The sequence below is a fragment of the Microbacterium sp. CIAB417 genome (assembly GCF_022788845.1).
This window is the reverse complement of record NZ_JAHZUT010000002.1, coordinates 223,055-278,508: the sequence shown is the minus strand read 5'-3', so window position 1 is coordinate 278,508 and position 55,454 is coordinate 223,055. Positions and strand designations below refer to the sequence as shown.

At 70.2% G+C, this 55,454-nt stretch carries 57 protein-coding genes and 1 pseudogene (2 of these 58 running past the window's edge); 26 read left to right on the top strand and 32 right to left on the bottom strand.

What is annotated here, in order from left to right; translation table 11 throughout:
• Positions 1-965: the 5' portion of an aminomethyl transferase family protein gene (locus KYX17_RS08060; protein ID WP_243226474.1), read on the bottom strand. The gene continues 439 nt to the left of window position 1, outside the view; 965 of the gene's 1,404 nt are visible here — the first part of the coding sequence; its start codon is at positions 963-965; its stop codon lies off the left edge, out of view.
• Positions 966-1,175: 210 nt separating this feature from the next.
• Here KYX17_RS08060 and KYX17_RS08055 point away from each other — a divergent pair, with 210 nt between their 5' ends.
• Genes KYX17_RS08055 through KYX17_RS08040 form a run of 4 tightly spaced genes read left to right on the top strand, consistent with a single transcriptional unit; the run spans position 1,176 to position 4,731 of the window.
• Positions 1,176-1,931 carry a PIG-L deacetylase family protein gene (locus tag KYX17_RS08055; protein WP_243226473.1) on the top strand — a complete coding sequence of 252 codons (756 nt, stop codon included), beginning with the start codon at positions 1,176-1,178 and terminating at the stop codon, positions 1,929-1,931.
• Positions 1,928-2,635, top strand: a complete 708-nt coding sequence (locus KYX17_RS08050) for a 4-carboxy-4-hydroxy-2-oxoadipate aldolase/oxaloacetate decarboxylase (RefSeq protein WP_243226472.1) — start codon at positions 1,928-1,930, stop codon at positions 2,633-2,635. The genes KYX17_RS08055 and KYX17_RS08050 overlap by 4 nt, the downstream gene beginning before the upstream one ends.
• Positions 2,622-3,695, top strand: a complete 1,074-nt coding sequence (locus KYX17_RS08045) for a PrpF domain-containing protein (protein ID WP_243226471.1) — start codon at positions 2,622-2,624, stop codon at positions 3,693-3,695. Before KYX17_RS08050 ends, KYX17_RS08045 begins: the two co-directional genes overlap by 14 nt.
• A 19-nt stretch (positions 3,696-3,714) precedes the next feature.
• Positions 3,715-4,731, top strand: a complete 1,017-nt coding sequence (locus KYX17_RS08040; RefSeq protein ID WP_243226470.1) for a VOC family protein — start codon at positions 3,715-3,717, stop codon at positions 4,729-4,731.
• A gap of 6 nt (positions 4,732-4,737) precedes the next feature.
• On the opposite strand, the gene KYX17_RS08035 is transcribed toward KYX17_RS08040, so the two are convergent.
• The 3 genes from KYX17_RS08035 to KYX17_RS08025 form a co-directional block, all read right to left on the bottom strand.
• Positions 4,738-5,850 carry a 5-methyltetrahydropteroyltriglutamate--homocysteine S-methyltransferase gene (locus tag KYX17_RS08035; protein ID WP_243226469.1) on the bottom strand — a complete coding sequence of 371 codons (1,113 nt, stop codon included), beginning with the start codon at positions 5,848-5,850 and terminating at the stop codon, positions 4,738-4,740.
• A 125-nt stretch (positions 5,851-5,975) separates the two neighbouring features.
• Positions 5,976-8,711 carry a DUF6351 family protein gene (locus KYX17_RS08030; protein WP_243226468.1) on the bottom strand — a complete coding sequence of 912 codons (2,736 nt, stop codon included), beginning with the start codon at positions 8,709-8,711 and terminating at the stop codon, positions 5,976-5,978.
• 176 nt (positions 8,712-8,887) lie between these two features.
• Positions 8,888-9,760 (bottom strand): PaaX family transcriptional regulator C-terminal domain-containing protein, encoded by an 873-nt coding sequence (locus KYX17_RS08025; RefSeq protein ID WP_243226467.1) that lies wholly within the window; start codon positions 9,758-9,760, stop codon positions 8,888-8,890.
• A gap of 130 nt (positions 9,761-9,890) precedes the next feature.
• Here KYX17_RS08025 and KYX17_RS32420 point away from each other — a divergent pair.
• A pseudogene (locus KYX17_RS32420) lies at positions 9,891-10,751 on the top strand (leucine-rich repeat protein); the annotation flags it as partial.
• 50 nt (positions 10,752-10,801) lie between these two features.
• Entirely contained in the window at positions 10,802-10,969 is a 168-nt protein-coding gene (locus KYX17_RS08010; protein WP_243226464.1) for a hypothetical protein, read from the top strand.
• A 4-nt stretch (positions 10,970-10,973) separates the two neighbouring features.
• Here KYX17_RS08010 and KYX17_RS08005 read toward each other — a convergent pair whose 3' ends face one another.
• On the bottom strand, positions 10,974-11,894 hold the full coding sequence (locus KYX17_RS08005; protein ID WP_243226463.1) for a serine hydrolase: 921 nt from the start codon (positions 11,892-11,894) through the stop codon (positions 10,974-10,976).
• A gap of 71 nt (positions 11,895-11,965) precedes the next feature.
• Entirely contained in the window at positions 11,966-13,930 is a 1,965-nt protein-coding gene (locus KYX17_RS08000; RefSeq protein WP_243226462.1) for a M13 family metallopeptidase, read from the bottom strand.
• A 247-nt stretch (positions 13,931-14,177) separates the two neighbouring features.
• On the opposite strand from KYX17_RS08000, the gene KYX17_RS07995 reads away from it, so the two are divergent.
• Positions 14,178-15,494: an MATE family efflux transporter gene (locus KYX17_RS07995; RefSeq protein WP_243226461.1), complete on the top strand. Its 1,317-nt coding sequence runs from the start codon at positions 14,178-14,180 to the stop codon at positions 15,492-15,494.
• A gap of 243 nt (positions 15,495-15,737) precedes the next feature.
• Here the strand turns inward: KYX17_RS07995 and KYX17_RS07990 are convergent, their stop codons facing one another.
• The gene (locus KYX17_RS07990) at positions 15,738-15,959 is read right to left on the bottom strand and encodes a hypothetical protein (protein WP_243226460.1); all 222 of its coding nucleotides are present in this window, start codon (positions 15,957-15,959) and stop codon (positions 15,738-15,740) included.
• A 62-nt stretch (positions 15,960-16,021) separates the two neighbouring features.
• Positions 16,022-16,663 (bottom strand): TrmH family RNA methyltransferase, encoded by a 642-nt coding sequence (locus KYX17_RS07985; RefSeq protein ID WP_243226458.1) that lies wholly within the window; start codon positions 16,661-16,663, stop codon positions 16,022-16,024.
• A gap of 87 nt (positions 16,664-16,750) precedes the next feature.
• Here KYX17_RS07985 and KYX17_RS07980 point away from each other — a divergent pair, with 87 nt between their 5' ends.
• A complete protein-coding gene (locus KYX17_RS07980; protein ID WP_243226457.1) occupies positions 16,751-18,004 on the top strand; it encodes an Nramp family divalent metal transporter in 1,254 nt (417 codons plus the stop codon).
• Between the two features lie 9 nt (positions 18,005-18,013).
• Positions 18,014-18,661, top strand: a complete 648-nt coding sequence (locus KYX17_RS07975) for a metal-dependent transcriptional regulator (protein WP_243226456.1) — start codon at positions 18,014-18,016, stop codon at positions 18,659-18,661.
• 27 nt (positions 18,662-18,688) lie between these two features.
• Here the strand turns inward: KYX17_RS07975 and KYX17_RS07970 are convergent, their stop codons facing one another.
• A complete protein-coding gene (locus tag KYX17_RS07970) occupies positions 18,689-19,642 on the bottom strand; it encodes an SDR family NAD(P)-dependent oxidoreductase (protein ID WP_243226455.1) in 954 nt (317 codons plus the stop codon).
• A gap of 146 nt (positions 19,643-19,788) precedes the next feature.
• Here KYX17_RS07970 and KYX17_RS07965 point away from each other — a divergent pair, with 146 nt between their 5' ends.
• Complete coding sequence (locus tag KYX17_RS07965) at positions 19,789-20,598, top strand: HAD-IIA family hydrolase (protein WP_137418668.1); 810 nt, start codon at positions 19,789-19,791, stop codon at positions 20,596-20,598.
• A 21-nt stretch (positions 20,599-20,619) separates the two neighbouring features.
• On the opposite strand, the gene KYX17_RS07960 is transcribed toward KYX17_RS07965, so the two are convergent.
• From KYX17_RS07960 to KYX17_RS07935, 6 genes are all read right to left on the bottom strand, one after another.
• The gene (locus KYX17_RS07960; protein ID WP_243226454.1) at positions 20,620-21,063 is read right to left on the bottom strand and encodes an HTH domain-containing protein; all 444 of its coding nucleotides are present in this window, start codon (positions 21,061-21,063) and stop codon (positions 20,620-20,622) included.
• A 115-nt stretch (positions 21,064-21,178) separates the two neighbouring features.
• On the bottom strand, positions 21,179-21,439 hold the full coding sequence (locus KYX17_RS07955) for a hypothetical protein (protein WP_243226453.1): 261 nt from the start codon (positions 21,437-21,439) through the stop codon (positions 21,179-21,181).
• Between the two features lie 85 nt (positions 21,440-21,524).
• Positions 21,525-21,668, bottom strand: coding sequence for a hypothetical protein (locus tag KYX17_RS07950; protein ID WP_243226452.1), 144 nt, complete (start codon positions 21,666-21,668; stop codon positions 21,525-21,527).
• 103 nt (positions 21,669-21,771) lie between these two features.
• Complete coding sequence (gene pyrE, locus KYX17_RS07945) at positions 21,772-22,350, bottom strand: orotate phosphoribosyltransferase (RefSeq protein ID WP_243226451.1); 579 nt, start codon at positions 22,348-22,350, stop codon at positions 21,772-21,774.
• 210 nt (positions 22,351-22,560) lie between these two features.
• Positions 22,561-22,719 (bottom strand): hypothetical protein, encoded by a 159-nt coding sequence (locus KYX17_RS07940; RefSeq protein WP_243226450.1) that lies wholly within the window; start codon positions 22,717-22,719, stop codon positions 22,561-22,563.
• A 188-nt stretch (positions 22,720-22,907) separates the two neighbouring features.
• The gene (locus KYX17_RS07935) at positions 22,908-23,324 is read right to left on the bottom strand and encodes a hypothetical protein (protein ID WP_243226448.1); all 417 of its coding nucleotides are present in this window, start codon (positions 23,322-23,324) and stop codon (positions 22,908-22,910) included.
• 78 nt (positions 23,325-23,402) lie between these two features.
• Between KYX17_RS07935 and KYX17_RS07930 the strand changes: the two genes are divergently transcribed.
• Positions 23,403-23,795: a GNAT family N-acetyltransferase gene (locus tag KYX17_RS07930; RefSeq protein ID WP_243226446.1), complete on the top strand. Its 393-nt coding sequence runs from the start codon at positions 23,403-23,405 to the stop codon at positions 23,793-23,795.
• A 33-nt stretch (positions 23,796-23,828) separates the two neighbouring features.
• Here KYX17_RS07930 and KYX17_RS07925 read toward each other — a convergent pair whose 3' ends face one another.
• Both KYX17_RS07925 and KYX17_RS07920 read right to left on the bottom strand, forming a co-directional pair.
• Positions 23,829-24,173: a DUF4190 domain-containing protein gene (locus tag KYX17_RS07925; RefSeq protein WP_243226444.1), complete on the bottom strand. Its 345-nt coding sequence runs from the start codon at positions 24,171-24,173 to the stop codon at positions 23,829-23,831.
• 90 nt (positions 24,174-24,263) lie between these two features.
• Positions 24,264-24,746, bottom strand: a complete 483-nt coding sequence (locus KYX17_RS07920; RefSeq protein WP_243226442.1) for a hypothetical protein — start codon at positions 24,744-24,746, stop codon at positions 24,264-24,266.
• A gap of 118 nt (positions 24,747-24,864) precedes the next feature.
• Here KYX17_RS07920 and KYX17_RS07915 point away from each other — a divergent pair, with 118 nt between their 5' ends.
• The gene (locus KYX17_RS07915; protein ID WP_243226440.1) at positions 24,865-25,710 is read left to right on the top strand and encodes an exodeoxyribonuclease III; all 846 of its coding nucleotides are present in this window, start codon (positions 24,865-24,867) and stop codon (positions 25,708-25,710) included.
• A 131-nt stretch (positions 25,711-25,841) separates the two neighbouring features.
• Here KYX17_RS07915 and KYX17_RS07910 read toward each other — a convergent pair whose 3' ends face one another.
• Positions 25,842-26,243 carry a VOC family protein gene (locus KYX17_RS07910; RefSeq protein ID WP_243226439.1) on the bottom strand — a complete coding sequence of 134 codons (402 nt, stop codon included), beginning with the start codon at positions 26,241-26,243 and terminating at the stop codon, positions 25,842-25,844.
• 129 nt (positions 26,244-26,372) lie between these two features.
• Here KYX17_RS07910 and KYX17_RS07905 point away from each other — a divergent pair, with 129 nt between their 5' ends.
• From KYX17_RS07905 to KYX17_RS07890, 4 genes are all read left to right on the top strand, one after another.
• Positions 26,373-27,614 (top strand): sensor histidine kinase, encoded by a 1,242-nt coding sequence (locus KYX17_RS07905; protein ID WP_243226438.1) that lies wholly within the window; start codon positions 26,373-26,375, stop codon positions 27,612-27,614.
• Positions 27,611-28,273 (top strand): response regulator transcription factor, encoded by a 663-nt coding sequence (locus KYX17_RS07900; RefSeq protein ID WP_243226437.1) that lies wholly within the window; start codon positions 27,611-27,613, stop codon positions 28,271-28,273. The genes KYX17_RS07905 and KYX17_RS07900 overlap by 4 nt, the downstream gene beginning before the upstream one ends.
• 463 nt (positions 28,274-28,736) lie before the next feature.
• Positions 28,737-29,618, top strand: a complete 882-nt coding sequence (locus tag KYX17_RS07895; RefSeq protein WP_243226436.1) for an ABC transporter ATP-binding protein — start codon at positions 28,737-28,739, stop codon at positions 29,616-29,618.
• The gene (locus KYX17_RS07890; RefSeq protein WP_243226435.1) at positions 29,615-30,736 is read left to right on the top strand and encodes an ABC transporter permease; all 1,122 of its coding nucleotides are present in this window, start codon (positions 29,615-29,617) and stop codon (positions 30,734-30,736) included. Before KYX17_RS07895 ends, KYX17_RS07890 begins: the two co-directional genes overlap by 4 nt.
• Before the next feature lie 35 nt (positions 30,737-30,771).
• Here the strand turns inward: KYX17_RS07890 and KYX17_RS07885 are convergent, their stop codons facing one another.
• Positions 30,772-32,565 carry a glycoside hydrolase family 15 protein gene (locus KYX17_RS07885; RefSeq protein WP_243226434.1) on the bottom strand — a complete coding sequence of 598 codons (1,794 nt, stop codon included), beginning with the start codon at positions 32,563-32,565 and terminating at the stop codon, positions 30,772-30,774.
• Between the two features lie 76 nt (positions 32,566-32,641).
• Here KYX17_RS07885 and KYX17_RS07880 point away from each other — a divergent pair, with 76 nt between their 5' ends.
• Positions 32,642-34,006 carry a glucose-6-phosphate dehydrogenase gene (locus KYX17_RS07880; RefSeq protein ID WP_243226433.1) on the top strand — a complete coding sequence of 455 codons (1,365 nt, stop codon included), beginning with the start codon at positions 32,642-32,644 and terminating at the stop codon, positions 34,004-34,006.
• Between the two features lie 6 nt (positions 34,007-34,012).
• Here the strand turns inward: KYX17_RS07880 and KYX17_RS07875 are convergent, their stop codons facing one another.
• Complete coding sequence (locus KYX17_RS07875; RefSeq protein WP_243226431.1) at positions 34,013-34,396, bottom strand: VOC family protein; 384 nt, start codon at positions 34,394-34,396, stop codon at positions 34,013-34,015.
• A 70-nt stretch (positions 34,397-34,466) separates the two neighbouring features.
• The gene (gene rraA / locus KYX17_RS07870) at positions 34,467-34,934 is read right to left on the bottom strand and encodes a ribonuclease E activity regulator RraA (RefSeq protein ID WP_243226429.1); all 468 of its coding nucleotides are present in this window, start codon (positions 34,932-34,934) and stop codon (positions 34,467-34,469) included.
• Positions 34,935-35,098: 164 nt separating this feature from the next.
• Between rraA and KYX17_RS07865 the strand changes: the two genes are divergently transcribed.
• The 5 genes from KYX17_RS07865 to KYX17_RS07845 all read left to right on the top strand — a co-directional run bounded on the left by KYX17_RS07865 (position 35,099) and on the right by KYX17_RS07845 (position 39,497).
• On the top strand, positions 35,099-35,680 hold the full coding sequence (locus KYX17_RS07865; protein WP_243226427.1) for a nitroreductase family protein: 582 nt from the start codon (positions 35,099-35,101) through the stop codon (positions 35,678-35,680).
• 346 nt (positions 35,681-36,026) lie between these two features.
• The gene (locus KYX17_RS07860; protein ID WP_243226425.1) at positions 36,027-37,109 is read left to right on the top strand and encodes a type III polyketide synthase; all 1,083 of its coding nucleotides are present in this window, start codon (positions 36,027-36,029) and stop codon (positions 37,107-37,109) included.
• The gene (locus KYX17_RS07855; protein ID WP_243226424.1) at positions 37,106-37,798 is read left to right on the top strand and encodes a methyltransferase domain-containing protein; all 693 of its coding nucleotides are present in this window, start codon (positions 37,106-37,108) and stop codon (positions 37,796-37,798) included. The genes KYX17_RS07860 and KYX17_RS07855 overlap by 4 nt, the downstream gene beginning before the upstream one ends.
• Positions 37,791-38,921 carry an NAD(P)/FAD-dependent oxidoreductase gene (locus KYX17_RS07850; protein WP_243226423.1) on the top strand — a complete coding sequence of 377 codons (1,131 nt, stop codon included), beginning with the start codon at positions 37,791-37,793 and terminating at the stop codon, positions 38,919-38,921. Before KYX17_RS07855 ends, KYX17_RS07850 begins: the two co-directional genes overlap by 8 nt.
• A 57-nt stretch (positions 38,922-38,978) precedes the next feature.
• Positions 38,979-39,497 (top strand): hypothetical protein, encoded by a 519-nt coding sequence (locus tag KYX17_RS07845; protein WP_374208943.1) that lies wholly within the window; start codon positions 38,979-38,981, stop codon positions 39,495-39,497.
• Positions 39,498-39,503: 6 nt separating this feature from the next.
• On the opposite strand, the gene KYX17_RS07840 is transcribed toward KYX17_RS07845, so the two are convergent.
• The 4 genes from KYX17_RS07840 to KYX17_RS32235 all read right to left on the bottom strand — a co-directional run bounded on the left by KYX17_RS07840 (position 39,504) and on the right by KYX17_RS32235 (position 42,970).
• Positions 39,504-40,349: a UbiA family prenyltransferase gene (locus tag KYX17_RS07840; protein ID WP_243226420.1), complete on the bottom strand. Its 846-nt coding sequence runs from the start codon at positions 40,347-40,349 to the stop codon at positions 39,504-39,506.
• A 58-nt stretch (positions 40,350-40,407) separates the two neighbouring features.
• Positions 40,408-40,941, bottom strand: coding sequence for a putative immunity protein (locus tag KYX17_RS07835; RefSeq protein ID WP_243226419.1), 534 nt, complete (start codon positions 40,939-40,941; stop codon positions 40,408-40,410).
• A gap of 257 nt (positions 40,942-41,198) precedes the next feature.
• Positions 41,199-41,801, bottom strand: a complete 603-nt coding sequence (locus KYX17_RS07830) for a response regulator transcription factor (RefSeq protein WP_243226418.1) — start codon at positions 41,799-41,801, stop codon at positions 41,199-41,201.
• The gene (locus tag KYX17_RS32235; protein ID WP_243226417.1) at positions 41,798-42,970 is read right to left on the bottom strand and encodes a sensor histidine kinase; all 1,173 of its coding nucleotides are present in this window, start codon (positions 42,968-42,970) and stop codon (positions 41,798-41,800) included. Before KYX17_RS32235 ends, KYX17_RS07830 begins: the two co-directional genes overlap by 4 nt.
• A 150-nt stretch (positions 42,971-43,120) precedes the next feature.
• On the opposite strand from KYX17_RS32235, the gene KYX17_RS07820 reads away from it, so the two are divergent.
• Positions 43,121-43,627, top strand: coding sequence for a small multidrug efflux protein (locus KYX17_RS07820; RefSeq protein ID WP_243226416.1), 507 nt, complete (start codon positions 43,121-43,123; stop codon positions 43,625-43,627).
• Positions 43,628-43,677: 50 nt separating this feature from the next.
• On the opposite strand, the gene KYX17_RS07815 is transcribed toward KYX17_RS07820, so the two are convergent.
• Complete coding sequence (locus KYX17_RS07815) at positions 43,678-45,885, bottom strand: ATP-dependent Clp protease ATP-binding subunit (protein WP_243226415.1); 2,208 nt, start codon at positions 45,883-45,885, stop codon at positions 43,678-43,680.
• 147 nt (positions 45,886-46,032) lie between these two features.
• Here KYX17_RS07815 and KYX17_RS07810 point away from each other — a divergent pair, with 147 nt between their 5' ends.
• Positions 46,033-46,185 (top strand): hypothetical protein, encoded by a 153-nt coding sequence (locus KYX17_RS07810; RefSeq protein ID WP_243226414.1) that lies wholly within the window; start codon positions 46,033-46,035, stop codon positions 46,183-46,185.
• 37 nt (positions 46,186-46,222) lie between these two features.
• On the opposite strand, the gene KYX17_RS07805 is transcribed toward KYX17_RS07810, so the two are convergent.
• Positions 46,223-47,200: a helix-turn-helix domain-containing protein gene (locus KYX17_RS07805; protein ID WP_243226413.1), complete on the bottom strand. Its 978-nt coding sequence runs from the start codon at positions 47,198-47,200 to the stop codon at positions 46,223-46,225.
• 86 nt (positions 47,201-47,286) lie between these two features.
• On the opposite strand from KYX17_RS07805, the gene KYX17_RS07800 reads away from it, so the two are divergent.
• A complete protein-coding gene (locus KYX17_RS07800) occupies positions 47,287-47,643 on the top strand; it encodes a hypothetical protein (RefSeq protein ID WP_243226412.1) in 357 nt (118 codons plus the stop codon).
• A gap of 139 nt (positions 47,644-47,782) precedes the next feature.
• Here KYX17_RS07800 and KYX17_RS07795 read toward each other — a convergent pair whose 3' ends face one another.
• Both KYX17_RS07795 and KYX17_RS07790 read right to left on the bottom strand, forming a co-directional pair.
• The gene (locus KYX17_RS07795) at positions 47,783-48,916 is read right to left on the bottom strand and encodes a glycosyltransferase family 1 protein (protein ID WP_243226411.1); all 1,134 of its coding nucleotides are present in this window, start codon (positions 48,914-48,916) and stop codon (positions 47,783-47,785) included.
• The gene (locus KYX17_RS07790; protein WP_243226410.1) at positions 48,913-50,130 is read right to left on the bottom strand and encodes a glycosyltransferase; all 1,218 of its coding nucleotides are present in this window, start codon (positions 50,128-50,130) and stop codon (positions 48,913-48,915) included. Before KYX17_RS07790 ends, KYX17_RS07795 begins: the two co-directional genes overlap by 4 nt.
• 109 nt (positions 50,131-50,239) lie before the next feature.
• Here KYX17_RS07790 and KYX17_RS07785 point away from each other — a divergent pair, with 109 nt between their 5' ends.
• Entirely contained in the window at positions 50,240-50,833 is a 594-nt protein-coding gene (locus tag KYX17_RS07785; protein ID WP_243226408.1) for a hypothetical protein, read from the top strand.
• Between the two features lie 32 nt (positions 50,834-50,865).
• Here KYX17_RS07785 and KYX17_RS07780 read toward each other — a convergent pair whose 3' ends face one another.
• The 3 genes from KYX17_RS07780 to KYX17_RS31735 all read right to left on the bottom strand — a co-directional run.
• Positions 50,866-52,983, bottom strand: a complete 2,118-nt coding sequence (locus tag KYX17_RS07780) for an ABC transporter ATP-binding protein (RefSeq protein ID WP_243226407.1) — start codon at positions 52,981-52,983, stop codon at positions 50,866-50,868.
• The gene (locus KYX17_RS07775) at positions 52,980-54,707 is read right to left on the bottom strand and encodes an ABC transporter ATP-binding protein (RefSeq protein ID WP_243226406.1); all 1,728 of its coding nucleotides are present in this window, start codon (positions 54,705-54,707) and stop codon (positions 52,980-52,982) included. The genes KYX17_RS07780 and KYX17_RS07775 overlap by 4 nt, the downstream gene beginning before the upstream one ends.
• A gap of 90 nt (positions 54,708-54,797) precedes the next feature.
• Positions 54,798-55,454, bottom strand: the 3' portion of a protein-coding gene (locus KYX17_RS31735) for a potassium channel family protein (RefSeq protein ID WP_243226405.1). The gene runs 117 nt beyond the window's last position; the window shows 657 of its 774 coding nt (coding positions 118-774); the start codon falls outside the window, past its right edge — the gene reads right to left on this strand; it ends in the stop codon at positions 54,798-54,800.

Genomic DNA, 55,454 nt, shown 5'->3' with positions numbered 1-55,454 from the left:
GCGTCGCGGCCGATGAAGTCGTGGTCGAACTTCACGAACGAGCCGTAACCGAGCTCCCAGGGGTTGAGGTAGTAGTCCTCGATGTTCTCCGAGACGAACGAGCCCGCGAGCGCGTTGATCGCCTCGTAGCTGTTGGCGGGCAGCCACTCGCGGTACGCGCGCTCGCCCTCTCCGGTGTAGATCGCCGGAAGCGGCGACGGGATCCACCCCGATTCGAGCGTGTTCGAGGAGTAGGCGCGCGAGCCGCAGGGCTCGATGCCGAACTCACGACCCGCCTCGAGCACGGCGTCGCGGATCTTCTGGTGCTGCGCGTACGGTCCCCAGATCTCGAGGCCGGGCGCACCCGCCATCCCGTGGCGGAGGGTGCGCACCTTCTCGCCCGCGATCGTCATCTCTCCCATGTGGAAGAAGCGCACCTTCTCGAGCGGGCCGCCGTTGAGCTTCTCGATGATGTCCCAGGCGTTGGGGCCCTGGATCTGGAAGCGGTAGTAGTCGCGGTGGACGGCGGCGCCGTAGGGGCGCGAGGGCGAGCGGTCGTCGTAGCGGAACTCGACGTCGTATCCACCAGTCTCGGCGTGGAACTGCAGCCAGTTGGCGCCCGGCGCGCGGCCGACGTAGACGTACTCGTTTTCGGCCTCGTGGAAGAGGATGCCGTCACCGATGACGCCGCCGTTGGATGCGGTCGGCACGAACTGCTTGGCGGTGTTCACCGGGAAGTTCGCGAAGGAATTGATGCCCGTATCGCTCAGGAGCTTGAGCGCATCCGGGCCCGACACGAAGAAGTTGACCATGTGGTGCGTCTGGTCGTAGAGCACGGCTGTCTCGCGCCACGCCTTCTGCTCCCGGCGCCAGTTGGTGAACTCGGCCGGCACGACCGGGTAGATATAGGTGCCGAGCTGCGAATCGCGCAGCATCTCGACGGTGTTTCCTCGCTCGTCCAGCAGCTCCTGCAGCGTCCGCGCCATGATTGCCTCGACTTCCTCGTCTGGGGGCCTGCCGCGATGATCGGCGGCTTTTACCTCTGCCCATAGTGGTTTCGTGGTCTCGGATTGTCAACAAAATCTTGACCATTTCGCAGGCGGTGTGCTTCGCTGAGCCCACGAATCGGCACCGGCGTCGACTCCGGACGCCTGCCGTCGCGCGTCGGCTCGACGCCGTCGAACCAAGGAGCGGATATGACTGCAGCCACCCCGGCGCTACTCGTGGTCAGCGCCCACGCGGGCGACTTCGTCTGGCGGGCCGGCGGCGCGATCGCCGCCGCCACCATGCGCGGCGAGCGCGCCACGGTGGTCTGCCTGAGCTTCGGCGAGCGCGGCGAGTCCGCGAGTCAGTGGCTGGCGGGAAAGTCGCTGGAGGAGATCAAGGAGATCCGTCGAGCCGAGGCGGAGGCGGCCGCATCCGCCCTCGGCGCCGACATCGAGTTCCTCGATCTGGGCGACTACCCGCTGCGCGAGTCGCCCGAGGCCGTCGCGCGACTTGTCGATGTCTACCGCCGCGTGCAGCCCACCGTCGTGCTCACGCATCCGCTGCACGACCCGTACAACGGAGACCACCCGGCCGCCGCGCGCATGGCGCTCGAGGCGCGGGTGCTGGCGCAGGCGATCGGGGTGGCGAACTCGGACGGGTCGTTCCCGACCAAGGAGACCATCATCGGCGCCCCACCGGTCTTCTTCTTCGAACCGCACCAGCCCGAGCAATGCGGCTTCGTGCCCGACGTGCTGCTGGACATCACGGCGGCGTTCGACAAGAAGCGCCAGGCGATGGAATGCCTGCCGGCGCAGAAGCACATGTGGTCGTACTACAGCGATCTCGCCGTGCGCCGCGGCGTGCAGGTCAAGCGCAACGCGGGCCCGAACCTCGGCCTCGCCCACGACACGATGGGCGAGGCGTACATGCGCTACTTCCCGCAGGTCACCGGAGTGCTCGAATGAGCCCGCACGTCGTCGTCACCGACATCGCACGCGCGGACGCCGACCTCGTCGACGCCTTCGCCGGGCTCGGTTCGGCGACCGTGCACGAAGCGCTCGGTCGTACCGGCTACGCCGGCAGCGCGATCCGCCCCATCCAGCAGGGTGCGGCGATCGCCGGCAGCGCCGTCACCGTGCTCACCGCCCCCGGCGACAACCTCATGGTGCATGTGGCGATCGAGCAGGCCCGCGCCGGCGACGTGATCGTCGTGGTCACGACCGGCCCCTCGCCGTTCGGACACATCGGTGAACTCATGGCCACGCAGATGCAGGTCAAGGGAGTCCGCGGATACGTCACCTCCGCAGGGGTCCGCGACACCGCCGAACTGCGCGCGATGGGATTTCCTGCGTGGAGCCGTTACGTCTCGGCGCAGGGATGCCTGCGCGACAGCCCGGGCTCGGTCAACGTTCCGGTGGTTCTGGACGGCGTCGTCGTCGAGCCCGGCGACATCGTGGTCGCCGACGACGACGGTGTGACGGTCGTTCCGCGGATGCGGGCGGCAGCCGTTCTCGAGGCGGCGCGCTCCCGGGCGGCGCGCGAGGCGACCAACCGCGCGAAGTACGAGGCGGGGGCGAGCTCCATGGATATCAACGGCCTGCGATCGGTCGTCGCCGATCTCGGCGTCGCCTACCTGTCGCAGGCGGAGCGACGAGATGCCGACGCCTGATCCGGTGCGCGACGGCATCCGCTGCCTGCTCATGCGCGGCGGCACCTCCAAGGGCGCCTTCTTCCTCACCGAGGACCTGCCCTCGAACCCGGCCGAGCGCGACGACCTGCTGCTGCGGATCATGGGCAGCCCCGACCAGGCGCAGATCGACGGACTGGGCGGCGCCCATCCGCTGACATCGAAGGTGGCCGTCGTCGAACGCTCGAGCGAACTCGGATGCGACATCGACTACCTCTTCCTCCAGGTGGGCGTCGACGAGCCCGTCGTCGCCGATGCGCAGACATGCGGCAACCTGCTGGCCGCGGTCGGCCCGTTCGCGATCGAGCGCGGCCTCCTGACGGCGGATGCGGCCGAGACCGTCGTGCGCATCCGCCTGCTCAACACGGGCGACATCGCCGAAGCGAGGTTCGCGACGCCGGACGGACGGGTGGACTACGACGGCGACGAGACGATCGCGGGCGTGCCGGGAACGGCCGGCCGGATCGCCCTGACCACCCGCGGGCAGAAGCCGCTGCTTCCCACCGGATCGCCGACGGACGAGATCGCGGGCCACCGCGTGACTCTCGTCGACAACGGGATGCCGGTCGTGCTGATGGATGCGGCGGAGTTCGACGTCACCGGCGAGGAGAGCCCGGAAGAGCTCGAGTCCCGCGGCGCGCTCCGCGAGCGAGTCGAGACGATCCGCCGAGCGGCGGGCCCGCTCTTCGGCCTGGGAGAGGTCTCCGCCCAGACCGTCCCCAAGATGTTCCTGCTGTCACCACCGCGGCGCGGCGGCGCGGTCGGCACCCGCGCGTTCATCCCCGCGCGGGTGCACCCCACGATCGGGGTGCTGATGGCCGCATCCGTCGCCGCCGGCATCCGCATCCCTGGCGCCGTCGGCTCCGCTTTCGCCGTGCTCGACGACGGCGAGCAGACGCTTCTCGAACACCCCGGCGGCACCTTCGCCGCCACCGTCGCCGTCACCGGCGACGCCGCTTCCGGCTGGCGCGCGAGCTCGTCGTCGGTCCGCACCGCACGAAAGATCTTCGACGGGCTCGTCTTTCCCCGGCCCCGCCGCTGACTGTCAGAGAGGACACACCATGGCCACGCGCGACAACTTCGACCTCGCACACCTGGGCGGCGTCGAGCTGTTCACCCCCGTCTTCGAGGAGAGCCTGCACTTCTTCCGCGACCTGCTCGCGATGCGGGAGGTCGCCCGCATCGGCGACTCCGCGTACCTCCGCTGCTGGGACGAGTACCAGCTGTACACACTCAAGCTCACCGCATCCGACACCAACGGCGTGGGTCGCACGCTGTTCCGCGTCACGAGCCCCGAGGCTCTGGAGCGTCGCGTCGCGGCGATCGAGGCGGCGGGCCTCGGTCACGGCTGGCGCGAGCCCGAGGCCGGGGTGGGCCGCTCGTACGAGTTCGAGGACCCGGATGGCCACCTCATGGGCATCTACTACGAGACCGAGCACTACGTGCCGGACGACGAGGATCGCCCGGCGCTGAAGAACCAGGCGTCCGCGTTCCCCGGGCGAGGCGTCAACGCTCGCCGCATGGACCACATCAACTACCTCGCCAGCGACGTCACGAAGGCGGGCGAGTTCTGGCGCGACGTCATGGGCGCCCGCGAGTCCGAGCGGGTGCGGCTGGACGGCGGCGGGTACGCGGCCTGGTGGTTCCGGTTCCAGCAGAAGTCGTACGACGTGGTCTACAGCGAGGACTGGACCGGCGAACACGGGCGCTTCCACCACTTCGCTCTCGCCCCCGACACCCGCGAGGACATCCTCAAGGCCGCCGACATCTTCCTCGAGAACGGCGTGCACATCGAGTTCGGGCCCTACAAGCACGCCATCAACCAGACGTTCTTCATCTACGTCTGGGAGCCGGGCGGCAACCGCATCGAGCTGGCCAACGCCGGCGCGCGCCTCATCCTCGACCCGGACTGGCCGGTCGTGGAGTGGTCGCAGGCCGAGCGGGCCAAGGGCCAGGCGTGGGGCGCGAAGACCGTGCCCACCTTCCACACGCACGGCACGCCGTTCCTGGCGAACCAGGCCGAGATCGACGAGGCGGCGATGAAGGGCGAACCGATCCCGGCGCCGCAGAAGCGCTGAGTCCGCTCAGCTCCAGACGGATGCGGCGATGTCGACGACGGCCCGCACCTTGGCCCACTGCTGATCCTCGGTGAGCTCGTTGCCCTCCTCCGTGGAGGCGAACCCGCACTGCGGGCTCAGGGCGAGCTGATCGAGCGGGGCGAAGGCTGCGGCCTCGTCGATGCGGCGGCGGATGTCGTCGGCGCTCTCCAGCTCGCCGGTCTTCGTGGTCACCAGCCCCAGCACGACGCGCTTGTCACCCTCGGGCAGGAACCGCAGCGGCTCGAAGCCGCCCGCGCGCTCGGAGTCGTACTCGAGGAAGTACCCGTCGTACGCGGTGTTGCCCAGCAGCTGCTCGGCGACCGGCTCGTAGCCACCGGAAGAGATCCAGGTCGAGCGGAAGTTGCCGCGGCAGACGTGGGTGGTCACGGTGAGGTCGGCGGGCTTGCCGTCCAGGATGCGGTTGAGCAGGTCGGCGTAGCGCTCGGCGATGCCGTCGGTGTCGATCCCGCGGGCGCGGGCCTTCGCGAGCTCGGCCTCCGAGCACAGGTACGCCCACGCGGTGTCATCGAACTGCAGGTACCGCGCGCCCGCCGCGTAGAACGCGTCCAGCGCGTCGCGGTAGGCGGTGACGAGGTCGGCCACGATCGCCTCACGCCCGTCGTAGACGGCGGCGTCGATGTGGCCGGGCTCGAGCCGGAAGTCCAGCACGGTCGGGGCAGGGATCGTGAACTTCGGCAGCAGACCGGTGCCCTCCGTGATCGCGGCCAGCGAGCGGTAATGCGCGAGGAAGGGGTGCGCGTCGTCGAAGCGGATCGGCGCCGTGATCTCGATGCCGCGCGGCTTGGTCTGCACGCCCTGGAACTGGATGCCGTGATCGAGCTCCACGATGTCGACGCCGCCGAGCATCCCGAAGAAGTCGAAGTGCCACCAGGAGCGACGGAACTCGCCGTCGCTCGCCACCTCCAGCCCCGCGGCGCGCTGTCGGGCGACGAGGTCGACGATCTCCGCGTCCTCGACGGCACCCAGCTCCGCATCCGTCAACTCGCCCGACGCGTGGCGGCGGCGGGCGGCGGCCAGGCCCGGCGGGCGGAGGAAGCTTCCGACGATATCGGCACGGAACGGCGCTGAAGTGCTCACGTCGCGATGTTACCGACCCGGCCCTGCATGCGGGCCACCGGCCCGGCCTGAGTTAACCCCGGTGACGTCGATCGCAGCGGAGCGCAGCGGATGCGGGGAGGCGTCGCGCACCTCCCCGCACCCGATCAGGAGCGCGCCTGGCCGCCGCGACGTCGCGCGAACACCACGGCGCCGGCGCCGAGCACCAGGACCCCCGCGCCCAGAGCGAGAAGCTCCCACGGAACCGTTCCGCCGGTCGAGGCCAACGTGCCCGCAGGAACGATCGTGATCGGCACGCGCAGCGGTTCGAGATCGCCGGAGGCGATCACGAGCGTGTGCGCACCCGCGGGGATGCTCGCCGGGATCGTCGAACGGATCGTGATCCGCCCTTCCGCATCCGCGGCGGGAATCCCGGCCAGCACATACGGATCGCTGCGGATCTCGGCCGCGATGCGCTGACCCGGGGTGAGCCCCGCGACCCGCGCGACGAGGGTGCCGCCCTGTTCGAATCGACCGTCACCCACGTCGACCGTCGCCCATGCCGATTCGCTCGGCGACGGGGACGGCGACGGCGGGTTCGAGGGCGACGACACCGGCACCACTGGCGCGGTCGCGGCGGAGACGCGGGATGCCGGCTGGTAGCCCTCGGCGACCACCGAGACACGCGCCGTGAGGGTCGCTCCCTCGTGCGCCTCCCCGGGCGTGAACGAACCAGACACGGCGCCCTCGATCGCGACACCGTCGGCGAACCACTGGTAGCCGAGCGTTGCACCCGGCGTCGCGCTCGCCGCCGACACCGAGAGCTCGGTGCCCACGCGCGCCTCTCCCGTGATCACGGGCGCCTCGAGCATCGCATCCGGCTGCGTCTCGAAGCTCTGCCAGACGCCGGCGTAGTCGACCCTGCCCTGGCTGGGCTTCGCCCAGTCGCAGACACCCGTGGGGAAGGCGGCGGTCAGCCGCTCCCACTGACCGTCGGTCATCACCGGGTAGTCCGCGCGCACCGGTGCCGTCAGCTGGCACTTCAGGACGTCGCGAGAGAGGGACTCTCCGGCGACGTACCGGGGCTCGGAGTGGTACGGGAACAACTGGTTGCAGGTGCTCTGCGTGTTCTCGTAGTCGAGCTGCTCCGAGACGAATCCGTCATCGGTGTAGCAGCCGTCCCCGAGACCTGCGGGGCGCGCGGCGACCGTCCGCGCCCGGTCGCCGAAGCCGCCCATCGAGACGATGTTGTCCAGCCACTCCTCCAGCTTGTCGAGACCCGCGGTGTACATCGCGCTCGCATACCCCGCGTCCTTGCTCGTCCAGCTGACGTGGGTGTCGGCGTTGCCGTAGGCGTCGAGCATCCGCTCACGGATGATCGCGGAACGGTAGCGCTCGTGGAAATCCCCCGTCGGGTCGGTGTAGCGACGCATCTCGATCACCGGCGTGTAGGCGAGCCCGCCGGTCATGAGGTTGATGCGGCCGGTGCGATATGCCTGCTCGATGGCCTCGACGCTCGCCTCGGACCGCGCCGAGGTGCGCGTGCCATCCACATCCATCCCGCCGGCGTTCTCGTTGAGGGTGACGAACTGCTCGGGCGAGATCGCGCCCGACTGGAGCGCCGCCAGACCGTACTGGACGCCCACGTTGTCCGGGAGGACACGCAGTCCGCGACCCTGGTCGTCGACGCCGTAGACGTTCTGCACCATGTCGGCGATCGTGCACCGCAGTCCGTCGGGGTTGGCCTCCGACCAGCGGTCGCCGACCGGAACGGCGGCGTTGCAGCCGGCGCGTGGGTTGTCGACACCGGTGAACCAGGTGAATCCGGTGCAGGTGAACAGCTGCGCGTGACCCGTGACGGCGAGCTTTTGTGCGTCCGTCCATCCGGTCCCGGCCGGCGAGCTCCAGAATCCGAGCAGGTTGGTGCAGTCGTGTCCGGCGACGGTCGTCGTGCGCTCGTCCGGGTAACCGATGTCTCCCATGACGCCGTCGATGATGCCGGGGTAGTTGTTGGCCAGCAGGAGTTGCTGCATGGTGCCGGCCGAACCGCCCGAACCGATCGTGTAGGTGACGGGCCCCACCTGCTCGATCACGTGTTCCTTGACCATCATCGCGGTCTCCGCGCTCGTAACGTCGTTACAGTTCTGCGCGAACACGTTGAAGGTCGCCGAGGCGACGATGTAGCCACGCGAGAGCAGCATGTCGTTCTCGACGCCGCCCGTGCTCGAGCCCTGCCAATAGCCCACGCCGCAGGCGCCGCCGAAGGTGTAGGCGAGCTTTCCGTTCCAGCCGGCCGCACGCGCGGCATACGTGGGCGCGGGGTCGGCGGGCCCGGCGAGCATCGCCGTCTCGTACACCGCGCGGTTGATGGTGCCGCGCTCGAGCCGAACGACGTAGGGGACGGTGCGGCCCTCGACGGTCGCGGTGGCGACGTCGCCGGGCGTGGAACCGTCGGTGGGATAGTCGGCCCAGGCTCCACCCGTGGTGCGATAGCGGAAGCTGACGCGCGCCTCGGCGACGTGACAGTTCTCGTCCGTGGGCCCGAGGTTCCACGGCGCCGCGGATGCGGTGCAGTACATCGGATGCTGGGGACCGGAGAAGACCGGGCCGGAGCCGGGATGGTTCTGAATCTCGAGGGTTTCGGAGCCCGACGCCGATCGGGCCGTCACCTCACTCGTGCCGAGGGGCAGATCCTCGACGAGTCCGATGAGGCGCCCGTTCACGACGGTGAACGAAGCGGTAACATCTCGCCCGTCCGCGGTCACCACCGTCGCTGCGTCCGCGCCGTCCACCGCGATCAGGGCGTCGCCTCCCGTGACAGTGTCGGCGCGACCGGAGAGCACGGTCAGCGAGAGGTCGTCTGCGGCTGCGGCCGACCCGAGCGGTGCGGCGAGCGCCGCCACGACTCCGATTGTGGCAGCGGCGGACGCGAGCATCCTCGCGCGAGGTCGTCGATGTCTGAGCATGCAGGATCCTCCGATGTGACGTCATCGTCATGGGGATGCCTCGTTGCGCCCCCTCGGGGATGAGAGTAGAAGTAATTGTTACGAGCGTCAATGAATCTTTACATAAGATGCACTCAGGAAAGCCGTTGCGGTCGGACCAGCCGCGCCAGCGCGGGGTCGATGTCCGCGATGTGCTCCCGCATCCGCTCCTCCGCCGCTGGCGCCAGCGCGTCGTACACGGCGACGAAGGCGTCGCGTGCGCGTTCCCGCGGCCACGCCGCGGGCATGAGTCGCATCGGATGGCCGGGTTCCGCATGACGGAACGATTGCCAGGCCAGCATGAGCGAGGTACGCCGCTCGAGCGCCGCCGCGGGCGCCAGTTCCCGCCCGCCGTCACCGACCCGCGTGAGGAACTCGGCGTAGTCCCGCTCCACCTCGGACAAATCCCACGCGCGCGTTGGGCTGTCGCCCGGCGCTGTCGCCAGCTCTCCCCGCAAGGTGGAGACCTGCCCGACCCCGAGCCGACCCAGGGCGTCCACCGCAGCGTCGACGGAATCGAAGGGCGAGATCCACACGCCGTCGTACAGGGGGGCGTACCCCAGCCAGCGCAGCCGGGTGCGGGCGGCATGACGCAGGGGGCGCTCCTTCTCGGGGATCGAGAAGAGCACGGCGCTCCACAGACCGTCCCACGTCGGATCCTCTCGGCCGAAACGCTGCAGCCACTGGGCTTCATCGGCGAGCACCGACGCGCCGCGGTCGGTGAGGGCGTGACTCGTGCGCCTCCCCGACTTGCTCAGGATGAGAAGGTCACGGTCGGTCAGCCGCGTCAGGCTCGCCCGCGTCGCGGGCGCCTTCACTCCGAGATCCGCCATCGCCGCCAGCAACGCACCGGTCGGCAGCGGCGCGTCGACCCCCCACCAGTAGTCCCCGAAGAGGGTGAGGATCTGATGCGCCGGCGACCGCTTGCGGCCGATGCTCACGGTCGGCGCCTGTCGGGTGTCGCTCACCGCCCCATTCTCGCAGCGCGCATCCCGCGATTCGCGTGATGACGAGGCGGCGGTCGCTGTCGAGGCCGCCGGAAGTGAGGGCGAGTCAGCTATCGTCGCCCTCGGGCCGCCACGCCGATAGCGTCCGGCCATGCCCGACACACGACGCCCCGCTTCCCGGCGCCTCCAGCGCGCACTCCAGGCAGTGGGTGCCGGCGCGCTCGCCGCCGCTCTGCTGCTCGCCGCGGCGCCCGCCGCATCCGCCGCCGACACCGAGGTCGACGGCCTGACCTATGCGCTGGGAGCCGACACCGCCACGGTCGCCGGACAGGCGAGCCCCACCTCCGCCGTCGTCATCCCGCGCCAGATCGCCGTCGGCGGCGTCACCTACACCGTCACGGCCGTGGGCGACAGCGCGTTCGACCGCACCGGCGGGACGGCGCTGACCTCGCTGAGCCTGCCGGATTCGCTGACCGACATCGGGTTCGCGGCGTTCCAGGGCAACGCCCTCACCTCGCTGACGCTCCCCGCGTCCGTGCGCACCGTCGGCGACCAGGCGTTCGCGCTCAGCGCGATCCGCAGCGTGACCTTCCACGAGGGGCTCGCCAGCATCGGCAGCTTCGCGTTCTCGCAGAGCCGACTCGAGCGGGTGACGCTGCCCTCCACCGTCACGGATCTCGGCTTCGCGCCCTTCGGCGACAACCCGCTCACGGTGCGCGAGCTGCTCGGTCCGCCACCCAGCACCTTCGGCACGATCGCGACCACGCCGCCGGCGACCGCGCTGTACCCGGGGCGATTCGGCGAGGCACGCTTCGCGGGGGGCTACACCGAGCCGACGTGGAACGACCTGCCCACCACCGCGGTGGCCACCGTCACCTTCGACACCGCCGGCGGTGACGCCATCGGCACCCAGTCGGTCGTGCTGGATGCGGGCGCCACCGCGACGCGCCCCGCCGATCCCGTCCGCGACGGCTTCACCTTCAGCGGATGGCGCGCCGCGGGCGCCGCATACGACTTCGCGACGCCCCTCGCGGGCGATCTGACCCTCACCGCGGAGTGGGCGTGGCGCCCAGCCCCACGCCGATCCCCGCCCCGGTGTCCGCTCCCGGCGACACGGAGCTCGCGCACAGCGGCGTCGACTCGCTCCCCTTCGCGTTCGCAGGAGCCGGGCTCCTGGGCGCAGGCGCGATCGCCGCCCTGCTCGCGCGTCGCGCGCGCAGGCACGGGTGAGCGGTCAGTACACGTACTCCATGAGCTCGACACCGAGCACGCGGAACGCGTCGTGCACCCGCAGCCGGTGGGCGATGGACAGGTCGTCGAAGCACACGAACAGCGCATAGGCGACGCCTGCGCGCGGACCGGCGAGCACGCCGGCCTCGGTACGGATGCCGGATGCCCGCCCGGTCTTGTTGACGAACAGCAGCCCGTGCTCGTCGTTGTCGTGCGCGAAGGGATCGAGCCCCGTCGCCGCAGCCACCAACGACAGATCGTGGCCGTGACTCAGCCACTCGGCGACCTGCGCACTGACCCCGGCGCTGACCGCCGTGCTGTTCACGAGCTCCGCGAAGAGATGAGCGTATTCGCGGGCCGCACCGAGCGCCACGTGGGGCGCATCGTCGGGGCCGCGCGTATCGCGGAAGCTGTCCATCAGAGCGGAGCGGGTGAGCCCCAGCTGCTCGACGCGGGCGCGCACCGCCGGAAGCCCCACCCGAGACATGAGCGCGTTGGCCGCGAGAGCGTCGCCCGACGACGCGGCGAGCAACGCCACATCGATAAGCGGCAGCGCGGGCGCCTTCAGATGCTGCCAGACACCCGATACCGCGACGGGTTCGATGCCGGCGCGATCGATGATCTCCAGCGGATCCAGGGTTCCCGCCTCGAACTGCGCGGCCGTCTCCACGAGCAGGGGCACGACGCCGAGGCCCGCGATCGGCAGGCTGCGGAAGTCGTCGCCGGCGAGCACCGCCGAGCCGAGGTCGAGGTCATCGATCCGCACCGACACCTGCGCCCCCGACGCCGCGAGCGCGTCGAGGGCTTTCAGGGTGGAAGTGAACGAACGCCGACCCGCGGCGGCGCGGCGCGGAAGGCGCTTCGCTCCCCGCCGCGAAGGCGGCGCCGATTCCGTTCCGCGAGAGGCCTCGGGAGAGCTGGGCACGGCGCAGGTCCTTCCTACCGGTTCGGGCTCGGGGATGCGGGCGACACTACGCCCGACGGGTCACGGCGCAGTTACCAGATGGTGACGCGCTGGTCGGCGTCGAGCCACAGCGCATCGCCCTCGGTCACCTCGAACGCCTCGTAGAACGCATCGATGTTGCGCACGATCTGGTTGCAGCGGAACTCGTTCGGCGAGTGCGGATCGATCGTCAGCAGACGGATCGCCTCCGCGTCACGGCTCTTCTGCTGCCAGATCTGCGCCCAGCTGAGCAGGAGCCGCTGGATGCCGGTCATCCCGTCGATGACCGGATCCTCCGCATCCCCCAGCGACAGCCGATACGCGCGGATCGCGATGCCGAGCCCGCCGAGGTCACCGATGTTCTCGCCGATCGTGAGGGCCCCGTTGACGTGGTTCTCCTCCGGCAGCCCCTGCGGCACGAGCGCGTCGTACTGGGCGATGAGGTTCTTCGTACGCTGCTCGAAGGCCTCGCGGTCCGCATCCGTCCACCAGTCGCGCAGCGACCCGTCGCCGTCGAAGCGGCTGCCCTGGTCGTCGAACCCATGCCCGATCTCGTGACCGATGACCGCACCGATGCCGCCGTAGTTCGCGGCCGCATCCCGGGTCTCATCGAAGAACGGGTACTGCAGGATCGCGGCGGGGAACACGATCTCGTTCATGAGCGGGTTGTAGTACGCGTTGACCGTCTGCGGCGTCATGTACCATTCGTCGCGGTCGATCGGCTGCCCCACCTTGCCGAGCTGACGGTCGTGCTCGTGCACGTGCGCACGGCGGACGTTGCCGACGAGGTCTGCGGCGTCGAGCTCGAGCCCCGAGTAGTCCTTCCACTTCACGGGGTAGCCGATCTTCGGCGTGAAGGCCTCGAGCTTCGCGAGCGCCCGCTCTCGCGTCTCGGGGCTCATCCACTCCAGCTGCGAGATCGACTGGCGGTACGCCTCGATGAGGTTCGCGACCAGTTCGTCCATGGCGGCCTTGGCTGTCGGCGGGAAGTGCCGCTCGACGTAGACCTTGCCGACGGCCTCGCCCAGCGCGGCCTCCACCAGGCTGACCGCACGCTTCCAGCGCTCGCGGTTGACCGGAACGCCGGTGAGCTGCGTGCCGTAGAACGAGAAGTTCTCGTCGACGAACGAGTCGGGCAGGAAAGCCGCGGCGGCGTGCACGATCTTGAAGCGCAGCCAGGCCTTCCAGTCCTCGAGACGCTGCTCGGTCAGCACCGTCCCCAGCGCCTCGACGAAGCTCGGCTGCGACACGACGATCTCGGCGAACGCGTCTGAATGGTGCGGGGCGACGCCCTCGAGCCAGGGCGCGAGGTCCACCCCCGCCATCGCCACGACCTCGTCCCACGTCTTGAGGTTGTAGGTCGCGACAGCATCGCGGCTGCGGACGTTGTCCCAGTGGTGCGACGCCAGCTCCGTCTCCAACGCCACGACGCGCTCCGCGGCATCCGCCGCATCCGCGACGTCGGCGAGCGTCAGGATGCGCTCGATGTGCTGGCGCAGCGCCTGCCGGGTCTCCTCGAACGAGTCGAGACGGTAGTAGCTCTCGTCCGGCATCGACAGGCCGCCCTGGATGAAGAAGGGCAGGTAGCGCTGCGGGTTGCCGGGGTCGGGCTCGACGTAGAGCTCGACGATGCCGCCGATCCCGTCGCGCTCCAGCTCGCCCACGAGTCGGAGGAGGGAGGTGACGTCGCTCACCGCATCCACGCGCGCCAGCTGATCGGCGAGCGGCTTGGCGCCGAGCTCGGCGATGCGCTCGGTGTCCATGAAGCTCGCGTACAGGTCGCCGATCTTGCGCGCCTCGGTGCCGGCCTCGGCATCCTGCGACTCGAGGATGATGGCGCGGACGTCCTTCTCGGCCTGCTCCGCGAGAAGGTGGAAGGAGCCCCAGCGCGCCTTGTCCTCGGGAATCTCGGTCCGGGCGATCCATTCGCCGTTGACGTAGCGGAACAGGTCGTCCTGCGGGCGGATCTCGTTGCTCAGCTCGTCGAGCGCGAGACCGGAACGGGGGGAGTCGGTCATGCGCACAGGATATGCCGCCGGGCTGAGTGGGGGCTCCAGCCGCCGCGACGTGCCGCCGCATCCCTCCCCTCCTCGAACTCCGCCGGCGCGCCCCTCCTCCCGCGCCGGCCCCCACCCTCCGCTCGCGAGACTGCATTTCGAGCACGAGATCACTGTGTTTACCCGTGATCTCGTGATGAAGATGCAGTCTCGCGGAAGAAGAGGGGGGCGGATGCGGGGCGTCGGTGCGGGTCAATAGGGTCGAGGGGTGGCGGCGACACTCAATCGGCAGATCCTGAACCTGGCGGTGCCCGCGCTGGGGGCGCTGATCGCGGAGCCGCTGTTCCTCATCATCGATGCCGCGATGATCGGTCACCTCGGCGTGGTGCCGCTCGCGGGTCTCGGGATCGCGTCGGCCGTGCTGCAGACGATCGTCGGGCTGATGGTGTTCCTCGCCTACTCGACGACCCCCGCGGTGGCGCGTCGTTTCGGCGCCGGTCAGCACGGCTCGGCGGTGACCGCCGGCATCGACGGGATGTGGCTGGCCCTCGGGCTGGGCTTCATCCTCGCCGTGGTCGGGTATCTCACGACCCCCACGCTCGTGGGCCTGTTCGCTCCCGCGGCGGACGTCGCGGCGGAGGCGGAGGCGTACCTCGGCATCTCGATGTGGGGCCTGCCGGCCATGCTGATCGTGTTCGCGGCGACGGGTCTGCTGCGCGGGATGCAGGACACGGTGACTCCCCTGTGGATCGCGGGCGCCGGCTTCACCGCGAACGCGGGGCTGAACTGGCTGTTCATCTACGGGTTCGGATGGGGCATCGCCGGCTCCGCGGTCGGAACGGTCGTGACGCAGTGGGGCATGGTCGCCGTGTATGCGCTGGTGGTGGGTCGGCTCGCGCGGCGGCACGACGCATCCATCCGCCCGCGGCGCGACAGCGTGTCGGGCGCGGCTCGCAGCGGCGGCTGGATGTTCCTGCGCACCGTGTCGCTGCGCGCAGCCCTGCTCGCGACGGTCGCCGTGGCGACGGCGCTCGGCACCCCCGAGCTCGCGGGCTGGCAAGTGGCGTTCACGATCTTCTCGACCGCCGCCTTTGCCCTCGACGCGCTCGCGATCGCCGCGCAGGCACTCGTGGGCCGCGGGCTCGGCGAGGACGACCCCGCCTTCGTACGCCGGGTGCTCGGCCGCACGGTGGCGTGGGGCGTGTGGTTCGGTGTGATCGTGGGGGCGTTGATCGGCGGCTTCTCGGGCATGATCGGCCTCGTCTTCACCTCGGATGCGGCGATCGCCGCACTCGTGCAGCCCGCGCTGATCGTGCTCGCCGTCGCCCAGCCGCTGTGCGCTGTTGTGTTCGTGCTCGACGGCGTGCTCATCGGCGCCGGCGACGGCAAGTACCTCGCCCTCGCGGGGCTGGCCAATCTCGTGCCGTTCGTCCCGGCCCTCCTCGTGGTGATGTGGGCGGGCGCCGCGGGGGCTGCGGGCCTGGCCTGGCTCGCGGTCGCGTTCTTCGGGGTCTACATGCTCGCTCGCGCGGTCACCCTCGGTTGGCGCGTGCGCTCCGGAGCCTGGATGCGCATCCCCGCCTGAGCATGCCGCCCCGAGGCGCGCCGCTCCGCCGCATCCCCCTGCCCGAGCATGCCGACCCGAAGCGCGCCGCTCAGCCGCATCCCCCTGCCCGCGGCCCGCAGCTCACCGGCGTTCTCACTGGCGCCGCGCGCGGACGCAGGCGCAGGCGCGAGATACCCGTATTGCGTGTCTCAAACGTTCACCCCAACGCCAGCCGTTCCGTGCACAAGTGAGACACGCAAGCCCGGGCACCCCCTTCGTGTCTCACTTATGCACGGGTGAAGCGCGCCAGACGTGCACAAGCGAGACACGAAGGGATGAGCCGGATGCGGGCGCGCACCTCAGCCGCGGAGTCCGACCGCGACGTCGTTCTCCCCCGCGCAGCGGATGGACGAGGGCCCAGGGAGCGAGGGTCAGCAGCGCCACGACCGCGACGGCCGCGACGGCGGCGACGAGGCGGGCGGGTGAGATGCGCGTGTACGGCATGTGTCCTCCGTGGTTCGGGAGGAACAGTCCACGTCAGGCGATGTTGCGGGAGCGTATGCGCGTCAGCGCGCCCAGCGACGACACCATTCGTACATCACGACGGCGGCCGCGGCGGCGGCGTTGATCGAGCGCGTCGACCCGTACTGCGAGATCTCGACGACCCCGGATGCGGCCGCCACGGCCTCGGGCGAGAGCCCCGGCCCCTCCTGACCGAATACGAGCACGCAGCGTTCGGGGAGCTCCGCATCCTGCACGGGGACGGAGCCGGGCACGTTGTCGACGGCGATGACGGGGAGTTGTTCGGCCGCCGCCCACGCCGCGAACTCTGCGACGTCGTCGTGATGGCGCACGTGCTGATAGCGGTCGGTGACCATGGCGCCGCGTTTGTTCCAGCGGCGGCGGCCGACGATGTGAACCTCCGCGGCGGCGAAGGCGTTGGCGCTGCGCACGATGGAGCCGATGTTCATGTCGTGCTGCCAGTTCTCGATCGCCACGTGAAAGCCGTGCCGGTGCGCGTCGAGATCGGCGACGATCGCGTCCATCCGCCAGTAGCGGTAGCGATCGATCACATTTCGGCGGTCGCCCGCGGCGAGGAGATCGGGATCGAGATGCGCGTCGTCGGGCCACGGCCCCTCCCAGGGTCCGACGCCGTGCTCGGGAGCGATGTCCGAGGTCGTGTCCTCCGGCTCGCCCGCATCCGTCATCCCCCCAGGCTAGCCGCGCCCGCCGTCGCTTCTCACTCGATGGAAGAGCACTTTTCGGGCAACCGAAAAATACGATACAGTTTCGGCATGCCGAAAACTCTGACCGCCGCGCCCGTGCAGGCGCCTGCGCGTCGGATGGCGTGGCTGCTCGGACCGGCGCTCGTCGCCGGGGTGGCCTACCTCGACCCGGGAAACGTCGCCGCGAACATGACCGCGGGCGCGACGTTCGGCTACCTGCTGGTGTGGGTCGTGGTGCTCGGCAACCTCATGGCCTGGCTGATCCAGTACCTCTCGGCGAAGCTCGGGATCGTCACCGGCCAGAGCCTGCCCGACCTCCTCGGCCGCCGCATCCGCCGTCCGTGGGCCCGACGGCTCTACTGGCTGCAGGCCGAGCTCGTGGCGATGGCGACGGATGTGGCCGAGGTCATCGGCGGCGCGGTCGCGCTCAACCTGCTGTTCGACATCCCGCTCCTGTGGGGCGGCGTGATCACCGGTGTCGTGTCGATGATCGTGCTGACGGTGCAATCGCGCCGCGGCGCGCGCGCATTCGAGACCGTCGTCATCACGATGCTCATCGTCATCGTGATCGGCTTCTGCACCGGGATCATCTTCTCGCCGCCGGACGCGGGCGGCCTGGTGCAGGGCCTCGTGCCGCGCTTCGAGGGCACCGACTCGGTGCTGCTGGCCGCATCCATCCTGGGTGCGACCGTCATGCCGCACGCGATCTACGCGCACTCCTCGCTCGCGCGCGACCGCTTCCCGCTGACCGATGCCGCCCCCGCCGATCGCGAACGCCGGTTGCTGCGCGCCACACGGTGGGACGTCACGATCGCCATGGCCGTTGCCGGCACGACGAACCTCATCATGCTGCTGCTGGCCGCATCCAGCCTCGCCGGCGTTCCCGGCACCGACTCGCTCGAGGGCGCGTACGCGGCGCTGTCCGCGGGACTCGGCCCCGTCATCGCGACGCTCTTCGCGGTGGGTCTGCTCGCGAGCGGACTGGCCTCGACCTCGGTCGGCGCCTACGCCGGCTCCGAGATCATGAAGGGGCTGCTGCACGTGCGCGTGCCGCTGCTGGCTCGGCGGCTGGTCACCCTCATCCCCGCCCTCGTGATCCTGGGACTCGGCCTCGACCCGACGCTCGCGCTGGTGCTGAGCCAGGTCGTGCTCTCGTTCGGCATCCCGTTCGCCCTCATCCCCCTCGTCTGGCTGACGGCGCAGCGCGGGTTGCTCGGCAGGTACCGCAACCGGATCGCGACGACGGTCGCCGGCGCGGCCGCATCCGTCTTCCTGGTCGCTCTCAACGCGCTGCTCATCTGGCTCGTCATCACGGGCGGGTAGCCTGACGGGGTGCCCACATCCGCAGCCGTCGACGACTACCTGAAGGTCGTGTACCAGCACACGGAATGGCAGGACGAGCGGATCACGCCCTCGCAGCTCGCGCAGCAGCTGGGGCTCGCGCCGTCGAGCGTCACAGAGATGGTGCAGAAGCTCGCCGCTGCGGGCCTTGTGAGCCACCGCCGGTACGGCCCGATCACGTTGACCGAGAAAGGTCTCGCGCGCGCCGCGGCGATCGTGCGTCGCCACCGTCTCGTCGAGACGTGGCTCGTGCGCGAGTACGGCTACACCTGGGACGAGGTGCACGACGAGGCCGAGATCCTCGAGCACGCACTGAGCGACCGGCTGCTCGATCGCATCGACGAACGCCTCGGTCGGCCGCGTTTCGATCCCCACGGCGATGCGATCCCGGACGTGTTCGGTCAGGTCGAGCGCGTGCCGTTCGTGCTGCTCGCCGACGCGCAGGCGGGGCACGTGGGCCGCGTGCTGCGGGTCAACGACCGCGATCCCGACCTGCTGCGCGAACTCGAACGCCGCGGTCTCGATGTGGACCACCGCGTGGAGGTGCTCGAGCCCGCTCCCGAGCTGCGCGTCCGCGTGGACGGTACCGAGATCAGCATCCCTGTCGCCGCGCACGACGCGATCTGGCTCTCTGCCTGACGCGATCGGATGCGGCGCCCGCCGCGTTCAGCGGCGGGCTGCCTCGAAGGGCCACCGCATCCGCGTGGCCGCCTCGCACATGAGCCACAGCCGTTCGCCGATGGCGGGCTCCCGCAGGAACGCCGTCGGCTGCGCTGCTCGGGGCTGGCCGGTCACGATGCGCCCGGGTCCCCACATCTCGCCGCCTTCGACGTCCGGGTCGACGAGGGCCCGCACGAGCGGCCAGGCGCCGGCCTCCTTGGACTGCGTGAAAGGAGCCTGCAGGTTGTCGACGAAGCGCCCCCAGCGGGACGGCTCGTTGACGCCCCGGATGCCGACGGTGCGGCCGCTCGTGGAGTAGCCGGGGTGGGCGATCACGCTCGTCACGGGAACGCGGGCCTCGCGCAGGCGACGATCCGCCTCGAGGCCGACGACCGTGGTGACGGCCTTCGACTGCACGTATGCGCGCCAGGGCGAGTAGCTCTCGACGAGCTGCGGATCGGTGGGGTCGTACTTCGAGATCGAGGTCGACATGCTGCCGAGCCACACCATCCGACCGCGACGGGCGGCGAGCGTGGTCAGCAGCGCGCCCGCCAGAGCGAAATGACCGAGCGCGTTCGTGGCGAGCACGAGCTCGTTGCCGTCTCGCGTGGTCTCACGCTGCGCGGGCGGATGCACGATCCCCGCGTTCAGCAGCAGGCCGTCGAGGCGCCCGCGCTGCCGGACCGTGGCGGCCGCAGCGCGCACCGAGCCGAGGTTGCTCGTGTCCAGCAGCAGTGTCTCTGCGGAGCCCGTCGCATGGGGCAGGCGTGCCGACACGGCGGCGCGGGCGGCGGCGAGCCGGTTGGGGTTGCGGCCGGTCATGATGACGCGCGCTCCGGCGTTCACGAGCTGCTCACTGGCGAAGTACCCGAGGCCCGCGTTCGAGCCCGTCACCAGGTAGGTCCGGCCCGTCAGGTCCGGCAGCCGGCGCGGATCCCAATCCGCCTCGCGAGCGCTCACGCGTACGACCCTAGTGCGCTGCGCGAGGTGCCTCCTTCACTCTTGAGCGGTCCTTCGCGCCCGGGTAGCCTGGCCGCCCCTCGGACACCGCTATGACCTGGCTTCGCAGGCTCGGATACCGCCCGCGGGAGCCCTAGGCTGAGGCTATGCGCACGCGCGATGACATCGAATGCTGGCTCACCGACATGGACGGCGTGCTGGTGCACGACAACCAGGCGATCCCGGGGGCGGCCGAGCTGCTCGCGCAGTGGCGCGACACCGGCACACCCTTCCTGGTGCTCACGAACAACCCGATCTTCACCCCGCGCGATCTGAGCGCGAGGCTGAAGCGATCGGGGCTCGACGTTCCGGAGGAGCGGATCTGGACCTCGGCACTGGCGACGGCAGAGTTCCTCAAGTCGCAGATGCCCGGCAGCTCCGCCTTCGTCATCGGCGAGGCGGGGCTCACGACCGCGTTGCACGAGGCGGGCGTCGTCATGACCGAAACGCAGCCCGACTACGTCGTCGTCGGCGAGACGCGCCAGTACTCGTTCGAGGCGATCACGCAGGCGATCCGCTTCATCAACGCGGGCGCGCGGTTCATCGTCACCAATCCGGATGCGACCGGCCCCACTCCGAACGGCATCGTGCCGGCGACGGGATCGTTCGCCGCCATGATCACAAAGGCCACGGGCAAGGAGCCGTACGTCGTCGGCAAGCCGAACCCGATGATGTTCCGCTCGGCGCTCAACCGCATCGGCGCGCACTCCGAGAACACCGGCATGATCGGCGACCGCATGGACACCGACGTCGTCGCGGGCATCGAGGCGGGACTGCACACCGTGCTCGTGATGACCGGGATCAGCGACCCGGCCGAGATCGAGCGCTACCCCTTCCGCCCCGACGAGGTGCTCACCTCCGTCGCCGAGCTCATCGCACCGGAACCCGTCGAGTCGGAGATGCCTGAAGGCATCTGATCGCGCGGCGCGGTGCGCCCGCTACCGTGCGCGGGCCTGGTTGGCGGCGTTGATGAGGTACGACACTCTCAGCGCGAGCGCGTACTTAGTCTCAGCCGCGAGCGTTCCGGGATCGTGAAGAGCCGTGGTCACCTCGTCGACGGGCACGTGCGTCAGTCGGCTGATGTTCTGCAGCGTGAAGCCGCACTCACCCGTCAGACCTTCCAGCATCGCTCGCAGACGCTCGTCGTCGGCGATGTCAAAGGCGACCGTCAGGTGCCCGACCAGGATAGAGACGCGCGCGCTCTCGTCAGGGGACAGCGGGGGCTGGTCCGAGGAGAGCCCCGCCGACCCACTCGTCGCGAGAAACGCCGAGACTCTCTCCGGGGCGACCTTGGTCACGGCCTGCAGAGCGTGCTCTGAGATGTAGCCCTCGGCGATCAGCCGCCTGGCGTCCGCCGCGACATCGTGCCCGTGAACCGTCATCGATCCATCATGGCTCCGATCCGATCAGCCCGGGGGGCACGCATCGATCTGCCCGCCGTGAGCGCAAAGAGGATCCCCCGGCACGCATAGCGCCGGGGGATCCTCGTGTCCGGGATCAGTTGTAGAGCATGCTGAAGCCGTAGAGCTTGTCCGGACCCCAGTAGCCACAGGCATCGCCGGCGTAGACCTGGTGACCCGAGGCGTTGATGGCCCAGCCGGTCGCCTGCTCGACGACCTGACAGATGCCCTTGGTCGGGAAGCCGTACAGGGTGACCCTGTTGTCGGCCGCGAAGGCGGGAGCGGCTGCGGCGGCACCGGCTCCGGTGAGGGTCGCGGCGGCGAGGATCGTTGCGGCCAGGCGAGTGCGCTTCTTCATGTGCGTGTCCTTTCCGAGGGGTGTCCCGAAAGGGTGGCACGGAGCGCACAGCCCGCGCAGAGATTATCCACAGCAGCGTGGATCCTCAGTCGTCTCGCGATTCCCCGTCGCCGTGCTCTCGATCGTCGCGCTCGCGGCGAAGGAAGCGGATGAGCTGCAGCACGAACGTCACGAGCGCGCCCGCCGTGATGACGAGCGCGACCAGCAGCATGAGGGTGCGATCGTCCACCGTCACCACCGCCCCGCAGGAGAAATCCCGTACACAGGACGATCGCGCCGCATCCGTCCTGCAGAACGGAGATCTCCTGCGATACGGATGCGGGCGGCGTCCATCACTGCGCGGGAAGACCCAGGTCGTCGAGGTCGATCGCCGCGAGCCACTGGAGGCCCTCGGCCTCGACGGCGGCCTGGGCTCCGGTCTTGCGGTCGACGATGACGGCGACGGCGACGGGCTCTGCGCCCTCGCGGCGCAGCGCCTCGACCGCCTTCAGTGCGGACTGGCCGGTCGTGGAGGTGTCCTCGACGACCACGACGCGCTTGCCCGCCACATCCGCGCCCTCGATCTGGCGACCGCGGCCGTGGTCCTTGGGCTCCTTGCGCACGACGAACGCGTCGAGGGGCGTGCCCGCGTGCACCGACTCGTGCATGACCGCGTTGGCAATGGGGTCGGCACCGAGGGTGAGGCCACCGACGGCGACCACGCCGTCCACATCGCGGATCAGGTCGAGCATGATCCGGCCGATCGCGGGCGCCGCCCGGTGGTCGAGCGTCAGCTTGCGCATGTCGACGTAGTACGACGCCTTCTTGCCGCTGGAGAGGGTGAAGTCGCCGTGGAAGACGGCCTCTGCGCCGATCAGCGCGATGAGCGCCTGGCGGTCGGATTCGAGCTCGGGCGTGGATGCGGCGGTCACACCGTCGAGTCTAGGGGCGCACGCGGATGCGCCGTGAGGACGGGGACCCCTTACAGGTAGTCGAAGTACCGGTCCCACCATGTCGGCTCGCCCCTGCCGAAGACGTGTCGAGGAATCGCGCCACGATACGGCATCCAGAGCGGCTCCTCGGGAACAAGGACGTACCCGCCGGCATCCAGGCACGCCGCGATCCGCTCGACATCGTGCGGATCAGCGCGCCCTGAACTCCTCATCACCGTGCACCCCCGGGTTCTCGAGGGCCATGACGGCGAGCATGCCGAAGTTGGAGACCCGCACCACGAAGCGCTGCCCCGTCGCCGTGGCCTCAGCAGGGACGACGACCTGGGCATGGAAGCTCGCATCCTGCACGTTCAGATCCGCCGCGCATTCCGCCTCGAAGCCGCCGGACAGTCGCTCGGTCAGCTCGACGAACGCGCGCCGCGCGGCCGCCCGGTCGAAACCAGCCGGCGTCTCGATATGGCCGGGATCGTCCCGCGCCTCCAGCAGCGTCGACAGTGCTCCACGTTCGACTCGTCCGCTGCCAGTGTCTCAGGGCGTCACGGCGTGCGCGAGAGGAGCGGACGGGGCCAGGCACCGAGGGCGAGCACCGCGAGCACAGTCTGCACGAGGCCGGCGACGAAGTAGATACCGTGCAGCGGCGACCAGACCAGCAGCATCGCCAGCTCGACGACGATCCAGATCATCATGACGAGCCCCGCAGCCGCGTGCAGCCCCCAGGCCAGGGCGTAGCGCCGATATTGCGCGACGACGGTGAGCGCCTGGATCCCGCCCACCACGACACCGAGGATGATGCCCGGCCAGAAGTACGAGGAGAAGGGCGTGCCCTCGAGCCACTCGAGCGGCACCCCCATCCCGCCGCCCACGGTCAGCCCGATCATCCCCGCCACCGCCGAGGCGAGGTTGAACCACGCCACGACCAGCAGGGTGACGCGAAGCGCTCTGGGCACCGTCATGGGCGCAGGCTACGCTGCGGCGCACCTCATCCGACCCGACGCGCGCCGGGACTAACACGAGCGCGGTAGCGTCCGATGGTGCACCTCACGATGATGCCGCCCACGGCCGACGAGTTCGCCGCCCTCTACGCGAGCACCGGATGGGGCGAGCGTTCCGCGCAGGAGCTGGCCCCCGCCCTGGCAGGGAGCTGGGTCGTGTGCTCGGCGCGCGACGATGCGGGCGTGCTCGTGGGCATGGGGCGTCTGATCAGCGACGGCGTGCTGCACGCCTTCGTCACCGAGCTCATCGTGGCGACCGAGGCGCGAGGCAATGGAGCGGGAGCGCTCATCCTCGATGCGCTCGTCCAGGAGTCACGGCGACGGGGAGTCGAGGACGTGCAGCTGTTCGCCGCCCGCGGCCGGAGGGCCTTCTACGAGCGCAACGGATTCACGCCGCGACCCGCAGACGGACCGGGGATGGACCTCGCCTGAGCCGCGGGACGCGCTCAGGCGAGGCCGCACCGCTCAAGAGCAGGTGTAGGTGACGCCGTCGACGTAGTGCGTTCCCGGGCCGAGGTCGGCACACTGCGCGATCAGGCCCGCCAAGACGGTGCCGATGATGATCGCCACGATGATGCCGATCACCAGGAAGACGGCACCGAGGATGATGCCGACCAGCGCGGGGGTGTTCTTGTAGCCGGCCTTCTTCGACTGCGAGTAGGCGACGATCGAGAGGATCAGGCCGATCAGGCTCGCGAAGAACGAGACGATCAGGCCGACGATTCCGAGAGTCTTGCCGGGGTACGAGCCGTTCGGGGCAGCCACGGGCTGCTGCGGTGGCTGGGACATGGGGGGCATGGGCTGGGTCATGATGCTCCTCTTTCGGGGTTCGACTTTTCAGGGTTCGACTTTTCGGGGTTCGACTTTTCAGGGTTCGACGGGATGAGGGGACGAGCGGGATCAGCCGCCGAAGAGGCGGCCGAAGAACCCCTTCTTCTTCTCCCAGCCGTTCGCGGCGAGGAAGTCGAACAGGGGCTGCTTGATGCGGTCCGTGTCGAAGGACCAGCCGGCGGAGGTGCCATCGCCCTCCGGGGTCGTCACGCGCGTGCCGACGACGAAGCTGCGGGTCATCCGCGACTGCTTGCCCGTGAAGGTGGAGGTACTCCCCCCGAAGTGGAAGGACCCGTCGGTCGAGAGCCCGCCGGACGTCTTCGAGGTGGTCTGCGTCTCGTCCGTATCGAACGTGCCCTCGTCTTCGTCCAACGTCACCTCGATGGCGTAGGCGTCGTCGATCTGACCCGCCCCGAGCAGGGCCGCGTACTGCACGTGGGCGACGTCCCAGGCGCCCTGGATGCGGTCGCCGACGGCACGGAACACGAACGGCGAATCGGGAGAGTTCAACTCGTCGACGCGAGTGAGCAGCTCGGCAAGTGGCGTGCGCATGCCAGGAAGATACTCTGCCCGCAGCAGGCACGATCGACCACTGTGGACAACCAGTCCAAAGGTGTACAGTTCATCGGCCTCCGGCGTGCGGCCTCGGCCCGGGTTCTAGGCTGGAGGCATGCGCCTGGCCACCTGGAACGTCAACTCGATCCGCGCACGCGTCGTTCGCACCGTGGAGTTCTGCGTCCGCGAGAACATCGACGTGCTGGCCATGCAGGAGATCAAGTGCAAGCCGGAGCAGTTCCCCTACGCGGCCTTCGAAGAGGCCGGCTATCACGTCGTCGCGCACGGCCTGAACCAGTGGAACGGCGTCGCGATCGCCAGCCGTGCGCCGATCACCGAGGTCGAGACGGCGTTTCCCGGCATGCCCGGGTTCCTCAAGGGCCACGAGGGCCCCGATCTCCCGCAGGAGGCCCGCGCCATCGGCGCGACCATCGACGGCGTGCGGGTCTGGAGCCTGTACGTCCCCAACGGTCGCGGGCTCGACGATCCGCACTATCTCTACAAGCTCGACTGGCTGGCCGCGCTGACGGGATACACCCGCGAGACCCTCGCGGCGAACCCCGATCTGCCGCTCGCCCTCGTCGGCGACTTCAACATCGCACCGACCGACGCCGACAACGGCGACCCCACCGTCATCGAGGGCGTCACCACCCACGTCTCACCCCCCGAGCGTGAGGCGTTCCGCGCCCTGCTGGATGCGGGCCTCAGCGACACCGTGCGCCCCCTGGTGCCCACCGGCTACACGTACTGGGACTACAAGCAGCTGCGCTTCCCCCGCAACGAGGGCCTGCGCATCGACTTCATCCTCGGCTCGCACGCCTTCGCGGACGCCGTCGCGGGCGCGGCCATCCACCGCGACGAACGCAAGGGCGAGATCCCCAGCGACCACGTTCCCGTCGTGGTCGACCTGGACTTCGCGGGCGACGAGGACGACGACGACCGCCCCATGATCTTCGGCTGACCGCCCGAGGCGACATCACGCGTCCCTCGAACAGAACCCTCCCCTGTTGAAGGGACCCGAAACGTCGCGCCACCGGCCCGGAGGTGACATCACGCGTCCCTCGAACAGGTGGGTCTGCGACGGGTGAGCAGTCAGTCGGCGTCGTCGACGAGGTGGAGGAAACCGAGGGAGTTGCCGTCGGGGTCGTCCAGATCGCGCGAGTACATCGATCCGTACTCCTGCGGCTCCTTCGGCGCGGTGCCCCCGGCGGCGATCCCGCGTTCGACGATCGCGTCCACCGCTTCGCGCGAGTCGAGCGCGAACGAGACCGACACCTGCGCGCTCGTGCGCGGGTCGGCGATCTGCTTGTCGGTGTACGCCGCGAAGAAGTCCCACATCAGGACCATGAAGAAGATGTTCTCGTCCCACACCACGCACGCCGCGTTCTCGTCGGTGAAGTCGGGGTTGATGTCGCATCCGAGCGCGCGGTAGAAGGCCTTGCTGCGCTCGAGATCCGTGGTGACCAGGTTGATGAAGACGCTGGTGGAGGCCATGCCGTGCCCTTCGATCGGCGAGGCCGGTCGCCGCGCTCTGGGTGGATGCTTGCACCGACGCCCTGGAGCGTCAATGCTCTCCGTCTGGCGGGGGATGCCGCATCCGAGCGCCCGCTCTAGGTTGGAAGGATGCTGCCGCTCACGCCCGCGCAACAGCGCGGTGATCTCCTGCTGGCCGCCGCGATGTGCGTCGGCGCGCTGATCAGCGCTGCGCTCTCGTCGGTCGCCGGCATCTACGGCGAGCACCAGGGCTCCATGGCCGCCGCCGTCGCCTACGCGTTCGTCCTCGCCGTCCCGCTCGCGGTCCGCCGACGTTGGCCCGCCACGGTCGCCGTTATCGTCTGCACCGCGTACTTCGCCGCCGTGACCCTCCGCGTGCCCGAGATCTACGCCGGCAACATCGCCATGTTCATCGCGATCTACACGGTGGGCGCCTGGTCGCCGCACCGGCGCCGCGCGATGTGGACGCGCATCGGCATCATCGCCGGGATGGCGGTCTGGCTGCTCGTCACGATGTTCGTCGACGCCACCGCCGACATCGACCAGGACGGCTTCTCGCGCGCGGGCGCCTTCTCGCCCTACGTCGCCTCGATGCTGCTGACCCTGCTCATCAACGCGCTCTACTTCGGCGGCGCGTACCTCTTCGGCGAACGCACCTGGGCGAGCCGGCAGCAGCGCACTCTGCTCGAGGAGCGCACCGCGGAGCTCGAACGCGAACGCGAACGCAGCGCCGAGCAGGCGGTGGCGCTGGAGCGGGTGCGGCTCGCCCGTGAGCTGCACGACGTCGTCGCCCACCATGTCTCCCTCATGGGTGTGCAGGCGGGCGCGGCGCGCATGATGATGAGCAAGGATCCGCAGGCCGCGGGCGAGACGCTCGCCCGCGTGGAGGATTCGGCGCGCTCTGCGCTGAGCGAGCTGCGCCATCTGCTCGAGACGCTGCGGACCCCCGGCGATACGAGCGAGGAGACATCCGTCGGCCTCGAAGGCCTCGAGAAGCTCGTCGCCGAGGCCAGCGCCGCCGGGCTCGCCTCCGAGCTGCGCATCATCGGCGAGGAGCGCGACGTGCCGGACACGGTGCAGGTCAACCTTTACCGGATCGCACAGGAGGCGCTCACCAACGCCCGCCGTCACGCCGGACCCGGCGCGCGGGCGGATGTCCGCCTGCGCTACGCCCCCGAGGGGGTGGAGCTCGAGGTCGCCAACACCGGGCGCCCGGTGGCCGAGGTCACCCCCGGAATGGGCTTGATCGGGATGCGGGAGCGCGCCGCCGCATCCGGAGGCACGATCGAGGCGACTCCCCGATCCAGCGGAGGATTCGTCGTGCGCGTGCGCGTTCCCCTCACCCCTCTCGTCACGGTGGGCACGCGGTGAGCGGCCGCATCCGGGTCGTCCTCGCCGACGACCACGCCATGATGCGGGCGGGCTTTCGCACGATCCTGACCCTCGACGATCGCATCGAGGTCGTCGGCGAAGCGGCGACGGGCGCCGAGGCGATCGCGCAGGCCCGAACCCTCCACCCCGACGTCGTCTGCATGGACGTGCAGATGCCCGACCTCGACGGGCTGGAGGCGACGAGGCGCATCATCGCCGACCCCGACATCTCCTCGGCGGTGCTGGTGGTGACGACCTTCGACCGCGACGACTACCTGTTCGCCGCCCTCGATGCGGGTGCCAGCGGGTTCCTCCTGAAGAACGCGGGGCCCGAGGAGCTGACGGCCGCGGTGCGGGTCGTCGCCGCCGGGGATGCGCTGCTCGCCCCGGAGGTCACCCGCCGCGTCATCGCGCGTTTCGCGAACCCCGCGGTCTCCGCATCCCCTCCGGACCGGCTGCCGGTCTCGAGCCCGCTGACCGAGCGCGAGGAGGAGGTGCTCCGCCTCATGGCGGACGCGCTGTCCAACGGCGAGATCGCCGAGCGGCTGTACATCGGCGAGGCGACGGTGAAGACCCACGTGTCCAACGTGCTGTCAAAGCTCGGCGCCCGCGACCGTGTGCAGGCCGTCGTCCTGGCCCATCGCCACGGCCTCGCCTGACCCCTGCCTCCTCTCTGCCCGCTCCCCCTCTGCCCGAGTTGCGTCGCATGTGCTCAGACGCGCCACTTTTGCGCAGATGCGCCTGTTGATCTCTGTCGCAGGTGCGCATATCTGGCGCGGTTACGGCGGGCGCGGGAGCGGCCGCCGATGGCTCCACGCACCCCGGATGCGGCACGATCCGACCCCCGGATGCGGCGCCGCCGGTCGTCGTACCGCGACATCTGCACGGCGGATCGTCTCACCGCCGCCTCCTTAGCCCCAACAGGTCCCTCCTGCCCCACGGGTCGTGCAGATGTCACACCATTCCGGCGCGTCGCCCCACCTCCTGGGCACCGCGAGCCCGCGGACGCGCCCGCCGAGGAGGTTCGCTCCGCCGGAAGGAGGAGGACACGAACCCGTCCGGGGAGGGAGGTGCGTGGAGATGCTGCGGACGTAACGTCGGAGCACGGACCAAGGAGGACGCATGCTGCGCCTGTCAGGAGTGACAAAGAACTACGGCACACGCCGGGTGCTCGACGATGTCGGGTTCACCGTCGAGAACGGCCGACTCACCGGCTTCGTCGGCGGCAACGGTGCCGGCAAGACCACGACCATGCGCATCGCGCTGGGTGTGCTCGCGGCGGATGCGGGCACGGTCGAGATCGACGGCACGCCCATCACGAGCGAGGACCGTCGCCGCTTCGGCTACATGCCCGAGGAGCGCGGCCTGTACCCCAAGATGAAGGTCGGCGAGCACATCGCGTACCTGGCCCGCCTCCACGGCTACAGCAAGGCCGCGGCCACCGCGAACGCCGAGAAGCTGCTGGACCGCCTCGGACTCGGCGAGCGCCTCGGCGACACGGTCGAGACCCTCTCGCTCGGAAACCAGCAGCGCGCGCAGATCGCCGCGGCCCTCGTGCACGAACCCGAGGTGCTCATCCTCGACGAGCCCTTCTCGGGCCTCGACCCACTCGCGGTCGAGGTGGTCGCGGGCGTGCTCGCGGAGCGCGCCGCGGCGGGCGTCGCTGTGCTCTTCTCATCCCACCAGCTCGACGTCGTCGAACGCCTCTGCGACGACCTCGTCATCATCGCGGGCGGGACGATCCGCGCGGCGGGAGGCCGAGAACAGCTCCGCGCCGAGTACAGCTCGCCCCGCTACGAGCTCGTCACCGGCGGCGACTTGGGCTGGCTCCGCGACGTGCCGGAGGTCACCGTCGTCGAGCTCGCCGGCGGTGAGGCCGTGTTCGAAGCGTCCCCCGAGGTCGCCCGTGCCGTCCTCTCCCGCGCGGCGGCGGCCGGAGACGTCGACTCGTTCTCGCCGCAGCGCCCCACTCTCACGCAGATCTTCCGGGAGGTCATCCGATGAACGCGCACGTCCCCACAGCCCCCACCACCGCGCAGAGCGTCTGGCTGGTCGCCGAGCGCGAGATCGGCTCCAAGCTGCGCAGCAAGTCGTTCGTGATCTCCACCGTCATCCTCTTCGTGCTCGCCCTCGGCGCGGTCGTCTGGGGCGGGTTCACGGCGAGCGACACGAGCGGCATCAAGGTGGCCGTGACGCCGGCGACCGCATCCGTCGTCTCTGGTGTCGCAGGACTCGACGTGACGGATGCGGACTCCTCCGACGCCGCCATGGCGCTGGTCACGGACGGCACCGTGGAGGCGGCTCTCGTCCCCACCGCGGACGTTCCGGATGCGACCGCGTCGGGCGCGTTCGACTACACGGTCGTCGGCAAGGACGATCTACCCTCCGGGCTGCTTCCGATCCTGAGTCAGTCGCCGCCGGTGCACCTGCTGGAGCCGGCGAGCACCGACTTCCTGCTGCGGTACTTCGTGGCCCTCGGATTCGGCCTCGTGTTCCTGCTCGCCGCTTCCACCTTCGGCGGCACGATCGCGCAGTCGGTCGTCGAGGAGAAGCAGACCCGCGTGGTCGAGCTGCTGATCTCCGCCATCCCGGTGCGGGCTCTCATGGCGGGCAAGATCATCGGCAACACGATCCTCGCGATGGGTCAGATCGTGGTGCTCGCGGCGATCGCGATCGTCGGGCTCTCGGTGACGGGTCAGGACCTCGTGCTCACCGGCCTCGGCGGGCCCATCGTGTGGTTCGCGATCTTCTTCCTGCTCGGCTTCATCCTGCTGGCGGCGCTGTTCGCCGCGGCCGGCGCTATGGTGTCGCGCATGGAGGACATCGGCTCGACCACCGCGCCGCTGACGATGCTCGTGATGCTGCCGTACTTCCTGGTCATCTTCTTCAACGACAACCAGCTCGTGCTGACGATCATGTCGTACGTGCCGTTCTCGGCTCCGGTCGCGATGCCGCTGCGGCTCTACCTCGGCGGCGCGATGTGGTGGGAGCCGCTGGTGTCGCTCCTCGTGCTGGCGGTCACGTGCGTGTTGGCGATCTGGGTCGGCTCGCGCATCTACAGCCGCTCGCTGCTGCGGATGGGGGCGCGCGTGAAGCTGTCGGAGGCGCTCTCGCGCAGCTGACCCGCGTTTCGTTTCACCGGGTTGAGAACGCGGCCTCAGGTGCGGTGGGCGGCGCGGCCGCCGTGCCCGCCCATCGCATCGGCCGCGCGCACTTGAGCGAGGTGCGAGAGTGCCTGGGGCGTGTTGCCGATCTGGCGGCGGGCCGTGGGGTCGTACTCCTCGGAGAACAGTCCCAGATCGTTCGCGGTGGCGCAGGCACGGTCCATGAGCGCCTGCGCATCGTTGACGCGCCCCATGCGGGCGTACTGCTCCACGAGCCAGAACGTGCAGGCGATGAACGGATGCTCCCCGCCGGCCAGCCCATCCACGCCCGTCTGCGTGCGGTAGCGGTTGACGAGCCCGTCGGGCATCAGCTCCGCCTCGATGCGGGCGACCGTGGCGGCCATGCGCGGATCATCGGGTTCGCAGAAGCCCACCTGCGGCAGCAGCAGGAGGGATGCGTCGACCTCGGTCGAGCCGTAGTGCTGCACGAACGCTCCGGATGCCGCATCCACACCGTGGGTGTCGATCTCCTCCCGCAGCCGGTCGCGCAGCGCCTCCCACTTCTCGACGGGTCCCTGCTGCCCGTACGTGCGCACGGCCCGCACGCCGCGATCGAAGGCGGCCCACATCATCGCGCGCGACTGGGTGAAGCGCTGAGGGTCGCCACGCACCTCCCAGATGCCGTTGTCGGGCTCGTCGATCCGGGCCTCGACGCCGTCCAGAAGGGCGCGCTGCAGGGCCCATGCCAGCGGATCGTCGGGCACCCCGGCGACCCGGGCCGCCTCGAGCGACACCATGACCTCGCCCACGACGTCGGCCTGGTACTGGTTCACCGCACCGTTTCCGACCCGCACCGGCGCCGATCCCTCGTAGCCGGGCAGACTCATCAGCTGACGCTCCGGCAGGTCGCGCTCTCCCGCGACGCCGTACATGATCTGCATCTGGCGCGGGTCGCCCGCGATCGCACGGATGAGCCAGGACCGCCACTGCTCGGCGACCTCGAGGAACCCGTGCGCGACGAGCGCCTCGAGCGTGAGGGCCGCATCCCGCAGCCAGACGTAGCGGTAATCCCAGTTGCGCTCACCGCCGATCTGCTCGGGGAGCGAGGTGGTGACCGCCGCGACGATCCCGCCGGTGTCCTGGTGGCTCAGCGCCCGCAGGACGAGCAGGGAGCGCACGACCTCGTCGCGGTGCGGTCCGTCGTGGTCGATGGATGCGGCGAAGCCGTTCCACCAGGCGCGCGTGCGCTCGATCGCCGCATCCACGTCCAGCGGTGCGGGCGTGGGCAGGTAGGACGGGTTCCAGGTGGCCACGAGGTCGGCCGTCTCGCCCGCGACGACGCTCACGCGCCCGCGGTGCGCGCGCCCGTGCGGGGTGAGTGCGACACCGCGGACGATGAGCGCGTCGGGGCCAGCGATCGCGTGGAGGGCGGGAGCCGCGGCATCCCCCACCTGACGCACCCAGGGGATCGCGCGCGCGTAATCGAAGCGGATGCGCAGATGCGTCGTGAACTCGACGGTGCCGCTGATGCCGACGATGCGGCGCACGATGTCGACGCGTCCCCCGTCGATGGGCAGGAAGTCGTGCACCTCGGCGACGCCGCTCGCGCTCTCCCACCGGGTCACGAGCACGAAGGTGTCGCCGTCGTAGTGCCGACTGGCGACGGCATCCGCATCCTCAGGTCGCAGATGCCAGGCGCCCTGCTCGTTCTCGCCGAGGATCGCGCCGAAGACGGATGCGGAGTCGAACCGCGGTGCGCAGAACCAGTCGATGCTGCCCTCGCGCGAGACCAGGGCAGCGGTGCGGCAGTCGCTGAGGACGGCGTAGTCCTCGATCGGGACGCTCATGCTCCGATCATGCCGCGTCGTCAAGCCCTCGCCGCGTCCGGCGCGGCTACTCATAGCGGGGACTAACGTGGCCTGCGTGACCGACACCACGCTCGTCGTCTTCGGCGCGACCGGCGACCTGACGTCCCGACTGCTGCTTCCCGCGCTCGCCCAGCTGCTGGATCGAGAGCCGGGTCGCACCGTGCACCTGCTCGGCGCCGCCCGACGCGAACTCAGCGACACGCAGTGGCGGGACCTGCTGAAGGCGGGGGTCGGCGACGGGCACGGGGAGGCGGTGGACCGTCTCGTCGCGGACGCCCGCTACATCGTCGCGGATCCGACCGACGCGAAAGACCTGAAGAGCGTGCTGGATGCGGTCGAGGGTCGCCCGGTGTTCTACTTCGCCGTCCCGCCGCAGGTCGCGAAGGCCGCGTGCGAGCAGCTCGCGGGCATGGACGTCCCCGAGGGGCTCACGCTCGCGCTCGAAAAGCCGTTCGGCACGGATGAGGCGAGCGCCCGGTCGCTGAACGAGACCCTGCGCCGCGTGGTGCCCGAGAACCAGATCTTCCGCGTCGATCACTTCCTCGGCCGCTCCACCGTGCTCAACGTGCTGGGTCTGCGCTTCGCCAACCGACTGTTCGAGCCGGCGTGGTCGGCCGAAGACGTCGAGTCCGTCGTCATCCGCTTCGACGAGACCCTGGGGCTCGAGGATCGCGCGGGCTACTACGACCAGGCGGGCGCCCTGATCGACATGATCCAGAGCCACCTGCTGCAGGTGATGGCGATCGTGGCGATGGAGCCCCCGGCGACGCTGCACGAGACCGACCTGCGCGATGCGACCGCGGCCGCGCTCCGGGCGACATCGCTGTGGGAGGACAACGCCGTGCGCTCCGCCCGCCGTGCCCGCTACACGGCCGGCACGGTCGGCGACGAGGAGCTGCCCGCCTACGCCGAGGAGCAGGGCGTCGACCCCGCGCGCGAGACGGAGACGCTGGCGGAAGTCACCCTCGAGGTGCGCACGGCGCGGTGGGAGGGCGTGCCCTTCACCCTGCGCTCGGGCAAGGCACTCGGACGCAAGGACACCGAGATCGTGCTGACGTTCCGACCGGTGCGCCATCTGCCGGGCGGCTTCACCGGGCGTGCTCCCGGTTCCACCCTGCGCTTCTCGCTCGGACCCGACAAGATCTCGCTCGGCCTGAACGTCAACGGCAACGAGGAGCCGTTCTCGCTCGTGCGCGAAGACGTCGAGGTGACGCTCGGCGACGGCGACCTCCTCGCCTACAGCGAGGTGCTCTCCAGCATCCTCGACCAGGATGCGGCGCTCGCCGTGCGCGGCGACGCTGCCGAGCAGTGCTGGCGCATCGTGCAGCCGGTGCTGGACGCGTGGCGACGCGGCGAGACCCCGTTGGACGAGTATCCGGCAGGGTCCGCGGGCCCTGCCACCTGGCCGCAGCTGCCCTGAGGCGCGTCAGGTCTGCAGCACCGCCAGCACGTTGCCGGCGGGGTCGGTGAACCACGCGATGTCCGGGCCGTACCCGCCGCCGCGCAAGATGCCGCGCTCGTCGGTGGCGAACTGCTCGTCGGCGTAGATCTTGGTCTCCACCCCTCGGGAGCGGAGGTCGTCGACGGCCGCATCGATATCGGCGACGGGAAAGTTGAGCACGGTGTAGCTCGCGGGCTCGTGGTTCGGCTTCGTGTACAGCAGCACCCGCGCCCCCGACGAGAGCTCGAGCTCCAGGAAGCCCATGGGGTTGTCGACGACCGTGAGGCCGAGCACGTCACCGTAGAAGGTGCGGGCCGCATCCGTGTCGTCGATGCTGAAACCGCTGAATGCGGCATCCGGTGTGAACATCGTGATCCCCCTCGATCGTCATGCCCCAGCTTGCTCCCGCGGCGCACGCCTGTCGAGGGCGGATGCGGGCTCAGCGCTCGACAAGCACGCCGTCTTCGTCGGCCCAGACGTGACGGCCGGGGGCGAAAACGACCCCCGCGATCTCCACAGGTACATCGACCTCGCCGACGCCGTCCTTCGCGCTCTTGCGGGGGTTCGTGCCGAGGGCCTTCACTCCCAGCGGGAGAGTCGCGAGCACGGCCGCATCCCGGACCGCGCCGAAGACGATCACGCCGGCCCAGCCGTTCTCGACCGCAGCGCCGGCGATGATGTCGCCCACCAGTGCGGATTCGAGCGACCCGCCGCCGTCGACGACGAGCACGGCACCGTCTCCCGGCGCCTGCAGCACCGACTTCACGAGGGCGTTGTCGCGGTAACAGCGCACCGTGCGGACGGGACCCTCGAACGCCCGCTTTCCGCCCAGGTCGCGCAGCTGCAGCGCGAGGGAGTCGAGCTGCTCACCCCGCTCGTCGTACACATCGGCCGTCGCGATCACCATGCGTCCACGGTAGGACGCCGGATGCCGCGGGTGCGTGGTCGGCGCCGTGAAGTTCTTTCCACATTTACACCCCGCTTGGATCCGGGAACATTCCACCTCTGTATACCGTTGCATGGATCGGGCCGATGACGTCCCCCCGCATATTCGACCCCGAGGAGATCCTCATGTCTGACACTCTCGACCGCACCGCCCCCACGGACGCGCCCATTCTGGACGTGCTCTCGCAGCGCTGGAGCACCCGCGCCTACGACAGCGTGACCCCGATCGACGAGGACGCCCTGCGCGGCGCACTCGAGGCCGCCCGCTGGTCGCCCTCCGCGTACAACAACCAGCCCTGGCGCTTCATCGTGGCCCGCCGCGGAACCGAGACCCACGCGAAGGTCGTCGCGAGCATGGTCGAGTTCAACCAGGCGTGGGCCGCCCCCGCCGGCGCGCTCGTCGTCTTCATCGCCGAGACCTCGCGCGGCGAGCACCAGTTCCCCTCCGCGTTCTACGACCTCGGCCAGGCCGCCGCGCACTTTACCGTGCAGGCTCACGCCAACGGCCTCTACACCCACCAGCTCACCGGCTTCGACGCGGCCGCGGTCTCCGAGGCCTTCGACCTCGCCCCCGAGTTCACGCCCTTCTCGATCATGGCCGTCGGCAACCACGGCACCATCGAGGACGCCCCCGAGTTCGCCCGTGACGGCGAGCGCGCTCCCCGCGTGCGTCGCCCCATCGAGGAGTCCGTCGTCGTCAACGACTGACCCCTTCGGGCCTGCGGCCCTCCGGTCCGGTCCTTCCGCGGCCCATGCGCGTGACCCTTCCGGGGCCCATGCGCGTGACCCTTCCGGGCCCGGGCTCTCCCGCTCCCCCGTCACATATCGACGCCCAAGGCGCGATCTCTGACGGGGGAACCGCGCCACCCCTCGCTCGCCTGTCACAGATCGACGCTCCGCGTTCGATCTGTGACAGGCGAGCTGCGGTTTCAGCGCACGACAGCCGCGACGGGCGAGCGCGAAAGGGGGCGTTTCGGGGCGGGGCACTCTAGACGCCGCCACATCCGGGCACCAGCCTGCACCACCTCGACGCCGGACGTGCCTATCGTGAGGCATGGTCCCGAGCATCGTCGGGGTGGGCACGGCCGTGCCCGACACCCGGCTCACCCAGTCGCAGATCCGCGACCTCTTCCTCATGCAGCCGGGTCTCGACCGCCGCGCGCAACGGATCCTCGGCGCCGCCTTCGACGCCGCAGCCATCGACACGCGCCACACCGTGCTGGCATCGCTCTCCGGCGATGCCCCGCCGGAGGCTCTCGCGGTGCGTGAGGGCGACCTTCTGCTCGACCCGAGCACCGCCGCGCGCAACGCCGAGTTCCGCCGGCTCGTGCCCGACCTGTTCGCGCGGGCGGGCAGAGCAGCCCTGGCCGATGCCGGGGTCACGCCAGGCGAGGTGACGCACGTCGTCACCGTCAGCTGCACCGGACTGTTCGCCCCCGGCCCCGACATGCTGCTCGTGCGCGATCTGGGGCTGCGTCCGGAGACCGAGCGCTACCACCACGGGTTCGTCGGCTGCGCGGCCGCCGTCCCCGCACTGCGTGCGGCCCACCGCATCGCCGTTGCGCAGCCGGGCGCGGTCGTGCTCGTCGTCTGTGCGGAGCTGTGCTCGCTGCACCTGCGCGTCAGCGAGGACCCGGAGCAGATCGTCGCCGCATCCCTCTTCGCCGACGGAGCCGCGGCCGCCGTCGTGACCTCGCGGGAGCACGCGGGGCGCCGTTTCGAGCTGGACGAGTTCCGCACGGCGCTCAGCGACGACGGCGAGCACGACATGGTCTGGACCGTCGGCGACCACGGCTTCGAGATGACGCTGACGCCCGAGGTTCCCCGCATCGTGGGCCGCGAGGTCGCCGATGCGGTCGCGTACCTCGACGGCGCCACGGCGTGGGCGATCCACCCGGGCGGGCGCAGCGTGCTGGACCGGGTGGCCGGCGGACTCGGACTCACCGAGGAGCAGATGGCCCCGTCGCGTGAGGTGCTGCGCGCGTTCGGCAACATGTCCAGCGCGACCGTGCTGTTCATCCTCGACCGGATGCGGCGCGATCCCGCCCTCGCCGACGGCACGACTCTGGGGCTGTTGGCCTTCGGCCCCGGCCTCACGGTCGAGTCGGGGCGTCTGCTCGTGCGAGGCGACGCGTGAACCTCGCGGAGCGCGATGCGTCGCTCCGCGAGCTGATGGACGATCCGGCGTGCGACCCACGACTGCTCGCGGCCACGTATCGCCGCTTCGGTCTCGTGAACCGGCTGGTCGCGGGGTGGGCCGGTGTCTATCGGCGGACGCTCCGTCCCTATCTGGCCGGCCTCGAACGCCCGGCGCGCGTACTGGACCTGGGATGCGGCGGCGGGGATGTCGCGGCGCACCTGGCCGCGCTCGCCCGCGCCGACGGACTGCGGGTGCAGTGGATCGGCGCGGATCCCGACCCGCGCGCCATCGAGGCCGCGGCGGCACGTACCGCATCCGATGTGTCCTTCGTCTGCACCGACTCCGGCGCCCTGCGCGACAACGGTGAGCGCTTCGACGCGGTGCTCTCGAACCATGTGCTGCACCATCTGGATGCGAGGCAGCTCGCGGCGTTCGTCGACGACTCCGCCGCGCTGTCGACCGGCCTCGTGCTGCACGGCGACATCGAGCGGGGGCGCCTGGCGTACGCGCTCTACGGCGCCGGCATCCTGCCGCTGGCTCCCGGCACCTTCCTGCGCACCGATGGGCTCCGCTCGATCCGGCGCAGCTATCGGGCCGCCGAGCTCGCGTCGCGTCTGCCCGCGGGATGGCGCGTGGAACGCCCCGCCCGCTTCCGAGTGCTGGCCGTCAGGGACGCGCATGACTGAGGTCATCGTGATCGGTGCGGGTCCGGTCGGGCTGCTGCTCACAGCGGAGCTGCGCCGGCTCGGCGTGGACGTCAGCACGCTCGAGAAGCGCCCGGGACCCGGAGTCGGCACGCGGGCGATCGGCATCCATCCGCCGACGCTCGCAGCCCTCGAGGCCTCGGGCGCGACGGCGCGGCTGCTCGACGACGCGGTGCGCGTCGAACGCGGTGAGGCACGCACCGGCGGACGGCTGCTGGGCGCAGTGGACTTTCGCCGCCTGTCCGCGCGCTTCCCCTTCGTCGCAACCCTGCCCCAGCGCATGACCGAAGGCGTGCTGGCCGATCTCGCCGGGCCCGTCGAGCGCGGGATCACGGTGACCGCCGTGCACCACGACGGCGACCGGATGCGGGTGCGTACGGCCGACGGACGCGATCTCGCCGCGCGGCTCGTCATCGTCGCCAGCGGCTGGGGCGGCCGGTCGCTCGCGTACCGCTCCGCCGCGCTGCGGGTGCACGAGTACCGCGACCGCTACCTCATGACCGACACGACGCTCAGCGCCTCCGACCCGGTGGCGGTGATCCGACTCGACGCCGCCGGCGTCATGGAGTCCTTCCCGCTCCCCGGCTCCGCCCGCCGTTTCGTGCTGCACGACGCGGAAGGGGGCCCGGACGAGCCCGACGCTCGTTATGAGCGGATGCGGCGCGCCCTGCGCGAGCGCGGCGAGGATGAGGCCGCCGACCGGATGGAGGTCGTCACGGCCTTCCGGGTTCGACGTCTCGTCGCACCGCGCCTCCGGCGGGGCGGCCTGATCGTCGTCGGCGACGCGGCGCACGAGGTGAGCCCGATCGGCGGTCAGGGTATGAACCTCGGCCTGCTGGACGCGGCGACACTCGCCCCGATCGTCGCCGAGGGGATCCGCACCGGAACTCCCGCCTCCGCAGATCTCGCTCGCTGGGAGCGGCGCCGCGTGCGCTCCGCGCGGATCGCGGCCGCGATGGCGAGCGTGAACACCGCGCTCGGACGCCCGGCCGGTGCGGTGGCCCACCGCATCCGCGGCGGGACGCTCGGGATGCTGCTGCACAGCCCGGTCGGGGCCGTGCTCACGCGCGCCTATGCGATGGGTTTCGACGCCGACGCCGGCTGAGGTTGCCCACAGGCACCGGCGGCGGGCCAGCCGATCTGACAGCATTCATCCGTGAGTATGCGACGGTTCGGAATCCTCGGCACGCTGACCCTGGCCGCGGCGGCGCTGGTGTTGACAGCCTGCACCGCGGCGCCGAGCGACCCGCCCGAGCCGGCGGAATCGCCGAGCGCGATCACCACGCCGGCACCGTCCACCCCGCCCACTCCCGCCGCATCCGATGATGCCGCCGGCGGCCCCGTCGAGAGTTTCCGCGCCTGGTTCCAGGCCACCCGGACGCCCGACCCCGCCGCGGCGTGCGCGGCGCTCTCTCCCGCTCTGGCGGAGCGGATGCTCGCCGAGCTCAATCAGAACGGTCTCGCCCTCACGACCTGCGAGGAGATGATCCAGGCGACCTCGGAGCTCTACCGCGCCACCGGGCAGAGCGCCGACGTCGACGTGCAGGTGCAGTCGGAGACGGCCACCGACGCCACACTGTTCGTCACCTATGGGGCATCGGGCGATTGCGGCACCGTCGTCATGCACCGCGACGCGTCGTCGTGGATCATCACGGACGAATCGCGCGAGTGCGCCGGGTAGAACCGCTCAGGAGCTGAGCGATCCACCCGTCGCCACGAGCTGGATGGCGAGCAGGAGCGCCGCGCCCATCACGAGACGGAACACGATGCGTCCGGGGCGGCGCGCCCACGCGCATCCCACGGCGACGACCGCCACGCCGACGACAGCGGCGAAGAAGAGCCACGAGACGATCGGCGCCGCATCCCTCGCGGGACCCAGCCGCACCGCCGCCGCGCCGCCGATGATCCCGACCCCCGCCAGCGCACCCGACCAGCGCGCTCCGATCCGATGCGGAAGACCGCGGATGCCGGTGCGCTGATCGTCGTCGAGATCCGGCAGGACGTTGGCCAGGTGCACCGCCGCCCCCAGCGATGCGGCGCCTGCGCTCGCCCAGGGCGCCGCGAGCGCAGGCGCCGCAGCCGACAGTGTCGCCAGCGACGGCAGCAGGCCGAAGCTCACGAGGAACGGCACGATCGAGAACAGCGTCGCCTTCAACGGCGCGTTGTACAGCCATGCAGAGACGATCGTCACCGCCTGGGCGGCGACCAGCCCCCATCCGAGCGGAGCCGACAGCAGCAGCGCGCAGGCGACGGATGCGGCGGCGACCGTCCACGCGGTACGGAGGCGGGCGTCCCCGCGAGCGAGCGGCTTGTCGGCGCGGCCCACGGCCCGATCGCGGCCGGCGTCGATCGCATCGTTGGACAGGCCGATCGAAACCTGACCGGCGAAGACGGCGGCCGTCAGCAGCGCGATGCGCCACGGTGCGAGTCCGGCCGAGAGGCCGAGCGCCAGGGTGAGCACCGTCACGACCAGCGCGGGGCCCGGATGCGTGGAGGCCCAGAGCGCGCGCACGGTCGCCAGGGCTCGGGTCATGCTCCGACCGTAAGCGGCCGCACCCCTGTTGCCTCGCGGGTTGACGGCGACGCGCCGCTCAGTCGGTCGCGGCGAGCTGCGCCTGGATGCGGGTGATCGCCTCGCCCAGACGGCCCCGCGCGAGCAGGCCCCCGGCGACCAGCGGTCCCGATGCGTCGCGACCGACCTGCGGCAGCAGGCGCAGCGCGGCGCGCGTGTCCGGGCCGAGAAGAGCGAGCTGCCCGTCGATCTCGGCCTCGAACGAGCCGGAAGTCGCCGCACCCGCCGCCACGGCGGCATAGGCCGCAGCACCCAGCGCGTGCGCACCCATGTGCGCGACGCCGGCCGCCTGTGCCGCGGAGCGGGCGGCCGCGACAGCCGGGGCTCCGGTCACCGCGTGCGCGGCGCGGCCGGCGACGAACCGTCGCTTGATCTCGCCCGCCGCATCCAGCTCTCCGCGCGCGTACGCCCGGGCTCGGGCGATGGCGTCGCGAGGCCGATCGTCATCGGGAGCCTCCGCCTCGAACAGGGCGAGCACGCGCTCGGCGCACGCCGCCGCCCAGGCCGCGACCAGGCGACGGTCGGCGTCGTCGAGTGCCTGCGGCGATGACATCTCTCCTGTCTACACCGCATCCGCCCGACGGCACACGATCGCGCCGACCGGACGTTCACCCCGGGCCGCGCGACGATGCGTCTCGAGGATCTCGAACCCCGCACCCACCAGGCGTCGTTCCAGTTCTGCGGCGGGCCAGCGCCACGCGGCGACGCCCCCACGCCCCGTCAGGAGATCTCCCTCCCGCAGGACGATTCGTGGGGGATCATCCTGCACCGTGGCGATCTCCTGATGAGGGATGCGGCGCAGACGGCACCTCAGATCCAGCCGCGCTCCTGCGCGCGCAGCAGCGCCTGCTGCCGCGTCTCGAGGTGCAGCTTGCCGAGGATCGACGACACGTGATTGCGCACGGTGCCCGGAGACAGATGCAGCGCGCGGGCGATCGTGGCGATGGTCTGCCCCTGGGCACCTGCACGCAGCACGTCGAGCTCCCGATCGGTGAGGGGGCTCCGCTCGTCGGCGAGCGCGTCGGCGGCGATCTCGGGATCGACGTACCGGCGTCCCGCGGCGACCTGACGGATGACGTCGGCGACGTCCTGCGCCGGCCGCGACTTCGGCAGGAATCCGTCGACCCCCGCCTGCAGTGCACGCCGGAGCACGCCCGGTCGCGCGTGCCGCGTCACCGCGACGACGCGCGAGCGCGTCTGCTTGCGCACCCGCGCCGCCGCATCGATGCCGTCCAGACCCGGCATCTCGACATCGAAGAGGCAGACGTCCGGATGCAGGCGCAGCGCTGCCGCCACCGCCTGTTCGCCGTCGACGCACTCGCCGACCACCTCGATATCCGGCTCCAACCGCAGCAGCGCGGCGAGCGCCGTGCGGATCATGTCCTCGTCGTCGGCGATGAGCACCCGGATCATGCGCTCACCCCCGTCGGCACGCGCGCGTCCAGGACGAACACATCGTCGTCGAGCTCGGTCACGAGCGATCCCCCTGCCTCGGCCAGACGCGCTGTCATGCCGTCGATCCCCGCGCCCTCGCCTGCCGCCGCACCGCCGCGGTCGTTCTCCGCGCGGTACCGCCAGCCGCCGCCGTCGCGCTCCAGCGAGAGCCGGGCGAAGCGGCCGCCGCCGTGCTTGAGGATGTTGGTGGTGCTCTCCCGCACGACCGGCCCGAGCGCGTCGCTTGGCGCGCCTGCGGCATCCGGGCTCACGGTCAGCTCGACACTGAGCCCCGCCGCACGCAGGAGGTCGGCGGCGTTGGCCAGCTCGTCCGGCAGCGGAACGCCGCGGAAGCGCGCGGCGAGCGCCCTCGTGCCCACACGGGCCTCATCGACCTCGCGGCGCGCGGCGCGGATGTGCTCGAGAGCGGCGGGCGGGTCCGCGCTCAGGCGTTCGGCGAGCTCGAGTTGCAGCGCGACCACCTGCAGATGGTGGCCTTGCAGATCGTGCACATCGCTCGCGAGGCGCAGCCGTTCCTGGGTCGCCGCGAGGTTCGCCTCGGTGAGGCGGGCGCGGTCGAGCTCGCGCACGATGTCCCACCACCAGAGCATGCTGACGACGGTGATCGGCAACGCGACGGGGAACATGAACAGCACGAAGATCGGGCCGTAGACCAGCGTCGCCTCGCCCTCCACCGCCCGCAGGTACTCGATCACCGCGATGACGGCGAGCACGACGGTCACCAGGCCCGTGACACGGGCGCGGACGCCGCGCGGCCAGGGCAGGGTGCACACGAGCGCTCCCACCAGCGCCAGCGGCAGCGTGATGCTGCTGGTCACGAGCCCGATCGCGATAGCCGCTGACGCGCCGAGGCCGAAAGCGGCGAGGCGCATCCATCGGCGACTTCCGGCCGCATCCGCCCGGAAGTAGTCGAGGCCCGTCATGACGAACGCCACGAGCCAGGCGAGGGATGCGGCCGCGAACACGGCCAGCTCCGGGGCGGGCTCGGTGACCCACGTCGGGATGGCCCACACCGTCAGCGTGCCGACGGCGAAGAACACGGCGGACGAGAACGTATACCACCACGTCGCGCGCACGCCACGGCCGACGGCGGGCTCGGCGGCGGCCAGGGGTGATGAAGCACTCACGCCGACCAGGCTACGGGCATGACAAAAGTCACGGCCGGCCCGCCCTTTCCTCCTCACCGGAGGTGACGCGGCGGCACTGCCGACGCAGGGCGACCGCCGGTGGGATGGAGACGTACCCCCGACCGCGCATCCCACCACGACGGAGCCGACATGCACGATCTCATCGCAGGATTCCAGAACCTCATCGCCACGGTCCCCGAGCTGGTGCAGCCGCTCATCGTCGCACTCGCGGGCGCCGTTCCGTTCGTCGAGGGCGAGGGTGCGACCGTCATCGGCATCGTCGGCGGCATCCACCCGATCGTCGCGGCCGTGGCCGCCGCTGTCGGCAACTTCGTCTGCGTGGCGATCGTGGTGCTGGTGGGCGCAGGCGTCCGATCGGCCGTGACCTCCGGTCGCACGGCCGCCGCGAGCGGCCAGGTGGCGGAGACCTCGCCGCGTCGCGAGAAGTTCCAGCGGGCCTTCGTGCGCTACGGCGTGCCGGGAGTGAGCCTGCTCGGACCGCTGCTGCTTCCGACGCAGCTCACGTCCGCGATGCTCGCCGGCGCCGGGGTCACCAAGGGGCGCATCCTCGTGTGGCAGGCCATCGCCATCACGATGTGGACCACGATCGCGACCCTCATCGTCACCGGCGTGTGGGCCTTTGCCGGCATCCTCTGAGCATGGAGGAGGCCCCGCGTCCGTCGGGATGCGGGGCCTCCTCTCGTCGATCAGTCGTCCAGCAGCTCGGCCTCGATGACATCGTCATCGTCGGAAGCGGACTCGGATGCGGCCGCGCCGGTGCTCGTCAGCACGAGCTGCGAGCCGTCGGCGGCGACATCCACCCGTACGACGTCGCCGTCGTGCACGCCGCCCGAGAGGATCGCCATCGCGAGGCGGTCCTGGATCTCGGACTGGATGAGCCGGCGCAGCGGCCGGGCACCGAACACCGGGTCGTAGCCGCGCTCGGCGAGCCAGGCGCGGGCATCCGGGGTGACCGCGAGCGTGAGGCGGCGGTCCTTCAGCCGGCGCTGGAGCGCATCGACCGACAGCTCCACGATCTGCGCGAGGTCGTCCTGGCTCAGCGCCTGGAACATCACGATGTCGTCGAGACGGTTGAGGAACTCGGGCCGGAACGCCTGCCGCAGTAGAACCTGCACCTGCTCGCGCTTCTGTTCGAGCGTCAGCGTCGGGTCGATGAGGATCGGCGAGCCGAGGTTCGAGGTGAGGATCAGGATGACGTTGCGGAAGTCGACCGTGCGCCCCTGACCGTCGGTCAGGCGACCGTCGTCCATGACCTGCAGCAGCACGTCGAAGACCTCCGGATGCGCCTTCTCGACCTCATCCAGCAGCACCACCGAGTACGGACGACGACGCACGGCCTCGGTCAGCTGACCGCCCTGCTCGTAGCCGATGTATCCGGGAGGAGCACCGACGAGGCGAGATACGGAGTGCTTCTCCCCGTACTCGGACATGTCGATGCGCACCATCGCGTGCTCGTCGTCGAAGAGGAACTCGGCGAGCGCCTTCGCGAGCTCGGTCTTGCCGACACCTGTGGGCCCGAGGAACAGGAACGAACCGGTGGGTCGGTTCGGGTCGCTGATGCCCGCACGCGAGCGGCGCACCGCATCCGAGACCGCCTTCACGGCCTCCTTCTGACCGATCAGACGCTTGCCGAGCTCCGCCTCCAGACGCACGAGCTTCTCGCTCTCGCCCTGCAGCAGACGCCCCACCGGGATGCCGGTCCACGCGGCGATCACCGAGGCGATGTCCTCGTCGGTGACCTGATCGTTCACCATGCGGTCGCCGGTCGACTCGGCCTGCTCGGCCACTCCGAGCTCGCGCTCGAGCGCCGGGATCTCGGCGTACAGCAGCCGCGACGCACGCTCGAGGTTGCCCTCGCGCTGCGCACGCTCGGCGTCGATGCGGGCCGCATCCAGTCGGGTCTTGAGTTCACCGACGCGGTTGAGCGAGGCACGCTCGTGCTCCCAGCGGGCCTGCAACTCGCCGAGGCGTTCCTGCTCGACGCGCAGGTCTTCACGCAGCTTCTCGAGACGTTCCTTCGAGGCCGCGTCCTTCTCCTTCTTGAGCGCGAGCTCCTCCAGCTTCAGCCGGTCGACGTGACGACGCAGCTCGTCGATCTCCAGCGGCGCGGAGTCGATCTCCATGCGCAGACGCGACGCGGCCTCGTCGATCAGGTCGATCGCCTTGTCGGGCAGCTGGCGCGACGGGATGTAGCGGTTCGACAGCGCGGCAGCGGCGACGAGGGCACCGTCGGCGATGGCCACCTTGTGGTGGGCCTCGTAGCGCTCCTTCAGTCCGCGCAGGATCGCGACGGTGTCCTCGACCGTCGGCTCGCCCACGTACACCTGCTGGAAGCGGCGTTCGAGGGCCGCATCCTTCTCGATGAACTCGCGGTACTCGTCGAGGGTCGTGGCGCCGATCAGGCGCAGCTCACCGCGCGCGAGCATGGGCTTGAGCATGTTGGATGCGGCGACCGAGCCCTCGCCGCCACCCGCACCCATGAGCACGTGCAGCTCGTCGATGAAGGTGATGATGCGACCGTCGGACTCGGTGATCTCCTTCAGCACGCTCTTGAGGCGCTCCTCGAACTGGCCGCGGTACATGGCACCGGCGACGAGCGCCGAGATGTCGAGGGAGACGAGCTCCTTGTTCTTGAGGCTCTCGGCGACGTCGCCCGCGACGATGCGCTGAGCGAGCCCCTCGACCACGGCGGTCTTTCCGACGCCGGGCTCGCCGATGAGGACGGGGTTGTTCTTGGTGCGCCGGGTCAGCACCTGGCTGACGCGCCGGATCTCGCTGTCGCGCCCGATGACGGGATCGAGCTTGCCCTGACGGGCGCGCTCGGTGAGGTTGATGCCGAACTGCTCGAGGGCGCTCTGCGACTCCTCCTGCCCGGGCTGTTGTGTGGCGTTCATGTGTTCTCCTGAAATCTCCGGGACTCAAACTTGAGTCTCACGGGCTCAAGTTTATCACCGGGGCCCTCCGGGCACCAGGGGGGACCGCAGATGAGCGTTCGTCACGTAGCCGCCCCGGCGATCGACGCAACGACTACGGTGCTGCGGGTGATCCGCCGAGCCTCGCGCAGACCCCTGACGACCCGCATGCTCCTGGGACTCGTGTGGATCGTGTGCGTCATCTTTGCCGCGATCGGCGCCCGCGCCGCGGCCAAGGGCGAGCTGTATCGCAACCGCAGCATCCTGCGCGTGGTCAACTGAACCGCACCGGGCTGCGCACCACCGCGCAGCCCGGGACTCAGGCGACGGCCGCGATCGGCTCCTCCACCGGGCACGCGAAGCGCGCCCGGTAGGCGGTCGGCGTCGTCGACAGCACGCGGGTGAAGTTCTGCCGCAGCACAGCCGCGGATCCGAACCCGCACTCGGCGGCGATACGGTCGAGCCCGTAGTCCGTCTGCTCGAGCAGGCGCTGCGCGTGCAGCACCCGCTGGCGGGCGAGCCAGGACGCCGGCGTCGCGCCGAGGTCGGCCTTGAACCGCCGCGCGAACGTTCGGGGCGACATGTGCGCCTTCGCGGCGAGCTGTTCGACCGACAGATCCTGGCGCAGGTTCTGCACCATCCACTCCGTCACGGGAGCGAGCGAGAGCGACGCGGTCTGCGCGAGCGGGCGCGAGATGAACTGCGCCTGCCCACCCTCGCGCTGCGGGGCCACGACCATGCGGCGCGCGATGGTGTTGGTCGCCTCGGCGCCGAGCTCCTGCCGAAGCAGATGCAGGCACGCATCCAGTCCCGCCGCCGTCCCCGCGCTCGTGATGACCTTGCCGTCCTGCACGTAGAGCACGTCCGGGTCGATGTCGAGGCTCGGGTACATCTCGGACATGCGATCCGTGTACTTCCAGTGCGTCGTAGCTCGGCGCCCGTCGAGAACACCGGATGCGGCGAGCACGAACGACCCGCTGCACACGCTTAGCAGCCACGCGTTGCGGCGCTCCGCGCGGCGCAGCACGTCGGCGAGCCGCGCGTCGATCGTGCCCCAGGTGTCGCGCGGAACCGGCGTGACGACCACGAGGTCGGCCTCGTCGGCGAACGAGAGATCGTGCTCGACATTGATCGAGAACCCGAGGTTGGACATGATCGCGCCCGGCTCGATGGCGCAGACGCGGAAGTCGAACATCGGGATGCCGTCGTCAGTGCGATCGAGGCCGAACGCCTCGCATGCCAAGCCGAATTCGAACGGGGTGAATCCGTTCTGGACGACGACGGCGACAGTTCTCATGGGATCTCCCGGGTTGGCAGAATTAACGCGCTTATGGGCAATCCTGCCAGTCGTGGCACGATCACACAACACGTAGCTTTTCTGCCATGATCGCACTCATCGTCCTCGGCATCCTCTCGATCGTGGCCATCGTCGGCACCGTCATCGCCGTCGCGCGAGACGGCTACGGCCCGGTGCGCACCGACTGGAGCCGCCTTCCCGACCGCGACGACCGCGTCGCCCCGGTGACCCCCGCATCCTCCGCGGCACCCTCCTCCGCCCCCACAACCGCTGTTCAAGGGACCCGTGTTGCGGGACCGGCGCCCGAAACGCCGCACATCGCGTCCCTCGAACACCAAGCGACACCGACCACCCCCGTTCAAGGGACTCGTGTTGCGGTCCCCGCGTCCGAAACACCCCGCCTCGCGTCCCTCGAACACGCCCGCTCCACCGCGTCGGCGTGACCTCCGGTCGGCGCCCCGCCTCACCAGTTCGAGGGACCTGTGTTGCGGGACCGGCGCCCGAAACACCGCACATCGCGTCCCTCGAACACGCGGGTCCTCACGCTCCCGTATGACCGCAGCCCGCGCGACGGGATGCGGGTCAGCGACGCGACGCGCGGGGGTGCGGCCTCATGGCGCGCACCGTATCGAGCAGGATGCGGGCCGAGCGCTCCCACGAGAACCGCGCCACGTGCTCCCGACCGGCGGCGATCGTTGCGGCACGCACGTCGGGATCGTCCAGCTTCGCGACGGCCGCGGCGAACGCCCACGGGTCGTGTGGATCGACGTACAGGGCACCGCCGCCGGCCACCTCGCGGAAGATCTCGAGGTCGGTGACGACAGCGGGCACGCCCAGCTCGAGCGCCTCGGCGATGGGCAGGCCGTAGCCCTCGTCGAGGCTCGTCGTCGCGAGCACCGCACGGTCGGCGAGCAGGCGCGCGTACGTCTCGTCGCTCACGCCGTCGTGGAACACGATGTCGGCACCCTCGGGCGCCATCGCCTCGAGCTCGGCGCGGCGCTCGGTCGAGATGCGGCTGAGCAGGTGCAGGGTGCGGCCCGGAAGCGACGCCATCGCGCGCACCAGGTTGCCCACGTTCTTGTACGGCATGAACGAGCCCATGTAGACGACGTTGCGCACGGTTCCACTCGCATCAACCGCGGTGCCGTCGAGGCGGTCGGCCAGGCGCTGCGGGGCGTTGGGGATCACGACGACCGGGCGCGATGTGAGGTTCACGGCCGCGAACTGCCGCTTGCTCGTCTCACTGACCGTGGCCACCACATCCGCGGCGTTGAGCGTGAGCCGCTGCGGGAGATAGCTGAGGTGGAACAGTCGCCAGCCCAGACGCACCGGGGCGGGCAGGTCCTTGGGGGGTGTGCGATGGCGGTAGTAGATCGTGTCGTGCAGTGTGAGGATGACACGGTAGCGGCGCCCACCCGCGCCGATCGTCTGCATCGGGGAGAAGACGACATCCGGCGAGAACCGGTTGAGGAGCCGGGCCGTGAAGGGCTCACGCCACGAGGTCGGCGCGTGGATCGCGAGCGTCTGCGCTCCATCGGGCAGCAGCGGGATCTGCCGGGCGTCGTGCACGAGGAAGGTCACCTCGACGCCGGCGTCCGCCGCGGCCGCCGACACCGCCGCGGCGAGCTCCGCGGAGTAACGGCTGATGCCGTCGTGGAAGTCCGTGCGGATGTACCGCGCGTCGAAGAACAGCCGAAGCGGCTCGGCTGCCGTCACGGCGCGACCGGCTGGCCCCGGTAGAGCTTCTCGAAGGTGTCGAGGGTGCGCGCGATGTCGTGGATCTCGACGCCCTTCAGCGACGCCTCCTGCATCGCGCGATACTCGTCGGGGGATGCGGTGAGCACCCGCGTGAGCTTCTCGGCGAGGTCATCGGCGTTCTGCGGCCGGAAGAGCCAGCCGTTCTCGCCGTCGTGCACGAGGTGCGGGAGGGCCAGAGCGTCGGCGGCGACGACGGGAAGACCCGAGGCCATCGCCTCCATGGTGGCGATCGACTGCAGCTCGGCGATCGAGGGCATCGCGAAGACGGAGGCACGGGTGAGGATGCGGCGCAGCTCCTCCTCTTCGACACGACCGTAGAAGGTCACGCGGTCGGCGAGCCCGAGCTGCTGCACGAGGGCGTCCAGCGACCTGCGCTGGTCGCCGCCGCCGACGATCTCGACGGTGGCGTTGAGAGCGGGGTCGAGCTTGGTGACGGCCTGCAGCAGGGTGTCGACGTGCTTCTCGGTGGTGAGGCGCCCGACGAACAGGATGCGGTTACCGTCGCGCGGGGACAGATCCGCCGTGTACCCGGAGGCATCGATGCCGCAGCTGATCGGGATGACGCCGTGGATGTCGATCGTCGCCTCGAGGAAGTCGGCCGCGCGGCGCGTGGGGGTGGTGACCGCGCGCGCCATGTCGAAGGTGCGCGACGCGTCGTCCCATGCGAGCTTGACGAAGACCTTGTCGAGCACGGGCGGCAGCGTCGTGAAGTCGAGGATGTTCTCGGCCATGACGTGGTTGGTGGCGACGACCGGGATGCCGCGCTTGCGCGCCTCTCGCGCGAGGCCGCGACCGATGACGATGTGGGACTGGATGTGCACGACGTCGGGCTTCACGCTGTCGAGCACCTGACGCGCGTAGTGCTTGGAGCGCCACGGCCACACGAAACGGAGCCAGTCGTGCGGCTTCCATCGCACAGCCGGCAGCCGGTGCACGGTGACCGGCACGCCCTCGATGATCTCGGTCGCCGGCGGGTACGTGCGGTACTTGAGGCCGGGGGCGACGACGTGCACGTCGTGACCACGGCTCGTCAGACCGGCAGAGAGGCGCTCGGCGAAACGTGCGGCACCGTTCACGTCGGGAGCGAACGTGTCGCAGCCCATGACGATCGTGAGGGGGCGGTCGGTATCGGGCGCCGGTTCGGGGACATCGGGCGTCGAGGGGGTAGTCACGTGTGGTGGCTGCCTCTCTGGGGGGATCGTTTTGCGGGGTGCGCAGGCATCCCGAGTCTACCGGAGCCCTCCCGAGCACCACCGAGGCACCCCGCCTACTCTGGTTGTCATGATGCGATTGCAGGCCGACGCCGACGAAGCCCAGTGGGTTCCCGTCACCGAATCGTTGGGGCTGCGGGGCCGTCGTCACCGCAAGAAGGCGCTACGGATGCTGATGGCACAGGGCTCGCTCGCCGCGGGCGCCGAGCAGCGCACAGGCGGCGGCTTCGCCGCCTGGCTCATGAGCCAGGCGACGCCGTTGCTCATGCGACGGGCCGCCGGACGCGTCCTGGCGTGGATGTGGCGCGCCGACCCGGAGCTCGTCGTCGTGCTCGCGCAGGTGCAGGAGGCCACCCCGCAATTGCGGACGGCGCGCGCCATGATGCCCATGGAGTACGACGACACCGAGGACTTCCGCAATCCGCACCTCGGCACCGGCGAGCGTCTGCTGATGGACCTTCCGTCGAACCCCAAGGCGCCGCCGTTCGCGACCTACACCTGGGACATCGGCACGCACCTCGTCACGCTGACCGCCGTCTTCGGCAACCGGGAGCGGGTGAGAACCGCCGTCCCGGCGGTGGACGCTCTCGCCCGCACGCTGCGAGCGGTCGATGACCTACCGATCGGCGAGTCGCCCGACATCCTCCGCATCGACCCGGCCTGACCGCCCGGTCTCGACCGACCGGGCGGTCGGGCTCAGCTGGAGGGAACGCCCGGGGCGGGCGGCGCCGACGGCGGGACGGGCGCCGAGGGGACGTCCTCCGGGTGCACCGACTCCGCAGCCGCATCCATCGTCGCCTCCGGCGCCACCGGCGGCTCCTCGACCAGCTCGGCCGCCGCCTGCTCGAACTGCGAGCGGTACAGACGCCAGTAGGCGCCCTCAGCGGCGATGAGCTGCTCGTGCGTGCCCTGTTCGACGATGTCGCCGTGCTCCATCACGAGGATGAGATCCGCGTCGCGGATCGTCGAGAGCCGGTGCGCGATCACGAACGAGGTGCGTCCCTCGCGCAGGGCCGCCATCGCGTGCTGCAGCAACAGCTCGGTGCGGGTGTCGACCGAGCTGGTGGCCTCGTCGAGGATGAGCACCTCGGGTCGCGCGACGAACGCGCGGGCAATCGTGATGAGCTGCTTCTCACCCGCGGACACGTTCGCCGCATCCTCGTCGAGGACCGTGTCGTACCCGTCCGGCAGCGTCTGCACGAACGGATCGACGCGCGTCGCGACGGCGGCTTCGATCACCTCTTCGTCGGTGGCGTCCGCGCGGCCGTAGCGGATGTTCTCGCGGATGGACCCCGCGAACAGCCACGGGTCCTGCAGCACCATGCCGGTGCGCGAACGCACGTCGTTGCGCGTGAGTTCGGCGATGTCCTGGCCGTCGAGCAGGATGCGGCCGCCGTCGAGCTCGTAGAAGCGCATGATCAGGTTGACCAGCGTGGTCTTGCCGGCACCGGTGGGTCCGACGATCGCCACTGTCTGCCCGGGCTCCACCCGGAACGACAGGTCGGTGATGAGCGGCTTGTCGGGCGAGTAGGAGAACGCGACGTTCTGGAACTCGATGACGCCCCGGCCGCCCGCGGGCGCGGGAGCGTCGTCGGCGTCGGGCTCCTGCTCCTCGGCGTCGAGCAGGTCGAACACCCGCTCCGCGGATGCGGTGCCCGACTGGATGACGGCCGCCATCCCGCCCAGCTCCGACAGCGGCTGCGTGAACTGCTGCGAGTACTGGATGAAGGCCTGCACGTCGCCGAGACGCAGCTGCCCCGATGCCACCATCAATGCGCCGAGCACGGCGATGCCCACGTAGGTGAGGTTTCCGACGAACATCATGCCCGGCATGATGATGCCCGACAGGAACTGGGCCCGGAAGCTCGCCCGGTACAGCTCCTCGTTCTCGGCCTGGAACTTCTCGCGCGCATCCGCCTCGCGTCCGTAGACCTTGACGAGCGCGTGCCCGGAGAAGGACTCCTCCACGCGCGCGTTGAGCCGCCCCACCTTGCGCCACTGCAGCGCGAAGGACTTCTGCGACTGCGGACCGATGACGCCGAAGATCACCGCCATGAGCGGCAGCGACACGAGGGCGACGAGCGCGAGCTGCCACGAGATGGAGAACATCATCACGAGCACGCCGACGACCGTCAGCACCGACGTCACCACGGTGGACAGCGACTGCTGCATCGTCTGCGTGATGTTGTCGATGTCGTTCGTGACGCGGGAGATGAGCTCACCGCGCTGCACGCGGTCGAAGTACGACAGCGGCAGACGGTTGATCTTGGCCTCGACGGACTCGCGCAGGCGCCACATCGTGCGCACCATGATCACGTTGATGACGTAGCCCTGGAACCACGTGAGCACGGCGGAGGCGATGTAGATCGCCAGGGCGGCCATGGTGACCACCCGCAGTCGCTCGAAGTCGATACCTGCGCCCACCGCGAAGTTCGGCATGGCCCCGACGATGTTGGCGACGTCGCCCTGCCCCGCTGCCTGGAGCGCGGCCATGACATCGGCCTGCGAGGTGCCGGCCGGGAACTGTCCGCCGAGGCCTGCAGAGACGACACCCTCGAAGATGACGTTGGTCGCCTCGCCGAGAACGCGCGGGGCGATGACGGCCAGCACGACGCCGGCGGCACCCGCCAGGGAGACGAGCGTGAAGGCAAGGGCGTGGGGCTTCAGCAGCCCGATGAGCCGCAGAAAGGACTTGCCGAAGTTCGCGGCCTTGCCAGGTGCGACGGAGTCCCAGCTGCCGGAGCTCTGGCGCGCCTGTTCGGCGAGCTCGAGTTCGAGGCGCTCATCTTCGGTCAGTGCATCGGGCGTGCTCATGCGTCCACCCCCAGCTGCGATTCGACGATCTCTCGATACGTGTCGTTGTCGGCGAGCAACTCTTCGTGCGTGCCCACACCCACCATGCGGCCGCCGTCGAGCACGACGATGCGGTCGGCCCCCGTGACGGTCGAGATCCGCTGCGCGACGACGATCTTGGTGACCTCCGGTAGCCGTTCCCAGAGCGCTTGGCGGAGCCTCGCGTCGGTGCGCAGGTCGAGCGCGGAGAACGAGTCGTCGAACACGAACACGTCGGGGCGGTGCACGATCGCGCGCGCGATCGCGAGGCGCTGACGCTGGCCTCCCGACACGTTCGTGCCGCCCTGCGCGATGGTCGCCTCGAGCCCGCCGGACATCTCCGACACGAAGTCCCTCGCCTGGGCGATCTCGAGCGCGTCCCACAGCTCGTCGTCGCTCGCATCCTCACGGCCGAAGCGAAGGTTGGAGGCGACGGTTCCGCTGAACAGGAACGGACGTTGCGGCACGAGTCCGATGCCCTTCCACAGCAGGTCAAGATCCGCCTCGCGCACATCGACGCCGGCCACCCGTACGGCACCGCCGGTGACGTCGAACAGCCGCGGGATGAGCGAGACGAGGGTGGACTTGCCGGAGCCGGTCGAACCGACGATCGCGACGGTCTCACCCCGCTGCGCGTGGAAGGAGATGCCTTGCAGCACGGGCGCGTTCGCACCGGGATAGCTGAACGACACGTCGTCGAGCTCGAGAGCGCCGGGTGCGGGGAAGACTGTGACGGGCTGCGCCGGTCGGGCGAGGCCGCCCTCGGCGTCGAGCACCTCGCCGATGCGCTCGGCCGACACGGCGGCGCGCGGGATCATGATCGTCATGAAGCTCGCCATGAGCACGCCCATGAGGATCTGCCCGACGTACTGCATGAAGGCGAAGAGCGTTCCGACCTCCACACCACCGGCGTCGATCTGACGACCGCCGAACCAGATCACTCCGACGACCGTGACGTTGAGCACGAGCATCGCGAGCGGGAACAGCAGGACGAAGAGCGACCCCACCTTGCGTCCGATGACCATGATGTCGGTGTTCGCGAGGCGGAAGCGCTCGGCCTCGATCGACTCGCGAACGAACGCGCGCACGACGCGCACGCCGGTCAGCTGCTCGCGCATGACGCGGTTGACGGCGTCCAGCTTCTTCTGGAACTGCCGGAACAGCGGCACCATCCGCGCGATGATGAGTCCCGCCACGAGCAGCAGCGCGGGCACCGCCACGGCGATCAGCCAGCTCAGCCCCACATCCTGCTGCACCGCCATGACGATGCCGCCGATGGCCAGCAGCGGAGCGGTGACGAGCATCGTGGAGCCCATCATCGCGAGCATCTGCACCTGCTGGACGTCATTGGTGTTGCGGGTGATGAGCGAACCCGGGCCGAACTGCGACACCTCGCGCTCCGAGAAGCCGCTGACCTTCTGGAACACGTCGCGACGGATGTCGCGGCCCGCCGACATCGCGGCGCGGGCGGCGAAGAAGGTGGCGATGACGGATGCGGTGATCTGCCCGAGCGAGATCACCAGCATGAGCGTGCCGGTCGACCAGATGTAGCCCGTGTCGCCGCGTGCCACGCCGTTGTCGATGATGTCGGCGTTCAGACGCGGCAGATAGAGCGACGCCATGGCGGAGGCGAACTGGAAGACCAGCAGAGCCAGCAGCCACCAGCGGTAGGGCGCGAGATAACGCAGCAGGAGTTTTACGAGCACGGTGCCTCCCAGGCAGGGCGCGGTTCACACGCCGTGCACAGGTTAGGCCCGTCCTCCGACACCCCGCATCCACCGCCGGGAGGATTTCGCTCAGGGCGTGGACTTCTCCGCCGCGGCGAGCGCCTCACGGGCCGCGGCGAGCTCCTGCTCCAGCCGCGCCACGTCGGCGCGGGTGGCGGGCAGCTGTTCCTGGTGACCCCGGGTGACCCGCTCCATGACCCACGACGAGAAGGTCGCCACGATGAGTCCGACGAGCACGACACCGCCCACCATGAGCGCGACCGCGACGATGCGTCCCGGCACCGTGACGGGGGTGAAGTCGCCGTATCCGACGGCCGTCACCGTGCAGAACGCCCACCACACCGCATCCCCGAAACTCCGGATGTTGCTGCCCGCCGCGTCGCGCTCGACCTCGAGCACGGCGAGCGCCGCTGTCCAGATCAGCAGCAGCGCCGCGGCGATGCCGTACACGAGCATCCTGGCCCGCAGAGAGCTGGCCGCGGTGCGGGTGAAGGAGGAGATGCGTGTCAGCGCGCCCAGCAGACGTATCGGCCGCAGGATCGGCAGCAGCGCCATGGCGAGATCGAACAGGTGCGTGCGGAACCATCGTGCCTTCGGCCGAGCCATCGCCAGGCGCACGAGGTAGTCGCCGATGAACATCACCCAGATGATCGCCATGATCGACGAGGTGATGATCTCGGCGACGCCCGACACCTGGGCGATCACGTGCACCGTCTGGGTGACGAT

What these genes read in the sequence shown, in the direction of transcription:
- KYX17_RS08055 (WP_243226473.1), top strand. Translation starts at nt 1,176, where the DNA reads ATGACTGCAGCCACCCCGGCGCTACTCGTGGTCAGCGCCCACGCGGGC.
- KYX17_RS08050 (WP_243226472.1), top strand. Translation starts at nt 1,928, where the DNA reads ATGAGCCCGCACGTCGTCGTCACCGACATCGCACGCGCGGACGCCGAC.
- KYX17_RS08045 (WP_243226471.1), top strand. Translation starts at nt 2,622, where the DNA reads ATGCCGACGCCTGATCCGGTGCGCGACGGCATCCGCTGCCTGCTCATG.
- KYX17_RS08040 (WP_243226470.1), top strand. Translation starts at nt 3,715, where the DNA reads ATGGCCACGCGCGACAACTTCGACCTCGCACACCTGGGCGGCGTCGAG.
- KYX17_RS08000 (WP_243226462.1), bottom strand. Translation starts at nt 13,930, where the DNA reads ATGACCGACTCCCCCCGTTCCGGTCTCGCGCTCGACGAGCTGAGCAAC.
- KYX17_RS07990 (WP_243226460.1), bottom strand. Translation starts at nt 15,959, where the DNA reads ATGCCGTACACGCGCATCTCACCCGCCCGCCTCGTCGCCGCCGTCGCG.
- KYX17_RS07985 (WP_243226458.1), bottom strand. Translation starts at nt 16,663, where the DNA reads ATGACGGATGCGGGCGAGCCGGAGGACACGACCTCGGACATCGCTCCC.
- KYX17_RS07980 (WP_243226457.1), top strand. Translation starts at nt 16,751, where the DNA reads ATGCCGAAAACTCTGACCGCCGCGCCCGTGCAGGCGCCTGCGCGTCGG.
- KYX17_RS07965 (WP_137418668.1), top strand. Translation starts at nt 19,789, where the DNA reads ATGCGCACGCGCGATGACATCGAATGCTGGCTCACCGACATGGACGGC.
- KYX17_RS07960 (WP_243226454.1), bottom strand. Translation starts at nt 21,063, where the DNA reads ATGACGGTTCACGGGCACGATGTCGCGGCGGACGCCAGGCGGCTGATC.
- KYX17_RS07955 (WP_243226453.1), bottom strand. Translation starts at nt 21,439, where the DNA reads ATGAAGAAGCGCACTCGCCTGGCCGCAACGATCCTCGCCGCCGCGACC.
- KYX17_RS07935 (WP_243226448.1), bottom strand. Translation starts at nt 23,324, where the DNA reads ATGACGGTGCCCAGAGCGCTTCGCGTCACCCTGCTGGTCGTGGCGTGG.
- KYX17_RS07925 (WP_243226444.1), bottom strand. Translation starts at nt 24,173, where the DNA reads ATGACCCAGCCCATGCCCCCCATGTCCCAGCCACCGCAGCAGCCCGTG.
- KYX17_RS07920 (WP_243226442.1), bottom strand. Translation starts at nt 24,746, where the DNA reads ATGCGCACGCCACTTGCCGAGCTGCTCACTCGCGTCGACGAGTTGAAC.
- KYX17_RS07915 (WP_243226440.1), top strand. Translation starts at nt 24,865, where the DNA reads ATGCGCCTGGCCACCTGGAACGTCAACTCGATCCGCGCACGCGTCGTT.
- KYX17_RS07910 (WP_243226439.1), bottom strand. Translation starts at nt 26,243, where the DNA reads ATGGCCTCCACCAGCGTCTTCATCAACCTGGTCACCACGGATCTCGAG.
- KYX17_RS07905 (WP_243226438.1), top strand. Translation starts at nt 26,373, where the DNA reads ATGCTGCCGCTCACGCCCGCGCAACAGCGCGGTGATCTCCTGCTGGCC.
- KYX17_RS07895 (WP_243226436.1), top strand. Translation starts at nt 28,737, where the DNA reads ATGCTGCGCCTGTCAGGAGTGACAAAGAACTACGGCACACGCCGGGTG.
- KYX17_RS07890 (WP_243226435.1), top strand. Translation starts at nt 29,615, where the DNA reads ATGAACGCGCACGTCCCCACAGCCCCCACCACCGCGCAGAGCGTCTGG.
- KYX17_RS07885 (WP_243226434.1), bottom strand. Translation starts at nt 32,565, where the DNA reads ATGAGCGTCCCGATCGAGGACTACGCCGTCCTCAGCGACTGCCGCACC.
- KYX17_RS07875 (WP_243226431.1), bottom strand. Translation starts at nt 34,396, where the DNA reads ATGTTCACACCGGATGCCGCATTCAGCGGTTTCAGCATCGACGACACG.
- rraA (WP_243226429.1), bottom strand. Translation starts at nt 34,934, where the DNA reads ATGGTGATCGCGACGGCCGATGTGTACGACGAGCGGGGTGAGCAGCTC.
- KYX17_RS07865 (WP_243226427.1), top strand. Translation starts at nt 35,099, where the DNA reads ATGTCTGACACTCTCGACCGCACCGCCCCCACGGACGCGCCCATTCTG.
- KYX17_RS07860 (WP_243226425.1), top strand. Translation starts at nt 36,027, where the DNA reads ATGGTCCCGAGCATCGTCGGGGTGGGCACGGCCGTGCCCGACACCCGG.
- KYX17_RS07850 (WP_243226423.1), top strand. Translation starts at nt 37,791, where the DNA reads ATGACTGAGGTCATCGTGATCGGTGCGGGTCCGGTCGGGCTGCTGCTC.
- KYX17_RS07845 (WP_374208943.1), top strand. Translation starts at nt 38,979, where the DNA reads ATGCGACGGTTCGGAATCCTCGGCACGCTGACCCTGGCCGCGGCGGCG.
- KYX17_RS07840 (WP_243226420.1), bottom strand. Translation starts at nt 40,349, where the DNA reads ATGACCCGAGCCCTGGCGACCGTGCGCGCGCTCTGGGCCTCCACGCAT.
- KYX17_RS07835 (WP_243226419.1), bottom strand. Translation starts at nt 40,941, where the DNA reads ATGTCATCGCCGCAGGCACTCGACGACGCCGACCGTCGCCTGGTCGCG.
- KYX17_RS07830 (WP_243226418.1), bottom strand. Translation starts at nt 41,801, where the DNA reads ATGATCCGGGTGCTCATCGCCGACGACGAGGACATGATCCGCACGGCG.
- KYX17_RS07820 (WP_243226416.1), top strand. Translation starts at nt 43,121, where the DNA reads ATGCACGATCTCATCGCAGGATTCCAGAACCTCATCGCCACGGTCCCC.
- KYX17_RS07815 (WP_243226415.1), bottom strand. Translation starts at nt 45,885, where the DNA reads ATGAACGCCACACAACAGCCCGGGCAGGAGGAGTCGCAGAGCGCCCTC.
- KYX17_RS07805 (WP_243226413.1), bottom strand. Translation starts at nt 47,200, where the DNA reads ATGAGAACTGTCGCCGTCGTCGTCCAGAACGGATTCACCCCGTTCGAA.
- KYX17_RS07800 (WP_243226412.1), top strand. Translation starts at nt 47,287, where the DNA reads ATGATCGCACTCATCGTCCTCGGCATCCTCTCGATCGTGGCCATCGTC.
- KYX17_RS07785 (WP_243226408.1), top strand. Translation starts at nt 50,240, where the DNA reads ATGATGCGATTGCAGGCCGACGCCGACGAAGCCCAGTGGGTTCCCGTC.
- KYX17_RS07780 (WP_243226407.1), bottom strand. Translation starts at nt 52,983, where the DNA reads ATGAGCACGCCCGATGCACTGACCGAAGATGAGCGCCTCGAACTCGAG.